This is a genomic window from Paenibacillus sp. SJS-P3, from assembly GCF_056711585.1.
On the sequence record NZ_CM160043.1, the window covers coordinates 325172 to 382842 of the forward strand.

The following is a 57671-nucleotide window of genomic DNA, read 5'->3' on the forward strand; positions in this document are numbered from 1 at the left end:
TCCGGGTGTATATCCCATGCTCGATCCCGGTGTTGGCCGCAGTGGCGTTGTTCCTGAGCGTTTATCACTGGAATGAATTCTTCAACGGCTTGGTGCTGATGAACACTTCCGATAAATATCCGCTCCAAACCTATATCCAGCAGCTTGTCGTGAACATTCCGGTCGGCACCAATCTGACCCCCGAGCAATATAAAAAGCTGTCGGAGCTGTCCAACCGGACGCTGAATTCGGCCAAGGTGTTTATCGCTATGGTGCCGATGCTGATCGTATATCCTTTCCTGCAAAGGTACTTCGTATCCGGTATTATGCTGGGCGCCGTGAAGGAATAAGGCGGTCTTGCAGGGGAACGGTGTCATTAGACTGACATAACCGCGGCTCGCCTCCATATTGAACATCCACAACCGTGAGGGTGTGGATGTTTGCTTTTATAACCTTGCGGCTTTAATATCGCAATCAAATTGTTGAGAGCGGGCAACCGTCTCTCCGTCCTTGATCCAGCCGCTTTCCCTAAGCTTGCGCACAGCGGAGAACGTGGCCGCTCCTTCGGGATACGTTTTAATGGTTGGAATAGAGGAGAGCCATCGAATGGTTTAGGAGAAAGCATGAACTTCTGTTATAATAAGAATAGTGAAGTCAATGAAGCTATTGGCTCTGAATAGGGAAGGATGCGCTGAAATGAATGCATTCGAAGACTGGAATTTAAAGGTCAAAAAAACCTTCAACGCTACAAGCAATGAAATTGTGCTGACGGTTACAGAAGCAGGTCATTTATTGGGTCTTTCCAAAGATCAAATGAAAGTCTATGCGGATAAAAACAGGCTGACCAAAGTGCCGATCATGAGAAGTGTTCATAGATACCTATTGTTGAAAAGTGAAGTGGATGAGCTGGTAAAGAAATAAGAACGGGTTCGAACTAACACCAATGAGGTGTTTTTTTTATATGTATGAGGCCTGCTCCGGACACATCAAGAACACGTGGCGGTGCCATGGACGCCTGTGTTCCGCTGCCTTAGGACAGAAGGCAGCAATTCTCCTCTGCCTCCAAATGAAATAAGGTGGAATATGTAAGAGAAGGGGGCGGTGTGTTGGGGAGGGCAGTTGGTACAGATCAAATCTCCGTCATTAGAGTTCCAATGCCTCTTTCGTAATCTTCCGGATATCAAAGGGACAATCCGAGCTTTCCTTCACGATGTCGGGCAGGATGTTATCCAGGAAGTAATCCACGCAATGGAGCTTGATCTTCTTGATTTTGACGAGCGCTTCGCGGTACATCGTGACGAATTCCTTCTCCCGGTTGCCTCTTTGCAATTCGGTAAGCGCTTCGTATACCTGATCGAGCTTGTCGGCCACCTCGAGAATGAGCCCTTCGACGGAATCGTCCTTGCCCTCGCGCAGCTGTCTGCGGAATATTGGCTTCAACTCCTCGGGAATATTCTCTTCGATAAAGAGAGCGATCATTCCCTCCTCCACCTGCTGCAGCATGCCACGCAGCTCCATGGAGTGATGCTTGACGGGCGTTTTGATATCGCCGATGAAGATTTCGCCGTAATCATGGCTGCTCGTAATTTCGTACAGCTTCTTCCAGTCGATGGCGACGCCGTTGCTTTCCTCGATATCCGCCAGCGTTTTGGCGTATTGAACGACTTTCCAGGAATGCGCGGACACGCTATGCTCTTCGAACTTGAACTTGCCGGGACAGCGAATGATGCGTTCGAGATCGTTCAAGGATTGAAAATACGCATGAATTCCCATGATATGATGTTCCTTTCTTTCGTACGAGTAGTAGTAGGAGGCTGTATACTCAGTTTATGGCCGAATTGTTAATGGACGATAAATAAAAACAGGAAATAAATGGTTTAATCAACGAAAAACACCGTCCGTCAGGGGCGGTGTTCGTTGTGGTTCAGCAATCCTTATCTGCGATGCTACTTGCCGGAATTCAGATAAGGGATCAATCCCGATGCGATGACTTGATGCCCGTGATCATTGGGGTGGATCGGCATGAACCCGCTCAAGGCGTCTTCGACTTTCCCTTGCCGGTAGCCGTAGATCAAGCTTGCTTGCTTGCCTTCAAACCACTTATGCGCGGGTGCGATCGAGACGCGGTGGCGGCGGGCGACTTCCATTGTCGTCTGATTGAGTGCGCGGATTCCGGCAACGGCGACAGAGCTGTTCGGAAAAGGATTGTATTGCGTGAAGCAAATGATGCGGGCACGGCTTGTTTTTTCCAAATGGCCTAGAATCCGACTCAGATTTTGCCGATAGTTGGCTAGAGCTTGTTGAATGGCCGGCGGATTCTGGGTCGCGACGGATGCCAAGGCGGCATCCGATATATCGACCCCTCCGATCCATACCGAGACGATATCGGATCGGCTGATGCCCGGGTTGCCATTCATGGCACGCCATAAATCCTCGCTGGTCCAGCCGGGCCTAGCGACTACATTCCCGACGGCCTTGCGGGTGCGCGAGCTCAAGGATGCAACGGCCAACCGGGGATAGGACCTCGCGAATGAAGAGGCGTTCTCCCCGAATGTAATGGAGTCGCCGAGAGCGGTATAAAGCATAGTTTCCATCACCTTACCTGTTCGTATTTATCCAGCTTGCCAAACGTCTATGCGGCTCGAATAAAACTGTGCGTCCATAGGATAGGATATTTTCTTGCTGCATAGGTTGCTTGGACATTACGAACAATTGTTTCGGGAGGCTTCAACACGGGCTTCCCACTTCTTACGAACATCTGCATTGGTCATGAAAAATCCCCCTCGAATTGATTGAGGAGGATTATGTCATAGCGATTAAAAGGATTGCTTCAGATTCTATCTGATTGAGCCTGCCCCTCTCCTCATGAGCTCTCGGTTTTTATAACGAGTGATCCTGGTTCTTCCGGCTGCGGAATCGATCCGACTATGATTGTTTTTTCGAGATAATCGCTCCATGCCTCATGCTCATCCTTTACAGCCATTCCAACGGTGTATTCTCCAAGCTCATCTGGTGTAACAAGCTTAGATCGTACAAGCTTTCCAGATGGAGAGACATAGTAGAATTTTTTCTCTGTAATACCTTTAGTCCGATAATAATCGATGCCCGTATTTTCGGTCGAGTAATTCGTGGGACTTAGATATCGATCCGGATCACGGCTTCGGTCCGTCCACTTGATCGTTCCATTAGAATTAAACCCTAAGTCGTAATCAGCTATCGGCGGGCGATGGATAATTACATTCCGGACGGCCGTATTAGATTCTTTAAAGGTGGGGAGTGTTTGACGCTTACCTCGCCGTCATTGGAGACTGTGGTTGCTAGTGTGCTGAGAATCAGTTGTAATTTCTGGAAATATATTCTCTTTTTCAGTAGTCTCATTAGAGGTCATTTGTACGCTGATTTGCGGGAAATACGTTTTTAACAGAGCCTCCAGGTCTCGTCTTGTAACGGGTTTCAAATCCGGAAATAACTCATATCCAAGTTCACCATTATCTTCAATTGTACCTGTCTTCACGTCTTCGATACGCGATATTCCCGCCATTCGCAGTCGCTTTTTCAGATCGTCCACCGTCAGCCGCAGCTTCCGCATATTAGAGACCAGCAATTGTCCCTGCTCAATGACCGGAACCGTTTTTCCTTTCAAGGCCGTCTCCGCACGATTCCATCGCAAAGATGCCCATTCGAAAACGACAAGAAGCATAACAAACGTACCCAACGCTAGTATCGTCTTCGCGAGCCCCTTGCCGCTAACTTCGCTTCCAAGTAACGTGCCAAGAGCCAGCAGGATAACAAGCTGCGGTATCGTCATTTGCGAAATCGATTTTCGTCCCGCAATTCTTAGAAACAAGATACCGATACAAGCCAGCAGAACCGTGCTCCAAAAAATATTCCACATTAAATTTTGCCCCCATCCGTTTTACTGGTATTACTACATTAATATTCCCCAAAAAACTCAAATACATGGTTGCTACTTAGGTCTCCTCAATCGCAGGGAGACTTTTTACTTGTAAGGGCGATCAGGAGATTGCGGTGTTTTTCCATGCTTTGCTCGCGCGAAATCAGGAATTAACTGCGCTGTGCGAAAAGCAAGCTGAACAAATTGAACAACTAACGAGTTGCGTTCATGAACTGGAACGCCAGCTCGGTAAAAATAGCAAAAATAGCAGCAAGCCCCCTTCAAGTGATGGGCTTCGCAAACCAATGAATAGCAGACAAGCCGGTGGTAAGAAGGACGCGCCAATAGGACATGCCGGGCATACCCTTTCTTTCCGCACACATCCGACAATAATGGGAACTACAGCGAGACTCCTTGTCCTTAAGGTCGATTGCAGGCAATATCCGTCATATCCAAACGGGTACATGATTCATCTTGTAATTGCCTTCATCGCTTCCGTTCTTGGGGGAGTATTTATTCCAGCGCTTATGAGCAGCAACTGGACGGCAGTCACTTTTTATCACTAGCCATTCAACAGTTTCGGGAAGCGTCTGGGACAACATGCGGTGCTTCCGATATAATGCCGGTGGAATTCCAGCCCGTTGGCCTTCAAACGCTCCTGGGCAACGAGATTTTTTGTTGGGTCTGTCGGTGGAAGGGGAAGGCAAGGGGGCTTCTCTCATCGCATCCACATCCTAGGCTAGGTCTTTACTCCAGATTATGTCGGGGGCAAGCAAACAGTAGCCGTTTGCCGCTCCCGAAAAACAACTCTACGGAGATTCCTTCCGGAAACCTTCCATTTTAATACTATTTGTATTAATATAAGTAATACAAAAATTGTCCGCAAAGGAGTCTTCTCATGCTCATCACCCTCGACCACGACAGCGCAACGCCGCTCTATGAGCAGCTGCGGAACCAGATCGTGCTCGGCATCGCGACGGGCGGGCTGGAGCCGCAGCAGAAGCTGCCGACGGTCCGGCAGCTGGCCGACGAGCTCGGCATGAACATGATGACGGTCAACAAAGCCTATGCGCTGCTGAAGCAGGAGGGCTACATCGTCATCGACCGGCGGCACGGTGCCAAGGTCAGTCCGCCTCCCGAGCGCAGCAACGAGCTGTCCAAGCCGCTTCAGCAGGAGCTTCGGCTCATTATCGCGGAGGCATCGATCCACGGAATGGATGCCTCCCGCTTCGAAAGCCTCTGCAAGCAAATTTTCCGCAGCATGGCGAACAGAACGACTTCCACCTAGCTTTTATACTTTCAGAAACGGGGGATTGCATGCTGATCTTGACGATTGTTCTCGGTCTGACCACATTCATCACCTACGCTGTGACGCTTGGCGTCTATTCGGGTCAGGCCAAATTCCGCAGCGGCATGCTGTTTGCCGTTGCTCTTCCTCCCGATGCCGCCGAGGACGGCGATATCGCCCGCATCCGGCAAGACTATGCCAAGCGCCTTCGGTCGATGACGCTATGGACGCTGCTCGGCTTGGTTCCGGTTGTCCTCCTATACGCTTGGCCGGGCTTCCAGATCACGGCTTACTGGGTATGGATGGCGGCCTTCTTCTTCGCGATCACCGCGCCGTTCCGCCGGGCATTCCGGGAAACGCTGGAGCTGAAGCAGCGGAAAGACTGGTTCGTCGGGACGAAACGCATTGTACAGGTCGATTTGAAAGCCGTCCGGCTTGCCGGCAAAAAGAGTCCGTCTTTATGGTATTTCTTGATTCCCTTCGTCATGGGCGCCGCTCTCGTCTTGCATGCTTGGCTTCAGGATGTGTCCCTGGTTCCGCCCGCTTCCATCGGATTCTTGCTGGCGCTGGCATTCTTCCTGCTGGCCCGCCATGCAAGGAGAAGCGCAGCCAAGGCTTACAGCATGAACGGAGAGACCAATCAGCTGCTGAACGCTTTCAGGCGCAGAACCCTCTCGACGCTGTGGCTGCTGCTCGCGTTGGCCGAGAACGTCCATGCTCTGCTGTTATACCGGCTGCTGGCTCGGGAGAGCCCTGGCGATGAAGCTCTATGGATCTCGGTCCTGCTGGTGTTCTCCTGCATTCCTGGCTTGACGGTTTACAGCGCCTATAGCCGAATCCGGCGTTTGGAGAGGGAGACGCTGGAGGCGGATGGCAAGATCATCTACAGCGACGACGACGAATACTGGGCGAACGGGTTTACGTATCATAATCCCTATGACCGGCGCGTCCTTGTACCCAAGCGCATCGGGATGGGGGAGACGATCAACACCGGCACTGCCGCAGGCAAATGGATCATGGGCGGCACGCTGGCCCTTACGGCGGCGGTGCTGATTGGAACCTCATTCATGGCGATCCGCTCGGAGGTCACTTCGCCAATCATGACGATCGATTCCGGCAGCCGGATCGAGATCAAGTATCCGATGTATTCGATCGGCTTCGAGCCATCGGAGATGAAGGAGCTGACGCTCGTGGACCGTGTACCGCGGAGCTCCAGAAGAAGCGGAGAGGCGACCGGCAAAGCTTTGCGCGGCCATTTTCGGCTGGAGGAGCTGGGCAAGGCCCGCTTGTTCGTTTACAAGAACAACCCTCCGTATATCCGCTTCAAGCTGAAGGGCGAATATGTCTTTTACAATGAATCCGATCCCCTCGCGACACGGGAGCAGTATAAGAAGCTCCTGGAGGCCGGAGGGGGAAGATGAAGGCGATTGAAGTCTTCTAGTCGGCGCCGCGGACTAAGCAAGTCTACTAGGGAGCGGAGCGATCCATTTCAAAATGGGAACGGAAGAAATGCTGCCTTGTTTATAGGTGGAAAAGGGAGTTCAGCCGCAATCGAGCGGCTGGGCTCTTCTTGATATTCGGGAAGGGCATTGCAAGCTTGTGGCTAGCAGGTCGATCGCTGAAGGTCAAGAACAGCCCAAAGCCCAGGCAGCCGCTGGAACATGGAGCTATCATCGAGTACCGCCAGCAACACAGCCATTTTGCTGGAAGGTCAGTCTGCCGCAGCCTTCTTCCTTCCCGTGCCCGACCTCGCGGCTTGCCAACCGCCGGCCGGGGCGGTCTTATTTCTCTTCCATCCGCCATATACATGTTCCATGGGTACTTGTACCGGATCGGGGGCGGAAGGGAATGGGAATCGCGATCATGGCCGCGCTGGCGGCTGCATGGGCGGCGGGCTTTGTATTGTTCCGCAGGAACAGGGTTCCAGGCGCGGCTCGCTCCTTCCATTTCGAGGGGAAGCTCTCTGTCATCATTCCAGCTCGGAACGAAGAGACCAATCTGCCGCATCTGCTCCAATCTCTCCGGCATCAGAGCTGCCGCCCCTTCGAAATCATCGTCGTAGACGACGGGTCGGAGGACGGGACGCGGGCGATCGCGGAAAGCTTCGGAGCGAAGGTCGTTGTCAACGAGCATTTGCCGCCCGGCTGGACGGGCAAGAATTGGGCCGTATGGAACGGATACCGGCACTGCGAGGGCGACCATATCGCCTTCCTCGATGCGGATGTCCGGCTCTGCCCCCACGCGCTGGAAGACCTGCTGGCCGCCAGGGAGCGGGAGGGAGGAGCGGTATCGGTCGTCCCTTACCACGAGACGGAGAAAACCTACGAAAGGCTGGCCCTGATTCCCAATCTGCTGGGCCTGTTCGCGTTTACTTCTCCCATGGAAAGGGGCAATCCGGACAAGGGCTTTTATGGCTCGTGCATCCTGGTCAAGCGGGAGGAATACGAACGGGCGAAAGGACATGAGGGCGTGCGCTCCGAGGTGATGGACGATCTGAGGCTGGGCGCGAAGTTCATTCAGGCCGGCATCCCGGTCACGAATTACATCGGCATGGGAGCCGTATCGTTCCGGATGTATCCGGACGGCATCCGCAGCCAGCTGCAGGGTTTCGCCAAAGGAGCGATTCTCGGCACGAGCAAGCTGAGCCCGTGGACGACGCTGCTTGTCGCGGTCTGGCTGCTTGGCCTGCTGGCGTCGGAGGCGGCTCCATTTCTGCTCGGAACGTCTCTGGCGCTGCCCTTGGCGATCGGGTATGTGCTGTACACGGCGCAGCTGTTCGCTTTCCTCCGCTGCACGGGAAGGTTCGGATTGTGGATGCCGGCGGTTCATATGCTGAGCATGGTCTTTTTCGTCTTTGTCATGCTGTACTCGGTGTACCAGGTGGCGTTCTTCGGAAGCGTAGCCTGGAAGGGCCGGCAAGTCGCGGTAAGGAGGCGCGGCGAGCGATGATGCGGCTGCTGATGTGGACGGCGGGCTCATTCCTCTCCGGCTCGCTGATGTTCTCCTATTGGCTCGGATTGCTGGCGAAGCATGATCTGAAGGAAAAGGGAGACGGAAATCCGGGCGCATTGAACTTGTGGAGAGCGGCCGGATATGGATATGGACTGACGGGAATCGCGCTGGATTTCCTCAAAGGATACTTGCCGGTATTCGCTCTGCTCCGATGGGGAGGCCTGACCGGCTACAGCGTTGTTTATCCGGCGGCAGCAGCCGTGCTCGGCCATATGTTTTCGCCCTTTGCCGGCTGGCGGGGAGGGAAGGCGATCGCGGTCACGTTCGGGGTGTGGAGCGCGCTGACGGGATTCGAGGCTTCGCTTGCTTATGCCGTCATTCTGGCTTTGCTGCTGGCCGGTTTCCGGTGGATCGGCAAAGGCAAGCCGTCCTCGTCTTCCTCGGATGGCTTTCAGGTGGTGGCGGGGATGCTTCTGCTTTTGCTTTTTTTGCTTCTCTGCCGCTATTCTGCGGAGCTGGTCGTGTTCTCAGGCGTGAATTTCCTGCTGTTGGCCTATGCGCATCGGAAGGAGCTGCGGCGGTATTTATTCAAGGATAAGTCCGTTGGTTGCAGCCGAGGCAAGGGATAAACAAACACTCGTGAAAAACTTCAGTTGTTCATCCATATCTTTCAATCCTTATCAGAAGAAGATTTTTATTCCCATTTCTTTAGGTTACCCTCCTTATTTCAGGCAAACCTATCATTCAATGCAATTTTTGGATTTATATGGTATATTTTCCCTTGTTAGTCCAACATAGTAAAAAGGAGAGTTGAATGAAATGAAAAAAGGGAAAAAGAGATTCGCAGCAGGTTTGGCTGCGCTGGTTGTCTCCTCGTTGAGCTTGGCCAGCGGAGCTTCGGCGGCAAGTTATGAGAGCGGAACGGTTAGTGGAAGTTCGGTATCCGGTTATGTATACATGTCAACTGGAAGCTCGTCGGGAAGCGCATCCGCTACGACCACCTCCAGCTCGATGGGAAGCCTTTACGCTAAAATTGAATATACATACTATTATAACAACTATCAAACTGAAACCGTCAACAATTATCAGGCAAATGGAAGCACGTCGGTAACAGCCAATGTCTCGGCAAGATATGTAGCCGTACAATCTCGTTATGCATACGGAACTCATCAGGTCTCGATCGGAGGCCAATCGTGGTCGTCATCGACGTCGACACCATAAGAAAACCATGAACAGGACCGAAAGAAGCCAATGGCTTCTTTCGGTTTCTAAGTTGGATTCCAAACTAGGCTATGAGGTGCAAATGATGATTGCTAGAATCGTTCGAGGCATGATAGCCGCCTTGTCCGTCGGGCTCTTCTTGTCTGCTTGCCAGCAGGAGCGGGCAGATTTCCGCAACGAATACATTGCAGCCACAGACTTCCCTTTTCAATTCCAGATGCAAGGAGACGGCCTTATCGTAGCTCCGTCGGAAAAAGGCTATTACTTTTTAAATGACTCCTTTCTATACTATGCGGACAAGGGGAAAATGAAGGCCGTCTTGCTCGACAATCGACCTGAAAACGGCTGTCTGCAGCCGGCGGTTCAAGGGGTCGTCGACAACTGCCGCGCTTTCGTTAGTCACGGCCAGTCAGCCAGATCCAAGTTCCTGCAATTTTATCAAGGAAAGCTGTATGCCTTGGAGAGCGGCGAAGTATGGGGAAAGGAAAATGCCAATATATCGAAGACGATGCTAATCGAGCTTTCCCCGGACGGAGCTTCACGAAAGGTGATTAAAACTTTCGACTCCCTGCCAAAATCTATCGCTATACACAGGGGGAAAGTCTACTATACCTTGAGAAGCTATGACCAACACTTAAAGGCGAGCTCCGAGTTGATGCAATTCAGCCTGAACGGATCCAAAAAAGACAAGCTTGTTTACGCGGCGGATGGATCGGATAGCCAAATCCAAGACATTCTTCCCTATGGGAAGAACATTTACTTTTATGAGAATGTAGGAAGATCCGTCAGAGCAATGAGATATGATGCCGAGAAGGGGACCGCTTCAAGAATGTTTACCGATGATGACGAAAAATTACCCTTGCTTACAGGGTTTAATAGAGACCGACTGTTTTATGTCTCCACGACTCCGGTGGCCAACGAAGCTATGCTTAGGGACAAGGAGCATACGACGCTGCTTTCCTCCAATCTGGAAGGGGAGGACAGGAAGGAGCTGCCTGTAAAGAGGGATTTCTTTTCTTTCTTTTATGCAAGTGGAGATTACCTGTACGCCCGGCCGGTCTTTCCATTTTTAATGGATGACCGTTTCAAGGGGAAGCTCGAGGATGTTCGTCATGAGCTCACCGTCTATGACAGCCAGTATCGCCCCGTAGATAAGATTGATTTGTCCGGTCTTCCCATTGATCACTCCTTTATGATCGGCGACGACCGCTATATGTTTGTTCAGGTTTTCAAGGACGGAAAAGTCAGGATGGAATATTTGGACAAGAATGATATCGGTACGGGCAATGCTGCCTTCAAGCCGTTGCAGGAAAATACGTTGTCATGATGCTTGAAGGAAACGAGGAGCATAATGAAGCTGTTAGGCTACGAGTATTTGAAATTGGTTCAGAAGCGGTTGCTGGTCCTTCTGATTCCAATTTTATGGGTTGGGAACGGCTTCCTTTATGGACAGGAGCAGGTGAGCCAAAACGGATTTCTCCTTCAGAACATCCATGAGTACCGCCAAACGGAAAGCCAATACGCCCGCTTGCCCTTGAACGAAGCCTACAAAAAATCGATTGCAAGGCAGGAGGAGCTGGGAGCGTATCAGCTTATCGCCCAAGCAGCCCAAGACCCGGACAACCGGGCTTTAGCCGAGGAGATGTCACGATTAATTGAGCGCTCTCCTTCTCTTGTGGATGCCTTTGAACACAGCCCGTACCGTGGGAATCTGGCCATGCTGTCCCGAGATGCCTATATCTCGGAGTTGATCTCAACCCAGTTGGAAACAATGGATGGTTATAAAGAGTACCTGCACCAAATTCAGCAGCAGTCCGAAGAGCTTCTCGGCGTCTCCATTTTTCAAGACGAGGATTCCTTTTCCTACCGCAATATCATAAGAACGCCAAAGGAGTTTGCTCAATTGGAGCGGCTTCCATTGAAATTGGGCGGCGAGTGGGGAATTGTGTCTGCCACGACGTTCTCGATAACGGATGTATTGCTTATCCTGATCCTTTTTTTACTGTGCGTCTATTTATTTCAAAGCGACAGGGACTCCGGTTTTGCAAGCATATCCCGCTCTACGCGCAAAGGCAGAGTCCCATTGGCCGTAGCGAAAATCACGGCATTGATATCGATGTCCGTTCTCCTGCCGCTCCTTTTTCACGGGACTTTGCTGCTGATCGCCTATTATCTCTACGGCGGTTTCGGTGACCTGTCCCGGTATGTCCAGTCCATGGAAGCGTTTCGGTATTGCAATTTGCCTCTGACGGTCAAGCAGTATCTGCTGGTTTACTTGGCCTGCAAAGCTTTCGCCCATATCGTGATGGCTATGGTTCTCGCATTCTTATTCCAGCTTTTTGCAAGGGCCGAAATGGTATTTGGTTGTCTGTTTTCCTTTCTCGCTTGGCAGTATATAAGTTTTAAATTCATTCATCCTTTGTCTCCTTTCCAGTTAGTCAAGTATATGAACGTGTTTTCGTTTTACGATACTTACGGACTTCTAGCTGTTTATAAAAATATGAATGTAGGCGGTTACCCGGTCGCTTGTGTCTGGGCATCGGCCTTCAGCGCTTTCCTGATCAGTTGTTTGTTCCTCGTTCTCGGCATCGTCATGTACGCTTGGAGGCCGCCTTATTCAACCTCGCCGCAGCTTGTCCAGTGGGCATCGGCTCAACTGGCTAAGCTGCGGCGGCCGCCCTCATATGTCCAATTGGCTCGCCATGAGGGATTCAAGCTGTTCTTCGGCGGCAAGCTGTATGTCATTCTGGTTTTGGCGTTGTTGATTGGCTACCAGGACCTCGATAAGCATAATTTGACGTTTAATGAAGAAGACGGAATCTATAATGGCTACATGGATCGCCTTGAGGGGAAGCTGAATCAGCCGAAAACGGATTTCATTCTGCAAGAAAAGCGCCGTTTTGAGGAGCTGCCTTCTCAGTACAGTGAGATCCAGGATCAATATCAAAGCCAAGAGCTTTCACCTTCCGAATACCTGGAAAAGAAAAGCAAGCTGGACATATTTGCATTGAAAGAGCCTTCCTTTAAACGAGTCTACAGCCAATATTTGCACTTGGAGGAATTGAAGCGGCTCAAAGGCATTGAAGGAAGCTTTCTTAATGAGCTTTCGACCGACTACTATTTTCGGAATGCTTATCGGGACAAAATTAATGGACTTGTGTTTACCTCGCTGCTGGTTGTATCGTTATGTCGACTCTTTCCGGGAGAAAATCAGAGCGGAATGAAGATGCTGTTGTTGAGTACCCCCAAGGGGCGGCTGCCGTTGTTTTTGGTCAAGCATGGTTTGGCCGGACTGACGGGTGTCTGCCTCATGATCCTTGTTTATTACCCGCCTTTAATCAATCTGCTTAACCAGTACCCCTCGTTAGACTGGTCGGCTCCGATTCAGAGCTTGTCTTTCTTCCAGCATCTAAACGGACGAGTTACAGTAAAGGAATTTGTTATCGGCGTTTCGGCTTTTCAGCTGCTAGCTTCGGTCCTAGCCAGTGTATTCGTCCTCTATGTATCCTTGCTTATTCGAAGGCAAGCTCCTGCGCTTCTGATGTCGTCCGTCATCCTTGTTCTTCCATTGCTTGTGGAATTGGCAGGATTTGAGGGGCTGAGGCTTTATACATTCAATGGATTTTTCATGCTGTTTGACTGGCTGGGCAGCAGCTCCTTGCTGTCGGTCGGACTGTATGCCGGCTTGTCTGCGCTAGGAGCGGGAGGAGCTATTATGTTGGCAAGAATCCGATATATCCATCCGAGACACCGGGAGTGGGGTTGAATTGCGCCTTTTGTTGAACGGAATTAGCAAATGCTACCAGAAGGGGAAAGTTATAGCGTTGGATGGGTTCACCGCCGAATTTACGTCGGGAATATACGGGCTGCTCGGTCCTAACGGCGCCGGAAAGTCGACTCTAATGAACATTATGGCAGGAAATCTACGGCCGGATGTCGGGGAGATTGAACTGGATGGAGTTCGTATTACGGAGATGGGCAGTCATTATCGCTCCAAGCTCGGATTCATGCCGCAGCAGCAAGGGCTCTACCCTGAGTTCACCGCACAGCGCTTTCTTTGGTATATGGCTGCCTTGAAAGGAATGCCTAGGCAGAAAGCCAAACAGCAGATTGCCCATCTGCTGGAGGCGGTCAATCTGACGGCTCACGGAAATAAAAAGCTTGGAGCGTTTTCCGGAGGAATGAAGCAACGGGTTCTTATTGCCCAGGCTTTGCTGAACGACCCGGATGTAGTCATTCTGGATGAACCGACGGCAGGCCTGGATCCTAAAGAACGCATTCGAATCCGGAATCTGGTTTCCGAAATTTCGCAAAACAAAATCGTCGTATTGGCTACTCATGTCGTGACGGACATCGAGTTTGTGGCCAAAGAAATCCTGCTGTTGAAAGAGGGCAGGCTCCTCCTTCAAGAACGTCCGGCCCAAGTACTGGAGCGGATGAAAGATAAGGTCTTTGAAGTTCGTGCACGGCCGGATGACCTTCCTGAGCTTCAACGGAATTATAAGATCAGCAACATCATGGGCGAGGCTTCGGAGGTCATCGTAAGAATCGTAGGGGAAAAGCCGCCAGTAGGCATGCAGGCGGAAACCGTAAGGCCCAATCTGGAGGATCTTTATCTCCATTACTTCGAATAGACCATTTGAATCTTCCAAGCCTTTCCATTATCTGTTGTATTTGGGGGCAATGTAGAAAAAGCCTATGTCGGTATAAGCTCGCAATCAAGTCTAGCGACAAGGTTTGGAAAGGTTAACGGTTATGAATATTAAGGGCAGCCTGTTCCTCGGGCTGCCCTTAATTATTGAGGCTTCAAATAACTCAAAAAAATATGCTTCAGGATCTGAAGCTGCTCGGCAGGATCAAGGTCCTGCTCGACGACCAGGATGCTTTTTTGCAAGGAAAGCTTGCGGGCGAGCAGAGCGAAAGTGTTCATGACCGTACTCAAGGTCTCGGGAATCGACAAGTCGCTGCGAATCGATCCATCCTGCTTGCCCTGCTCGACGATGGTGGCGAATACTCCGGAGATCTGCCGGTAGACGGCGTTGAACACGCTGATATCGTCCAGCGGCTCGGTGAACTGGGCCGCGTAGCTCTCGAAGTTCTCCAGCAGCTTGACGCTGGAGCTGTCCTTGCGCTCCAGCAGCTTGATGGAGCTGTCGAAGAGGATTTCGAGCTTGCGCAGGCTCGTCTCCGGCATTGCTGCAACGGCAATGAACTCTTGCAGCACTTCCTCCAGCATTTTGGTGGCGACCGCGACAACGAGCTTCTCTTTCTTCGAGAAAAAACGGAATACGGTGGCAACGCCTATACACGCCTCGGTGGCGACATCCTGCATCGTGGACTTGTCGATTCCTTTTCTCGTAAACACTTGCTCCGCTGCATCGATGATGGCTTTGAGGCGCCGCTGCCTTGTTTCTGGGTTCATGTTTTCGGTCTGCCGCTCCCGTCGTCATTTTATTCTCGTATTATAGCGCTCCGCAATTTTTGCTACAACGTTGTCAAGGGAGACGGGATATGCTACGATGAGTCAAAAAATGATAGTTTAACTATCATTTTAGTCCAAAGTGAGAACGGCAAACGGAAAGCTCTCGCTCTTCCATTCACTATGATCGCGCTTACTTTTGGCGGAGCCTTCAGCCCTTTCAGACCTGTTCGCCCACTATCCAATTGAACGGAGAGAGATGTGCCATGCCAGCGAAGAGACCAGCCCAGTGGGAGGTTGTCCCGTCCGTCATGAAAGCGACAATGGACAGCCCCTATGTTTTCCTAAGAGTGTCATGAACCAACGAGGATAGGCATAAAAAGGGAAATTTGCTATGATGGACCCAAGCGTCTGAATCTTGAGACCGGACAACTCCGCCGGAGGCAGTCGCCCTTCATATTTGAGAGCGCTTACCAATTCAACGAGAAGGAAGAGTGATAGCCTTGCCAGACGCATCGCATTCAGTTGAAATACCGGTATCCGTTCAAGACGCATGGAGCTTTGCAAGCGATATGGACAAGTGGATGCCTCTTATGCCCGGTTATATCGAGCATGAGCTGCTCGGCGGCAGCGAAGCGCTCTGGACCTTCAAGGGCGATCTCGGCTTCACGAAAAAGGTGATCAAGCTGAAAATCGACATCACCGGCCGGACCGAGCCGTCCAGGCTGACCTTTCAAATTGATGGCGTCTCCGACAGCGTCGGCGGCGAAGGATACTTCGAAGCATCGACGCTTGGCGACGGCCTTACCCGATTGACGGGGCACCTGGACATCTCCGGCAAGGGAGCCATGGGGTTCATGATGAACGGAGTCATGAAGACGTTTGTGCCCAAGACCGTCGAGGAGCTGACGCAGGCTGTCGCTGCCAAGCTTGTGGAAGTCCATAACGTTCCTTCTTAGCAAAAATCTCCGCCCCGAACGGTTTCTCTTTCTCCGGCGCCCTTTCAGGGCGCTTTTTTGGCTTTGCCGCAAACGAGGCTGTAGCGGCGGCCGTAAGCTTTGGCGTAGCGGACGATGCGGCGGATGGCTGTCTGATCGTCCAGCTTCGTGAACGGGCATGGATCCGGCCGGGTGTTGACTTCGAGAATCCACGGCTTCAGCTTGCGGTCGACAGCGATGTCGAGGCCGAGCTCGTTCATGGCCGGGTAGGCGCGGCCGAATTCGGCTGCCGTCAGCAGCGCCAGCCGGTTCATCCGCCGCAGCAGCCGGATCGTGCCGGACTTGCCGGCAGCGGGATGAAGCAACGCCTCCGGCGTGTAGATCGTTCCGCCCTGGCTGCCGTTGGAGACGATTTTGCCCGGACTGGCGACGCGGGCTGCCGTGCCGGTGCATTCCCAGCGGCCGGCAGGATTCCGCTGGATCATGATGCGGAAGTCGAACGGCCGGCCGTCATGCTTGAGCATGCGGATGCCCTTCTGAACGAGATAACGTCTGGTTCCGGCTTGCCGGCGCAGCGACGGGAACAAGGCGGATACGGACTTGAAGGCGAAGATGCTCTCGCCGCTTTGATAACGACAGCCTTTGCCGCTTTTCTCTACGCGCATGACCCCGATTCCCATCGAGCCGGTATCGGGTTTCACATAGACCATCCCGTAGCGGCCCAGCATCGAGGCGAGCGTGCCGCTGTTCAGCCGGCGGGTAGATGGAATATGCTTCCTCAGCTCGGCGCATCGCAGCAGAAGGGCTGTTTTGGCTATTTTGCTGGAGACAGTTTGAACGCCGCTGCCTTTCAGCTTCCTCCCCGGAGCGGATGGCCTGTTCTTCTGTTTGGCTTTGCTGCCGTTCCGGACTGTTGCGTTTCTGTTCCTGGCTGTATTCATGCCGTCTTTCCCCCTAAGGCAGAGGCTATATTCTTCTATTCTATGTAGGCGCTGACGGTCGGGTATGGGCATCTTGCCTCTTTGCGGCCAGCGAGCAGCGGGAGGATCCGGTCAACCCGTGCGGAAGCTGCCGCTTCGCCGAAATGACGCCGAGGCAGCCGGCAGCGGCCCTGTCTCTCGGCGGCCATGCTCCCGATCCTCGGCATGCCCCGGACACTCGGCCATGTTCTCGATATTCTCGGCATGCCCCGGACACTCGTTCGTGCCCCTAACTTTCAACCATGCCCCGGCACTTGACGGCCGCCGGCAAGCCGATTCACCCCAGCAGGGGAATGGGCATACGATATAGCGGCAATGTGGGCACATAGAAGAAGCGGGAGGATATGCATATGGACACTCCGGTCAGCATGCGGGAAATCGCCGACAGGATGAGGCAGCGCTTTCCCTGGCTAGACGGGCTTATCATCTCCGGCTCAGGGAGGCAGGCAGGAATATCGGATGGGATGGGGCTTCCGCTGCTGACGTCGACCCTTCTCGAACGGTTTTATTACTCAGACGACAATCCTCTCGCCCGGCAGCCGGAGCTCCGCAGCTACCGGACGTCGGGAACGAGCTCGGGCCGCCGCAAGACGATCTATTACTCGGAGCAGGACGAAGCCGACTATCTGCGGGTGAAGCTGGACGTGTTCCGGGACATTCTGGAGCCGTACGGGTACAAGACGGCCGTATCGGACATGGGGACCGGCCATGCGGAAGCGACGGCTGTCGAGGTATTCCGGCAGCTCGGGATGACGGTGGAGTCCTTGTCCTTCCGGCTGCCGATCCGGCAGCATATCGAGTCGCTGGAGCGGCTGCGGCCGGAGGTGCTGTATACGATGCCCTCCATCCTGGACCGGCTGCTGGCTGCGGCCGGCGAGCCGGCGGCGCTCGGCATCCGCCATGTCGTCCTTGTCGGCGAGACGGCGTCGCCGGGATGGCGGAGCCAGGCCGCGCAGCGGCTTGGAATCGGCGAAGACAGAATCACGGATACGTACGGATCGATCGAGATCGGCACGATCGCATCGTATTCGCATCGTTGCGGCCGTTATCTCCTGGCAATGGAATCGTCGCCGAAGGGGTGAGAGCCGAAGAGCTTGGCGAGGGACTCCGGCCGCTATCCGAAGGGGAGCAGGTGCTTGTGCTGACCTCGTCCATCCGCGAAGCCTTTCCCGCGCTTCGCTACGCGACGTACGACGTCGTGCGCGATCTGAGGACGATCGACGTGGAGGGCGTGCCCCGGCAGAGCTTCCACAGCCTCGTGAAGCGGATCGGACCGGATCTCAAGCATGGCGAGAAGATCAGCATCTACGACATCGAGGATACGGTCTGCCGGCATCTCGGCGGCGCGAGCGTCCGCGTCCGGGTCGAAGGGAACGCGCTGCGGATCGCGGTCGACAGCGAGCAGGGAAGCGATGCAGCGCTTGAGCTCATCCGGCAGGAGCTGGAGGACCGTAATCCCGACATCGGGACGATGATCCGCAGCGGCATCCTGGGCGGGATCCAGGTCGTCCGGGAGTCCTTGGACGACACCGGAGAGCAGGGCTCCGTCAAAAACAAAAAAATCCATTATCGACAAGGAGAATCCGGATGAAGCTGGACGGAGGCATTGCGGACACCATCGGGCGAACGCGTCTCATTCGACTGGACCGGCTGTTCCGGGGCGAGCCGTTCGCTGTATTCGGCAAGCTGGAGGGCATGAATCCGGGCGGCAGCGCCAAGGACCGTCCGGCTCTCCATATGCTCCGGGAAGCCATCCGGCGCGGCGACGTGACCGAGGGGAGCACGGTCATCGAATCGAGCTCAGGCAATCTGGCGATCAGCCTGGCTCAGCTATGCCGTTACTTGGGCATCCGTTTCATCTGCGTCGTCGATCCCCGGACGACCGACGCGCACATGCGGATCATCCGGAGCTTCGGCGGAGAGATCGAGCTGGTCGAGCGTCCCGATGCCGCGACGGGAGAATTTCTGCCGGCGCGGATCGCCAGGGTGAAGGAGCTGCTCGCGCAGCTTCCCGAAGCCTACTGGACGAACCAATACGGGAATCCCGACAACGCCCGTTCGCATCAGGAGACGATGAAGGAGATCGGGGACGAGCTCGGGACGGTCGACTATCTGTTTTGCGGGGTGAGCTCCTGCGGAACGATCCGCGGCTGCGCCGATCATATCCGCAGCAGAGGCTGGACGACGAAGGTCGTCGCGGTCGATGCGGAGGGCAGTATCCTGTTCGGGGGCACAGGAGGGCCGCGCAAGTTTCCCGGTCTCGGAGCGGCTGTCGTGCCGGAGCTGCACGGCGGCGAGCTGGCGGATATCGTCGTCAAGGTAACGGATGCCGAATGCGTCCGGGGCTGCCGGGAGCTGGCCCGGGAGGAGGCGATCCTGGCGGGAGCGTCCTCCGGGGGCGTCGTGGCGGCGGTCCGGCGCCTCGCCGGCAGCATTCCGGCCGGATCCATATGCGCGGCCATCCTGCCGGACAGAGGCGAACGGTATATGAGCTCGGTATATGACGACGATTGGGTGAAGCGGGAGCTCGGCGTCGATCCGGATGCCTGGAACAGGGGGATTAGGCATGCTCTATCTCAATGACAGCCATATCCGCGAAGCCGGTGTGGATTGGGAGAAGCTGACCGGCATCGCGGAGGATGCCGTGCGGGCGATGGATCGCGGAGGCTATGCAGCTCCTCTCAAAACCTATCTCCGGTTTCCCGAACCGGGGAACCGAATCATCGCGACGCCGGCTTATCTGGGCGGCCCGCAGCCGCTGGCAGGCATCAAATGGATCGCCGGATTTCCCGGCAACATCAAGAACGGCCAGCCGCGGGCGCATAATGCGATCGTTCTGAACGATCCGGAGAACGGCCTGCCGCTCGCCTTCCTCCGGTGCAATCTGCTCAACGGCCTGCGCGCGGCCGCGGTGAGCGGCGTCATGCTCCGGGCTTATGCCGACTCGAGGCCGGATCAGGACATCCGGCTCGGCATCATCGGCTGGGGCCCGATCGGCCGCCTGCATCTCGACATGTGCGCCGCCTTGCTCGGGAGCCGTCTGAAGGAAGTCATGCTGTACGATCTGCGGGACATCGATCCCCAGACCGTGCCGGAGGATGCGCGCGGAATGACGGCGATCGCTTCGAATTGGCAGGAGCTCTACCGCCGGTCCAACGTGATCGCCACATGCACGGTATCGGCGGAGCGGTACATCGACGAGCCGCCTGCTCCCGGCTCGCTGCTGCTGAACGTATCGCTGCGGGATTTCAGGCCGGAGGGCGTCGCCGGCGTCCGCGCCGTCTTCGTTGACGACTGGCGGGAGGTATGCCGCGAGAACACGGACATCGAGCTGCTTCATCTCCGGCACGGACTCAAGGAAGAGGATGTCCGAACGCTTGCCGATCTCGTCTGCCGGGACGCCTTGGCCGAATTTCCGGGAGAGACCGTATTCTTCAACCCGATGGGTCTGGGAATATTCGATATCGCGATCGCCGGTCATTATTGCCGTGAAGCCGTGAAGCGGGGGCTGGGCATCGAATTGCCCTGAAGGCTGGGGAGCGGTTCACGAATCCATTTCAAAATCGGGGTGTTGGTATAGGTGGGGGGGCTATGGTAAACTGGAAATCAAAAAGGGCGTGATGTCATGGATGAGCTCCAGCAGGATACGAACAAGCATGAATCATGCGAGGCGGACGGACGCAAAAGCCATCACTCCGAGAAGACCAAAAGCAATCTCATCAGCCGCCTCAACCGGATCGAGGGCCAGGTCCGCGGTCTCAAGGGCTTGATCGAGAAGGATGTCTATTGCGACGACGTCCTCAATCAGATCTCTTCGGTCCAATCCGCCCTGAACGGCGTGGGCAGGCTGCTTCTGGAGCATCATATGAAGAGCTGCGTCATCGAGCGCATCCAGGACGGCGAGAGCGAGGTCATCGACGAGCTTTTGGTCACCATCAACAAATTGATGAAATAACCGGGATTCGAGAGAATCCTTTTTCTATGCCTTCCATATAGGGGTGGGGGGTATAAGTTTTGATTGACTGAATATAGGGTAGAGGGGTATAGTAAGCGTAAGAATAAGGCCGCGGAATGATGGCAATAAAGGAACTAAGCGAGGTGTCCGCAAGTGGAAGCATCCAAACAGGCTAAGGAGCAAACGTCGCTGCAGCTGACCGGCATGACCTGCGCGGCTTGCGCGAACCGGATCGAGAAAGGGCTGAACAGGCTGGAGGGCGTCGCGGAAGCGAACGTGAACTTCGCTCTGGAAAGAGCGACGGTGACCTACGATCCCGATCAGGTGACCGTGCCGCAGCTGCAGCAGACGATCCGCAAGCTCGGATACGATGCCCCCATGCAGACAGCGGATCTCCAGCTCGTCGGCATGTACTGCGCGGCCTGCGCCGTGCGCATCGAGAAGACGCTCAACAGAACGCCGGGCGTGACCGGGGCGGCCGTGAACTTCGCTCTCGAGAGCGCAAGGGTGGAATACAATCCGGCGGCCGTATCGGTCGCGGACCTGCAAGCAAGAGTAGCCAAGCTGGGTTATGAGGCCATCCCCAGGCAGGAGGTCGCCGATCCATCCGAGCTCCGGCAGCAAGCCGTCGCTCGCCAGAAGCGCAAGCTGCTCCTGTCGGGTATTCTCTCGCTCCCGCTGCTGTGGTCGATGGCGGCCCACTTCTCCTTCCTGTCCTGGATCCCGATGCCGGAGCTGTTCATGAACCCGTGGTTCCAGCTTGCGCTGGCGACGCCGGTCCAGTTCTACATCGGCATGCCGTTTTACGTCGGGGCTTTCAAAGCCCTTCGCAACCGGAGCGCCAATATGGACGTCCTGGTGTCCCTCGGAACTTCGGCAGCTTACTTCTACAGCGTTTATTTGACCGTCGAATGGGCGCGGATGGGCGGCATGGCCCATCATGGTCCGCAGATGTATTACGAGACGAGCGCCGTGCTCATCACGCTTGTCATTCTCGGCAAGCTATTCGAGTCGCTGGCGAAGGGCCGCACGTCCGAAGCGATCAAGACGCTGATGGGGCTGCAAGCCAAGACGGCGCTGGTCATCCGGGACGGAGCCGAGACGACGGTCGCGATCGAGGAAGTGCTCGGAGGTGACATCGTCGTCGTGAAGCCGGGCGAGAAAGTTCCGGTCGACGGCGAAGTGCTGGAAGGCAGCTCCTCCATCGATGAATCGATGCTGACGGGAGAGAGCATTCCGGTGGAGAAGAGAGCCGGTGACCTCGTCATCGGCGCGACGATCAACAAGAACGGACGGCTGAAGATCAGAGCGACCAAGGTCGGCAAAGAAACGGCGCTGGCCCGGATCATCAAGGTCGTCGAGGAAGCGCAAGGCTCCAAAGCCCCGATCCAGCGGGTTGCGGACGTCATTTCCGGCATTTTCGTGCCGATTGTCGTCGGCATCGCCTTCATGGCCTTCCTGGTATGGTATTTCTGGGTAACACCTGGTAATTTCGCCGAAGCGCTGGAGAAGGCTATCGCGATCCTCGTCATTGCCTGCCCATGCGCCCTCGGCCTGGCGACGCCTACGTCCATCATGGCGGGCTCCGGCCGCGCCGCAGAGCTGGGCGTCCTGTTCAAGGGCGGCGAGCATTTGGAGACGACCCATAAGATCGACGCCGTCATCCTCGACAAGACGGGCACCGTGACGAAGGGCATGCCGGAGCTGACGGATATCGATGTCGCCAGCCATATGGAGGAGAGGGAGTTCCTCCGTCTCGTCGGAGCCGCGGAGAAGAGCTCGGAGCATCCGCTTGCGGAAGCGATCGTCGCGGGAATCGAGGCGCGCGGAATCTCCATCCCGGCAGCCGGCGAGTTCGAGGCGATACCGGGCTACGGCATCCGGTCGGTCGTGGAAGGGCAAGAGATTCTGGCCGGAACGCGCAGGCTTATGGTGAGGTACGGCATCTCCGCCGATCAGGCCATGGCCTCGATGGAGAGGCTGGAGGAAGAGGGCAAAACGGCGATGCTGATCGCAGTTGACGGGCGGTATGCGGGATTGGTCGCGGCGGCGGATACGATCAAGGAGACGTCGGCTGCGGCGGTGGCACGCCTGAAGGCGATGGGCATCGAGGTCATCATGATTACCGGCGACAACGAGCGCACGGCCCGGGCCGTCGCCAGGCAGGCGGGAATCGATCAAGTCCGGGCCGAGGTGCTGCCGGAAGGCAAGGCCGAGGAAGTGAAGAGGCTGCAGGCAGAGGGCAAAAAGGTCGCGATGGTCGGGGACGGCATCAACGACGCCCCCGCGCTTGCCGCGGCAGATATCGGAATGGCCATCGGCACCGGAACGGATGTGGCGATGGAAGCCGCCGACGTCACGCTCATGCGCGGCGATCTGAACAGCATCGCCGACGCGATCGCCATGAGCCGCCGGACGATGGGCAACATCCGGCAGAATCTGTTCTGGGCGCTCGGCTACAATACGCTAGGCATTCCGGTGGCCGCTCTCGGCCTGTTGGCTCCCTGGATCGCCGGAGCGGCGATGGCGCTCAGCTCCGTCTCGGTCGTGCTGAACGCACTTCGTCTGCAGCGGATGAAGGTGTAGGGGCCGGCAGCGGGACGGGATGAGAGGACGCAGCTTGTTTGGATGAATGAAAATGTATGCAGGAAGGATTGAATCCATGATGAAACGGTTGAAGCTGGCAGCCACGCTCGTCGTCGCCGCCGCCGTTCTGTCCGCTTGCGGCTCCAAGACGGTCCACCAAGAGGGAGGCCATGGCTCGATGGACATGAACATGGGGCAGGAGCAGAATGCCCATGGCTCGATGGACATGAATATGGAGCAGGAGCAGAATGCCCATGGCTCGTCCGACGCTTCCGCCGGACATGCCCATGAAGGCGGCGCAGGGAAAGGGACGGCCGCCGAGGACTCCGATGTGAAGGCCGAGTGGACGCTGGCAGGCGGCGGCCAGCCGGAGGCGAGGCAGGAGACGCTTATCCGGGTCGCCATTACAAGCGGCGGCAAGCCGGTCGAGCAGTTCGATACCGCCCATGAGCAGAAGCAGCATATGATCATCGTGAGCAAGGACCTGTCTTATTTCAGCCACATCCATCCGGAGTACAAGGGCGGGGGCGTCTTTGAGATCGCAACGGAATTTCCGGCCGGCGGAGAATACAAGTTGATCGCGGACTTCGTGCCGGCGGGCGGCAGCGCGATGAGCAGGATGCAGTGGGTGTCCATAGGCGGAGCGGCGGATAAAGCCAAGCCGATCGAGCCGGACGGCGATTTGACCAAGGTCGTGGACGGCAACGAGATCGCCCTCTCCATCGAAGGGCTGGCCGCCGGGAAGGAAGCCGTGCTGACGTACACGATTGCGGACGCCCGGACCGAAAAGCCGGTTACGGACCTGCAGCCCTATCTTGGCGCGGTCGGCCATGTCGTCATCCTGACCGCGGACGCGGACAGTTATCTGCATGTGCATCCGATGGACGAGAAGGCATCCGGGCCGGAAGCCCGGTTCATGACGACGTTCCCGAAAAGCGGGATCTACAAAATATGGGGCCAGTTCAAGCGCGGCGGCGAAGTGTTCACCGTGCCGTTCGTCATCAAGGTTCCTTGACGCCGGAGATTTTGACTCCGAGCCCGGATTCCGCATGAGGAATTCCGGGCTTTTTGCATGCAAGAGGAGCTCCTTCGGCCATCCGGACTCTATTATCATGTATAATAGGCGGATACATACTGCCTGACAGGGGGACCTTGCTTCCTATGCCATCTTCCACCCGAGCCCCGATCCGCAACGTCGGCATCTTCGCCCACGTCGATGCGGGCAAAACGACGACAACGGAACACATCTTATATGAAAGCGGACGGATCCGCGCTCTCGGAAGCGTGGATGCGGGCACCGCTCAGACCGATTCGCTCGACGTGGAGCGGGAGCGGGGAATCTCGGTGCGCGCGGCGTCGACGCGGTTCGTCCACCGGGGCGTGCAGGTCAACCTCGTCGACACTCCGGGCCATGTCGATTTCCTCTCGGAGGTGGAGCGCTCGCTGCGCGTCATGGACGGCGCCGTGCTGGTCGTGTCCGCGGTGGAAGGCGTGCAGTCGCAGACCGAAGTCATCTGGCAGGCTTTGAGAAGCTTGAAGATTCCGACCGTATTCTTCGTCAATAAGCTGGACCGCATTGGAGCGAATCCGCTGGAGGCTCTTGCGGGCATCCGCAGGCTGCTGACCGCCGGAGCGGTGCCTGTCCAGGCGCCGCATGGTCTGGAGGAGCATTTTACGGGCAGCGCCTGGCTGCTGCCGGAGCCGGGCGGCCATGCAGGCAGCGGAGCGGGCGACTTGTCCGCCGATCAGCTGCCGTATTTGGAACTGCTGACGGAAACGGTCGCCGAGAGCCGTGAGGACCTGCTCGAACGCTATCTGGAGCAGGGTGGACTGCAAGGCGAGGATCTGGCCGACCGGCTTGCAGCCGGCGCCGCCGGGGCGGAGCTGTTCCCCGTGCTGTTCGGCGCGGCGAGCCGCGGCATCGGCATCGCTGCCCTTATGGACGCCATAGTCCGATGGCTCCCCGAGGCCGGCGGAGACAGCGGCGGACCGGTATCCGGCCTTGTGTTCAAGCTGGAGAGGGATGCCGCGATGGGCCGCATCGCTTACGTGCGTCTCTACGGCGGCACGCTGCGCAACCGGGATTCTGTCTACAACAAGACCCAGGACATCCAGGAGAAGATCACCCAGATTCGGATCGTCGACATGCGGAAGTCCGAGGACGCCGGCATTCTCGAGGCGGGCGACGTAGCGGCGGTATACGGCCTCAGCCGGGCGCGCATCGGGGATATTCTGGGCACGGACGCGGAAGTTCCGGGGAGCCTGCGGATGGCCGTGCCGCTGCTGACGGTGCAGGCGCGCTGGAAGAGCGAGGCCGAGTATCCGAAGGTCGTGGCCGCTTTCCAGGAGCTGGCCGACGAGGACCCGCTGCTCGATCTCCAGTGGATTCCGGAGGATCGGGAGCTGCATCTGAAGGTCATGGGTCCGATCCAGATCGAAGTGCTGGCTTCCGTCGCCAAAAGCCGATTCGGCCTCGATGTCTCCTTCGACCCGCCATCCGTCATCTACAAGGAGACTCCGGCGTCGGCCGGAGAAGGCTTCGTCGCTTATACGATGCCTAAGCCCTGCTGGGCGATACTCCGGTTCCGCATCGAGCCGGCCCCGCGCGGCAGCGGCTTGCAGTATCGTTCCCTGGCCAAGCCGGAGCGGCTGCTCGGCAGCTATCAGAACGAGGTCGAGCGGCGCGTTCCCGAGGCGCTCCAGCAAGGGCTGCGCGGCTGGGAGGTCACCGACCTCAACGTTACGCTGCTCGAAGGGGAGCATCATGTGTGGCATACGCATCCGCTGGACTTCGTGGTCGCCACCCCCATGGGAATCATGGACGGCCTTGCGAATGTCGGGACCAAGCTGCTGGAGCCGCTGCTGAGCTTCCGCTTGTCCGTACCGGAGGAGTTCGGCGGCAAGCTGATGAACGAGCTCATCGCGATGCGCGGGGAGTTCGAGCCGCCTGTGCTGAGCGGCGGGCGCATGGAGCTGGAAGGCTTGCTGCCGGTCGCCACCTCCCTGGACTTCCCGGCCCGGCTCGGGTCGCTGACCAAAGGCCGCGGCACGCTGTCCGCCTCCTTCTCGGGATACCGGGAGGCGCCGGCCGACGTTCAGGCGGAGCGCAAGCGCCGCGGCGTGAATCCGCTGGATCAGTCCCGGTACATCCTCGCCGTTCGCAATGCGCTGTCTCAGCAGGGCTGACAGCAGCAGCCCGCGGTTACGGACCGGAGAAGGAGGTTTCGGAGGCGGCAAGGCCTGGACGCCCGGCTTTGCCGACGGCCCATGCGCGCGACACCCGGGGAAGAAGCGCGCAGGAAAGCCTGCCCAAGCCGATTTTTTCATTTTCCGCAAATTTACAAATCAAAGCTTTGCTATCTGCGATGAGGTGTGTTATACTTAACCAATCGTATATGAGACGTTAAGGGTCACGTATTTGAAGGGGCCGCTTTCGCTGCCTTTTCCGATGAGTGATCTTTTTAAGATCATACATGCAAATAAACATTTTGGAGGTAACACAAATGCAAACAGGTACAGTTAAATGGTTCAACGCAGAAAAAGGTTTCGGTTTCATCGAAGTTGAGGGCGGCGAAGACGTATTCGTACACTTCAGCGCTATCACGGGCGAAGGCTTCAAAACTCTTGACGAAGGCCAACGCGTTGAATTCAACGTTGTTCAAGGCCAACGCGGTCTGCAAGCTGCAGACGTAGTAAAAGTATACTAATCATCGCCAGCGCCCTGCTAGATGCAGGGCCTTTTTGTTAGATTCATAGAGGAGGAGGTAGTGTTTCCATGTACTATTCCCGAAAGAAGACGCAAGAAGAACTGCCCACCGAGATGACCCCCGTCTGGACTTGTTCCAAAGACGGCTGCAATGGATGGATGCGGAAGGATTACGCTTTCGAGCAAGAGCCGGTCTGCTCCATCTGTTCTTCTCCGATGACCTCGGGCATGCGAGACCTACCCGTCCTTATGGAATCGACCAGCGCCCTGCAGGCGGCCAAGAAAAAAGCGGCTGCCAGCCAGCAGGAAACGTAGGGATTCGGCAGCGATGCCGCAATGAGGAGACCCGATACCCGTCGGGTCTTTTTTTGCATGGCGCGGACTACGAGCTTTGAGGGACGGTCATGGACCTTCGATTGGCGGAAGAGAAGGATTATGCGGCGGTGGCCGCATTGAACAAGCAGGTATTCGACTTTCATGCGGATGCCAGACGGGACCTGCATCGCAAGGTGGAAGGCCAGTTCACCCGGGCCGTCTACGAAGGATGGCTGAATGACGGGGAGATGGACGTGATGGTCCTGGCAGGCGACGGCGGGAGCCTGCTCGGGTATGCCGCCCTCGAGTGGCAGGAGGCGCCGGACAGACCGGTGTTCCAGCCGAGAAAGACCGTGTTCATCCGGGATCTGGTCGTGAACGAGGAGCATCGCGGACTCGGACTCGGACTCGGGTCCAGGCTGATGGAGCAGGTTATCCTCTACGCGCGGCAAGGGCGCCCATGCGGTCGATCTCAACGTCTTCGAGTGCAACACTTCGGCTATCCGCTTCTATGAACGGCTGGGGTTCGAGATGCGGGATCGGATGGTATAGATGGTATACTGGAACGGATTGTTCATTCGGCCCGCGTCCACTTGGGCCATTCGGGGAAGGTGTTCGGCATGAAGGGGTATTTGTTTCTGGCTGCGGCCATCGTCAGCGAAATCTTCGGGACGTCCATGCTCAAGGCATCCGGCGGCTTCAGCAGGCTGTGGCCGAGCCTGGGCACGGTGGCCGGATTCGGCATCGCGTTCTATTGCTTGTCGCTAGCTCTTCAGCATATTCCGCTCGGAATCGCGTACGCCATCTGGTCCGGTGTCGGGACTGTCATCACGGCCGCCATCGGCATCATCGTGTTCAAGGAAACGGCGAGCATGACGACCGCGATTGGCATCGCGCTCATCGTCGCCGGCGTTGTCGTGCTGAATTTGAAGGGCGCTGCGCACTGAGGTTATTCGCGAAGCCGAGGTTATCGGACATGGAATCTGATTCATAGGTTTCGCATACATAGGCTTTGCATCTAACACAGGCTTTCCATCGGATGCATAGGATTTGAAAAGAACGGGCTCCGCAATCGGACGGGGGCTTTGTGTCGGACATAAGATCGAATCGGACTTAGGATGATTGTATCGGACATAAGATAAAATCGGACTTAGGATGATCGTATCGGACATAAGATCGAATTAGACATGAAGTGGTATCGGACATAAGATCGAATCGGACATGAATTGTATCGGACATGAATTGTATCGGACATACGATCATCGGACATGAAATCGTATCGGACATACGATCCGTTATTTTTGGCGAAACCGCCAATCCGTACACTTATCGGACATAGGATCCGTTATTTGAGGTAAAAAGCCTGTTTTCAGGGGCTAAACCTCCAAATAAGGGATTCTATGTCCGTTAAATTTTTTTGAATGGGTAAAATCGTTCAAATAGCGGATCGTATGTCCGGTACTGACAGCAAGGCGTTTAGACGGTCTTCTTCATCTGGTGTGTCTTGTCCAATTTACCCAATGCATCCTATTACTGTGACAACACCCACACATCCATAAACACCAAAGCATCCATACATCCATAAACACCAAAGCATCCATAAACACCACAAACACCAAAGCATCCATAAACACCAAAGCATCCATACATCCATAAACACCAAAGCATCCATACATCCATAAACACCAAAGCATCCACACTCACAGTCAAAACATCCACCCATAGAAGTGCGGCATCCATAAACCAACCGAACAACGGCCTAGGCGATGTGCCTCTTCAACAATTTGCAAAGGCGAAGGGCCCAGCGTCGACCTATGTCTTCGTGAATATGCTCCTTCGTTCTTCCAGAGGAGTCATTCTTTTCCCTGAATCTCCCTTTCCCGCAACAATTGCTTGAACGGTGGTTATTATATTTAGTATTCGTTATATCCCGAGCTTGCGCGCTGGGGTATCGTTAAGCATGCCGAAGGGCAGCAAGGGGGAAGCAGCATGAACTACGGGCGAAAAGCTGCCAGAACAGGCCGGCTGGCGGCAATGGCTCTCCTCGCGGCAATGGCGCTGCTCGCCGGCTGCGCCGGACCAGGTTCCGGCGGAGATGGCGGAGCAGAGCCGGACAAGCCGTTTCAAGGCAAAACCCTCGTGTTCGCGGCGGCAAACCATCCTTGGGCCGATGTCATCAAGCCACTCCTGCCTGAATTCGAGGCGGAGACGGGCATGAACGTCATCGTCCAAAGTTATTTCGAAGATCAGCTTACCCAGAAGCTTATATTGCAGCTGACGAGCGGCACGGGCACGCCGGATGTGTTCATGTACCGGCCGCTGCAGGAAGGGCGGATGTTCGACCGCAACGGCTGGCTGGAGCATCTGGACGGCTATGTGAAGCAGGACTCGGCTTACGCCTGGAGCGATTTCTCGCCCCAGGCGGTCCGCTCCGCTACGGTGGACGGACGGCTGGCCGGCATTCCGGTCGTTACGGAGCAGGGCGTGCTTTATTACCGCAAGGATCTGCTGCAGCAGGCCGGAATACCGGTGCCGAAGACGCTTCAAGAGCTGGCCGAGGCGGCGCGGAAGCTCCATGATCCGGCAAGCGGCATCTATGGCTTCGTCTCCCGCGGCCAGCGCTCGCCGCTCGTGACGCAGGTATCGTCGTTTCTTTATTCCGAAGGCGGGGACTTCACCTCAGGCGGCAAGGCCGCCATCAATACGCCGGAGGCGATCCGGGCGTTCAAGCTGTACGGAGGGCTGCTCCGGGATTACGGCCCCCCGGATGTCATCAACATGTCCTGGCCGCAGGCGATCGCGTTTTTCGCGGAAGGCAAAGCGGCCTTTTACACGGATGCGACATCCATCTACCACAGCGTCACGGACCCCGGACGCTCCAAGGTGGCGGACAAGGTCGGTTTCGCGCCGTTCCCCGCGGGCTCGGGAGGCTCCCGGACCTACAGCATCACCTCCTGGGGCATGGCGATGAATCCCCGGACCGCCGACAAGGACGCGGCGTGGGCGTTCATCCGCTGGGCGACCAGCAAGGAGAACGTCCTGGCCGCTCAGGCGCTGGGCAATACCGGCGCCCGCAAGTCCGTATGGAGCCTGCCGGAAGGCACGGCGGCGTTCCCGCCGGAGCTGGCGGCTGTGATCCGCGGTTACGGAGATACCGGCATCGACCACGACCGTCCGGTGGCGGTCCATGTGGCCGAAGCTCGGGAGGCGGTAGGGGAAATCGTGCAGCGGGTGATGACGGGCTACCCGGACATCAAGCAGAAGGCGGATGAGCAGAATGCGGTTCTTCAATCGATCCTGGATCGCGAATAACCGCGGCGCCGGTCGGCGCAGGGTGTCCCTGTTCACCAAGGTAGTCGCCGTCCTGGCGCTGCTGCTGATTCCGGTCCTGCTGCTGTACAGCTATTCCAACCGTCAGGCGGAAAAGGTCGTGGAGGAGCAGCTGCGCTCCTCCAATCTCAGCGAGCTCGGCTTCTTCGCGAACCGGATGGACAACGTCATGGAGAGCCTGTCGCTGTTCCCGGTCATTCTCAGCTATGACCCCCATATTCGCGACTATGTCGCCGGAGAGGGGGAGGCGAAGCTCAACCCGCTGAAGGCGCAATCGCGCATCCGGGAGAAGCTGAGCCTGCAAAGCGCTTCCGGCAGCTGGACGAACGACCTGTCGATCGCTCTGCCGCGGCAGAGCTCGGTGCTGAGCTCGAACATCTACGTCAACGGAGCGGCGGCCTGGGGCTGGGACAAGCCCATCCGCAAGGAATGGACGTACGAGGAGGATCTGTCGCGGGGCAACCCGGCGGGAACGTTCCTCCGCGAGACGGCCGAGCCTGCGGACGCCAGACTTGCAGGCGAGGCGGACGCCGTGTTCCAGGTGCGCTTCCCGGCGGAGGCGCTGCGGGATCTGCTGGATCTGTACCGCAAGGACAAGCGCAGCGATCCCTTCCTGTACCGTTCCGGTCAGGAGCTTATATTGGGCAGCAGCTCGGACCGCGCCATGGCGGAGGCCATCCGGGACGGAGTGCTGAGCCGGACGGAGGCGCCCAGAGGCCAGCAGACGATCGAGGTCGGCGGCCAGTCCTATCTGGTCAGCTATGTGAAGTCCGCTCAGTTGGGCTGGTATTTGGCCGATTCCGTCCCGGTCCAGCGGATCCTAAGTCCCATCACATCCGTCCGCAACTGGTTCTACGGCTCGATCGCAGCGCTCGTGCTGATCGGATTCGTCTCGGCGCTGCTGCTTTACCGCAACGTGCAGATTCCGCTGCAGAAGATGATCCGCGGCGTGCGCCGCATGAGCAGCGGGGACTTCTCCTCGAGGATCGATTACAAGGCGGGGAGCGAGTTCGACGATCTGATCGGGCATTACAACGAGATGGCGGGCAAAATCCAGGTGCTGGTCGAGGATGTGTACACGGAGCGGCTGCGCTCCCGCGAGGCGACGCTCAAGCAGCTGCAGTCGCAGATCAATCCGCATTTCCTCTACAACTCGCTGTTCTTCATCGCCAACTCGGCGATGATGGAGGACCGGGATGCGGTCATCGCGATGGCGGAAAACCTCGCCGACTACTACCGCTACTCGACCCGTCTGGAAAACCAGCTCGTTCCCGTGCGGGAGGAGCTGGAGCTGGTCCGCAGCTACCTGACGATCCACAACCTGAGAATGGACCGGCTTCAATATGAGATCGACGTGCCGGAAGAGCTGCAGGAAGTCCTCATCCCGAGGCTGCTGCTGCAGCCGCTCGTGGAGAACTCCATCGTGCACGGCATCGAGCCGCGCCTCGAAGGCGGCTGCATCGTCATCGAAGGCCGGCAGGAAGGCGGCTGGTGCAGCCTCATCGTGAAAGACAACGGCGCCGGCTTGGACGCAGCAGGGCTGGACCGGCTGCGCAGACAGCTCAGCGAGCCGATGTCGGATGAGATCGGCTGCGGCACCTGGAACGTGCATCAGCGGCTGCAGTATCAATTCGGAGATGAATCCGGGCTGCTGCTGCAGGCCGTAGACGACGGAGGCTTCCGTGCGGAGCTGAGATGGCGCTGCGGGAGCGGCAGCCGAATCGAGGAAGGAGGAGGAGAAGATGGCGCAGCTGCTCATCGTTGACGACGAGGCCCATGTGGTCGACCGGCTGGCAGCGACCGTCGACTGGCAGACCATCGGAGTCGAGCTGGTATTCAAGGCTTACTCCGGCGTGGAGGCTCTGGAGCTGCTGCGGCAGTTCTCGATCGACATCGTCGTATCCGATATCCGGATGCCTGGCATGTCGGGGCTGGAGCTGATCGCGGAGATCCGCGGCAGCTGGCCGAAGACGAAGTGCATCCTGCTGTCGGGCTACTCCGACTTCAATTATGCCAAGGAAGCGATCCGCCATCAGGCGGAAGCGTATCTGCTCAAGCCGGTGAAGGAGGACGAGCTGACCGCCGCCGTCCGCTCGGCCATCGGCAAGCTCGAGGAGGAATGGGAGGAGGTCATCTCCCAGCAGCGGCTGAGCTACGTGCTGAAGGAAAATCTGCCGCTCATGCGAGCTTCCCTGCTGCTCGATCTGCTGCAGGGGCGGATTCCCGAAGAGGCGGCTCTGCGGGAGAAGATGGGGCTGCTGGAGCTCTCCGGCGGAGAGTGGAGCCGCTGCTCGCTCATGGTCGTGCGGCTCGACGAGCTGTTCCTCCAGTACGGACCGCAAAATCCGGAGTGGAAGGAATACGCGATCGGCAACATGGCCGGAGAGCTGTTCGGTTCGCGCTACGCGATCTGGCCGGCCAAGGATGCCTATGGCTATTATGTGTTCGCCATGGCTCCGCGCCGGGATTCGCCGCATGGCCATGATGCCGCCTGGTTCGAGCGTACGGCTGCGGATCTGCAGACGGCGGTCTCCTCGTACCTGAAGGCGAAGATTTCCGTCATGGTCTGCCAGGAAGGACGGTTCCCGGAGGAGATTTCCGGTCTGTACGGCCGGCTCGTGGATTCCTTCCGCGGACGCATCGGTGATGAGCGGGAGCTGTTCATGAGGCTCGAGGATACGGGTCTCGATGCCGGCATCAAGCCGCTGGAGAGCCTCTATGAGCCGCCTGCGCTGATCCGCTTGTTCGACGCGGGCAAATGGGGCGAGATGGAGAATAAGCTGCAGCGGGTATTCGCCGAGCTGGAATCCGATGGAGCCGGCTCGCAGGAGCTGCTGCTCGAGGTTTATTTCACGCTGGCAGGAGCCTATGCCTATATCGCCCACAAGAACGGCCGCCAGCTGTCGGATCTGCTCGGCGGCGATTACGCGGCGATGACCGAGGCGCCTCCATTCCGCTCGGTGAACCAGCTGAAGGAATGGACGCTGCGGACGCTGCGGCGCATCCGGGAGGACATGCAGAAGGAAACGAAGGATTCGCGTGCGGATCTGATCCGCGCGATCCAGAGGTACGTCGAGGAGCAGATTACCGGCGACCTGTCGCTGCAGGCAGTGGCGGACCGGGTCCATCTCCACCCGGTCTATCTCTCCAAGCTCTACAAGCTGGAGACGGGGGAGAACCTGAGCGATTACATGCAGGCGGCCCGCATGGGCAAGGCCGAGGAGCTGCTGAAGGGCAGCTCCGCCAAAATCTATGAGATCGCGGCCAGCCTCGGCTACCAGAGGCCGCATTCCTTCAATTTCGCGTTCAAGAAGCAGTTCGGCATGACGCCGCAGGAATACCGGGACCTGTATGCGGACGTTCAACCCGGAACCCCAACCAAATGACAACCAAGAGGTGATTGTATTATGCTGTTAGTAATCGTTCTTCTCGCCATCGTTGTGCTGCTCCTGCTGATCACGGTCGCGAAAATCAATCCATTCGTCGCGCTTATCGTCACGGCGATCGGCGTCGGACTGGCGGCGGGCATGCCGCTGCTCTCCGTCAAGGACGGCCCCGTTGGCATCATCGACTCCATCAAGACGGGCTTGGGCAACACGCTCGGCCTGCTGGCGATCGTCCTGGCGCTCGGCACGATGCTGGGCAAGATGATGGCCGAATCCGGCGGCGCCGAGCGCATCGCCACGACGCTGATCCGGCTGTTCGGCCAGCGCAACGTCCAATGGGCGATGATGGTCGTCGCGTTCATCGTCGGCATTCCGGTCTTCTTCCAGGTCGGCTTCGTCCTGCTCATCCCGCTCGTGTTCACGATCGCCCGCCAGACGGGCGTGTCGCTCGTGAAGATCGGCGTGCCTCTCGTCGCCGGCCTGTCCGTCGTGCACGGCCTTGTGCCGCCGCATCCGGCAGCCATGACGGCCGTAGGCATCTTCAACGCCGACGTCGGCAAGACGATTCTTTTCTCGCTCATTGTCGGCCTGCCTACCGCCATTATCGCAGGCCCGCTGTATGGCAACTGGATCGGCAATCGCATCCATAAGGAAGTGCCGAAGGCGATCGGCGACCAGCTGACGGAGAACGTGGACAACAAGGAGCTTCCCGGCTTCTTCAACACCGTATTCACGATTCTCGTTCCGGTTATCTTGATGCTGGCTGCATCGATCGCAGACGTGGCGCTGAAGGGCAAGGCGGACTATGCCGGCCTGTACGATTTCTTCAAGTTCATCGGCGACCCCGTCGTCGCCCTGCTCATCGCGACCATCTATTCGTTCTTCAGCCTCGGCTTCTTCCGCGGCATGAGCCGCGAGAAGGTGCTGAAGTTCTCCAACGACTGCCTGGCGCCGACGGCGACGATCCTGCTCGTCATCGGAGCGGGCGGCGCATTCAACCGCGTGCTGCTGGATTCCGGCATCGGCGATTACATCGCGGAGCTGGCGACCTCGTCCCATCTGTCCCCGATTCTGCTCGGCTGGGGCATCGCGGCATTGATCCGCGTCGCGACGGGCTCTGCTACCGTATCGATGATGACCGCGGCCGGCATCGTGGCTCCGATCGCCGTCGCCATGCCGGGCGTCAGCCCCGAGCTGCTCGTGCTGGCGACGGGAGCGGGATCGCTGATCCTGTCCCATGTCAACGACTCCGGCTTCTGGCTGATCAAGGAATACTTCGGCATGACCGTGAAGGAGACTCTGCAGACATGGACGGCGCTGGAGACGATCATTTCGGTGGCGGCGCTCGGGTTCATTCTTGTGCTGGATCTGTTTATTTAAATCATAACGGGGAGAGGCGGACGCCAGCGTTCGCTTTTCCCTTTGCAGGTTGACCGGAAAACGCCGAATACGGATGGGCTCCGGAGAAACAGCCGTATGTCTACGAAGGGCTTTTCTCCGAAGTCGTTGAGCGTTCGCTTTTGAAAAGACGGCTCGCCCTCGCCGAGGGTTCAGTCGAGCACTCCGTCTTCAACTGCGATCGTAATGTAGTATCCATTTTTGCATTCATGACGGTCATCCATCGGGAGGAGGTTGAAAAGTGGGCCAAGCCTATATGATCGGCACCGACATCGGGACGACGAGCACCAAGTCCGTCCTGTTCACGACAGACGGCAAGCTTAAGGCCGTGCATCATATCGAGTATCCGCTTTATTCGCCGACGCCGGCGACCGCGGAGCAGGACCCGGAGGAGATTTTCGCCGCCGTCGTCCGCTCGATCAAGCAGGTCATGCTGGAGAGCGGGGTGGACCCGGCACAGGTGAGATGCGTGTCGTTCAGCGCCGCCATGCACAGCCTGATCGCCGTCGACGGGACGGGCAAGCCGCTCACCCGCTGCATCACCTGGGCGGACAGCCGCAGCGCCCGCTGGGCGGACATCATCAAGAGCGAGCATGACGGGCATGAGATCTACCTGCGCACCGGCACGCCGATCCATCCGATGTCCCCGCTGGCGAAGCTGCTCTGGCTGCGGAACGAAGAAAGCGGGCTGTTCGGCAAGGCGGACAAGTTCATCTCCATCAAGGAGTTCGTGTTCCACAAGCTGTTCGGGGAGTACGTCGTGGACCATTCCATCGCTTCGGCGACGGGACTGTTCAACATCCATGAGCTGGACTGGGACGCGGGCGCGCTGGAAGTGGCGGGCGTCGACACGTCCAAGCTGTCCCGTCTGGTCCCGACGCGGCATGTCATGACGGGATTGGACGAGACATGGGCGGAGCATATGGGGCTGCCGGCCGACATCCCGTTCGTCGTCGGAGCCAACGACGGCGTGCTCTCGAATCTGGGCGTCAATGCGATCGATCCCGGCGTCGTCGCCGTGACGATCGGCACGAGCGGGGCTATCCGCACCGTGACCGACAAGCCGCGCGTCGATCCCAAGGGACGGATCTTCTGCTACGTCCTTACGGAGGATATGTATGTCATCGGCGGGCCGGTCAACAACGGCGGCATGATCTTCCGCTGGATCCGCGACCAGCTCGGGGCATCCGAGAAGGAGACGGCGCTGCGGATCGGCCGCGATCCGTACGACCTGCTCTCGGATATCGCCGCTCGCGTCAAGCCAGGCTCGGACGGCCTGATCTTCCATCCGTTCCTGTCCGGAGAGCGGGCTCCGCTCTGGGATTCCAATGCCCGCGGCTCCTACTTCGGACTGGGGCTTCACCACAAGAAGGAGCATCTGATCCGCGCCGCGATGGAGGGCGTCATCCTCAATCTGTACACCGTCTTCCTGGCTCTGCAGGAGCTGATCGGAGAGCCGGGCAAGATCCAGGCCACCGGCGGCTTCGCCCGCTCGGAGCTGTGGCGGCAGATGATGGCCGACATCTTCAACCAGGAGGTGCATGTGCCGGAGAGCGTCGAGAGCTCCTGCCTCGGAGCGGCGATTCTCGGCCTGTACGCGATCGGAGAGGTCGATTCTCTCGGCGTCGTGTCGGAGATGGTCGGCGGCACTTATCGGCATGAGCCGATTCCCAAGCATACGGAGATCTACCAAGAGCTTACCCGGATCTATATCCGCGTGTCGCGGCTGCTGCAGGACGAGTACAAGAGCATCGCGGATTTTCAGAGCAAATGGGTGTGAGCATAAAGAAAGGCCGTCAGCCGGTAACCCGGCTGGCGGCTTTTTGGTTTGTCCGGAGTCAAAATTGAAGATGCGGTCTTAGAGCTATCCGGCGATCAGCCCGGGGTCTAGGGCGTCTCCGGAGAGTCGGGAGCAGGCGATGAAGCATCCTTCCAAGCGGCCAGCGCCGCCCGGACCGCCGCCGTCTCCGGCCATCCGCTCAAGCCCTCCACGGCTTGGAGCAGCGCGAGCATGCCGTCGAGCACGATCGGCCTGGGGACGGGCGCCGCCGCCTCCTCCACGAGCATGGCGGCCGCATGCCGGGCATCGCTGCCGGCCTGGCCGGCAAGCTCGTGCTCCAGCCTCCTCGCCAAAGCGCCAGCCGCCTCGACGAGCCTGCCGCGTTCCGTCCCATTCCTGAAGTCGCCCTCGGGATAGAACGAACGGAACGCCTCCGAAGTCAGCACAGGCTCTTCCTTGGAACTCTCCAGCCCGCGGACGGCATCCTCCAACCGGCCGATGATCATCCTGGCGAGCTTCTCCGAGCTCAGCGGGACGTCATTAAGCAGGATGAAGCCGATATACTCGCAGACCAGCCCTGTCGCGAGCGCGGTCAGGTCGAAGGCGTGAGGCTCGATCCTCGCGCCGTAGACGCCGACCAGCTGGTTGCGGAACCAGACGAACGAACGGAGGCGCGCATTCATGGAGAGCTCCCTCATCTGCTCGCTCAGGCTGATTTGGCCGCTGGAGAACAGGAGCAGCATCTTGCTGTGGGAGGTCAGCTCGTCCAGTTGGGTTTTGATCTGCTGGAAGAGGCTCTCCCTGGAGCCCGGCTCATAGCGGACTGCCGTAGCCGTCAGCATGGCGGACATGCGCTCGAGATAGGATTCGAATACGGATTGAATCAATTCCTCCTTCGATTTGAAGTAGAAGTAGATTCCGCCCTTGGCGATGCCGGCCGCGTCCGCGATATCCTGCATGGTCGTCTGGTGATAGCCTTTCTGCATGAATTGCTCCATGGCGTGATGTATGAGCCGTTCTCTTTTATCCATGAATAACTCGCCCCCAAAGCAGTTGACCGAGTGGTCAAACAGAACTATAATAAGTGCTATGTTTTGAATGGATAGGATTGGGAAAGTAATTAAAAGTATAGCTTTTTAAGCTTTTCTATTCAATTCCGGCTTCATTATAACATATGACCGAACGGTCAAAAAGCGAGGGATCAACATGCAATCAACCGGCATCAACCGGAAATGGGTGCTTACCGGCCTTATCATGGGAATGTTTTTCAGCGCCTTGGAGCAGACGATTGTAGGCACGGCGATGCCGACCATCATCACCGAGCTGCAAGGCTTCGAGATTTTCGCCTGGGTGACGACCGCCTACATGATCGCTTCGACCGTCGTCGTTCCGATCGTCGGCAAGCTGTCGGACATGTACGGCCGCCGGCTGCTCTATCTGATCGGGGCCATCATATTCGCCGCGGGCTCCGCGATGTGCGCCACGGCCACCTCCATGGAGCAGCTGGTATTGTACCGCGGCCTCCAGGGGATAGGCGGCGGCATGCTGATGCCGCTGTCGCAGACGATCATCGGCGATATTTTCACCGCCGAGCAGCGGGCCAAGTGGCAGGGCGTATTCGGGGCGATCTTCGGCCTCAGCTCGGTGATCGGTCCATTCATCGGCGGCGTCATCGTCGACAACGTCAGCTGGCACTGGATCTTCCTGATGAACGTGCCCTTCGGCATCATCTCCGCGCTTCTGATCTACATCGGGCTGAAGCAGGAGACGGTCCGCCTGGAAGGCAAGGCCAACATCGACTACCTGGGCATCGTCACGCTCGTTCCGGCGCTGATCCTGTTCTTGTACGGACTGACCTTCGGCGGCGACAAGTTCGCCTGGGCGTCGGGCACAAGCTACCTGATCTTCGGCGGAGCGCTCCTCTTTACGGCATTGTTTCTTCTGGCCGAGAAGTCCGCGGCCGAGCCCGTGCTCGATCTCTCGCTGTTCCGCAACCGCGTCTTCTCGGTGACGAACGGCCTCGGCTTCCTGCTGGGCCTGGGCATGTTCGGCGCCATCATGTTCGTGCCGCTGTATATGCAGGGCATTCTCGGGGTGTCCCCGACAAAAGCCGGCTCCACGATGACTCCGATGATGATCGCGCTGATCGTTGCGAGCGTAATCGGCGGCCAGCTCCTGCTCCGCATCAAATACCGCACCGTTCTGGCAGCGGGCATGCTCATCACGACGGGCGGCTTCTACCTGGTCAGCACGATGGGGCTGGACACATCGCAGTGGACCGCTTATGTGTACATGGTCATTCTCGGACTCGGCATGGGTCTGGTCATGCCGACGCTGATGATCGCCGTGCAGAACGAATTCCCGAAAAGCCGGCTCGGCACGGTCACGTCCGCATCGACCTTTTTCCGCTCCATCGGCGGCACGATCGGCGTCACGGTGCTCAACGTCGTCATGAACAATACGCTGCGCTCCAATGTCGAGACGATGTCCGCAGAGGCGAAGGCCGGCGGCAGCGGCGACGTCGTCCAGGCGGTCGAGGGCATCGAGAAGAGCGGCGTGGACCTGTTCAGCGTCATCGTGTATCCCGACAAATTCCCGCTTCCGGCGGAGCTCAAGGACAAGGTCGTGCTGTTCATCCAGCAGGCTTGGGTGGATTCCTTCGAGACGGTGGCTCTTACCGGGCTCGTGTTCGTCGCGCTGGGCATCCTGGTCGCGCTGCTGGTCGGAGGCAAGCGGATCCAGCGGGATTCGGAGAACGCCAAGGACGGCCAGTCCGTTCATGCGGCTCATTGAGCAGGAAACAACGTAGCAGAAGCATGCTCAAGATAAGCAACAACGCTCCCCTATTCAGGGGAGCGTTGTTTGGTAGGAGGCATGGGAATCAGCCTGGGACAACTGCAGCTTCTTCCAGGGTGACGGTATAGGTGATCTCGGTCGTTTTGCCATAACTGTTGGTAGCTGCGAGTTTGAAGGTATTGAGGCCTGGCTTCAGATCCAGGTTGACGCTTCCGCCGCCGCTGTAAATCAATTGATCGTTCAGGAAGACTTTGGGCGAGTAATCATTCTCATCCGATACGGTCCATGTCAGCGTCACACGTGCGGAGGATGTTTTCTCCGGGGCGTATCCGAGAGCGAGGACCGGAGCGGACGGATTGAAGGTTATGGTGCGTATCGTCTCTGCCGTTTGCCCCAGTTTGTTTACGGCTTTGACTTTGAACGTGTTGGCTCCGGATTTGAGGGTGAAGGATGCATAGCCGTAAGGGCTCTGTTCATCGTTCACGTATACTTTCGGGCTGCTGTCGTTGGAGTCCGTTACCGTCCAAGTCAGTTTGAAGGTGCTCTTCGTCGTGCTCTCGGGCACGTCGCCGACCTTCAGAACGGGGCCTTCGCTTGCAAAGGAAATGGATTTCGCCACCACAGTTTCCTTCCCGAGGGAGTTCACGGCGCGGACGACAATGGCATTGACGCCTTGCTTGAGAGCGACCTCGGTGCTGCTTCCGTAGGATTGAAGCTTATCGTTGACGTAGACCTTGGGGGAAATATCATTTCCGTCCTTGACGGTCCATGTGACGGTTACGGTTTCCTTGTTCGTGGAGGCAGGCAGATCCCCTACCGTCAAGGCGGGGCCTCCGGCTTGGAACAGGACCTGCTTGACGACCTCAGTGGAACGGCCGTAACGGTTCGTCGCCCTCACCTTGATCGTATTGACGCCTTCCTTGAGCTGGATTTCCAGGGAGCTTCCGTAGCTCCGCCTTTCATCGTTCACGTAGACCTCGGGATCATAATCGTTGTCGTCTTTGACTTTCCAGGACACCGTAACCGACTGCTTGTTCGTCGATTCCGGCACGCCGGTTACTTCCAGTACCGGAGCTCCCTTTTCGAAAACGACTTTCTTGGTTACGGTTTGGGTCTTGCCTCCTGGAATACGGGCCGTCACTGTATACGTATAGGTGCCTTCATCCTGGAGCTGAACGGCTACGCGGAACTGGCCTTGATTGACCTCCGCCTCTTTGTTGTTGATGAAAACGCTGGCTCCCTTCGTCACATCGCCGGTGATGTAGAACGTCGGGGAGGATGTCTTTTCCGGTGCCTCGACATTGAGGGACAGGGATGCCTGGCTGTCTCCCGAGGCGTTTTTGATGACGCGATAGACAAGCGATGCGGCCTCGGCCCTGGTGACGCCGTCGGCAGGCTTGAGAGTCCAGTCGTTGTATCCGGTAAGAAGCTTCTTCTCAACTGCGAGAGCCACGTAATTGCGGAGGTTGGGTGAAATCTTGTCGTCGTCATCGAAGCGGCTCAAGATGTCTTTATCCACCAGGTCATCGGGCTGGTAGCCGAGCGTCTTGACGAGCGCTACCGCTACGTCCTCGCGGGAGGCTTTTCCTGTAGGATCAAAGAAAGCCTTGCCGCTGGGCGGGTAATATCCCGTCAAAAAGTCTTTGGATGCCTCGATGGCGGAGTAGGACCAGCGGGAAGAGGATACATCCTGAAAGGATTGGAGCTTGTCCATCGGAAGATCCAGATAGAAGCTCAAAGTCAGGATCTGGGCGAACTGCTCGCGGGTGACAGGGGCCTGAGGCTTGAAGCTGCGGTCCTCGAAGCCCTTGAGCACCCCTAGCTGCACCAGGCTGTCGATGGCGTCGCGCGCCCAGAAGGTCCCGCTTACATCGGTGAAAGAAGGCTTGTCCTCCGCAGCATGCGCGAAAGTCGGAAGAAAAAGGGTAAAAGAGAGAGCGATCCATACAACCTTCAGTTTCAATTGATTCATAAGTCCTGCTCCTTTGCTGGAAGATCGGATGAGTATGGGAGTATTTTACTATATTATCGGGACGAATGGAGATAATTGGAGAAGGAGTAACTAAAAATAGATAGGATCCGGAAAGGTTCGGATGCGGGATGTTCTCTAAGGAGGCAGGAAGAATGGGAAATGATCTTCATGACATGAAAGCCGTGGACAGCGCCGCCTTCGCCATGGGCTGCTTCTGGAGGCCGGAGGCGATGTTCGGATCGCTGCCCGGAGTGATCCGCACCCGTACCGGTTATGCCGGAGGCACGTCGCTGAACCCGGACTACCGGCATATGGGGGACCATTCGGAGACGGTGCAGCTTCAATACGATCCGTCGGTCATCTCCTACCGCGAGCTGCTCGATTTGTTCTGGAGCAGCCATAATCCGGCCAATATCAACGGGTACAAGGGCAGGCAATACCAGTCCATCGTCTTTTGGAGCAGCCGGGAGCAGCTGGAGGCCATCCGGGAGAAGCTGAGCGGCCTGGCGCTCGAAGGAAAGCCCGTGCCAGATACGGAGATTGCCGAAGCGGCGGAATTCTGGGTGGCAGAGGAGCGGCATCAGAAGTATGACCTCAAAAGGTTTCCCGATGCGGTGAAGAAGCTGGACGCCTTGTTCCCGTCCCGCGGGGAAATGGAAGCCTCGACGCTGGCTGCCCGTCTCAACGGGCTGGCCAAAGGCTGCACGAACCGCCAGCGGATTCTGGAGGAGATGGCCGGCTGGGAGCTTGCGGAAGAACGGAAGCGGCAGTATGCGGCGGCGCTCAAGGAGATCCGCTGGTAGCCGGTCAGATGAAGATCTCGTAGAGTCCGATGGCCGCGAGCAGAAGGCCGCCGATCGCGTTGGAGTAGCGGCCCAGCCATGTTCGGGCCAGGCGGACGCCGATTCCGGCCCCGATTCCGACCGTTGCCAGCGAGAAGATCCCGATCGATAGCGTTACGCCTGCCACGGACAGTCCGGTGGCTCCGGCTCCGATGCCGCTGGCGATGCAGTTGAGCGACAAGGCCAGCCCCAAAGCCCAGCCTTCGCTCCAGGACAGGATCTGATTGCCGTCGCGGTCGGCCTGCAGGGGGTTTTGGAGGAGGGTACCTCCGCTTGGAGAAGCCGCCCGGCCAGCTCTGCTTGCTTCTCTCAAGCCGGATGTGATCGCCAGCAATCCCATGACGGCGATGAGCGCTCCGCCGATGCTGTTGGCGGCATCGGGATCGAGAAAGTCGGCCAGGAAATGGCCGCCAAGCATGGCTACGCAAGTCGCGGCCATGGAGAGGAGCGCGATCAGAAGGTTCGATCGGAATGGAATCAGCGTTCTCTTCGCGCCAAAAGCGATCCCGATGCCGAGATTGTCGAGATTGGCGGCAATCCCGATGCCGATGATGCTGAGCCAGTGCATGGTCATTCCCCCATCCTTGAATATGCTTTTTAGCCTATGCGCCCATGGGCGCGGGAGTGCCGGGGCATCGCCTCATCGACAAGGAAGGGTGGCGGAATCGGGCATTGCGGCCCCGTTCCGGCAACAAGAGAGTCCGGATCCGGGCTCTTTTTTGTTGGTCAGATGCCTTGACGCGGCAACAGGGTTCAAACTAACGGGCGCTAACAAAGAAAGACAACAGAGAGCTATTAATCATAACCGGGAGCATGTTTTTCGCCTGCTGGGGACTTATATAATGGAAAAATAAACCGCTTACATTTCCATGCAGGCTTCAGCGGCGGTTTGAATTCAATCCAGTCGAGGAGGATATCGATGAAGAGGACTCCCAAAATGCTCGCTGCGCTCCTTACAGCTGCTTTGGCGACAGCGCCCGTCCTGTCGGCGGCAGCAGCCGCAGCTCCGGCAGGGCAGACAGCCGGCCAAGGCGCAACAGATACGCAAGGACACTGGGCTCGCGAGGCGATCTCCCAATGGATGGCGAACGGTGTCGCAGCCGGATATCCGGACGGCAGCTTCAAGCCGGACGGAAGCATTACGCGAGCGGAATTCGCGACCTTGATCAACAAGGTGTTCGGCTTCTCGGGCGCGTCCGGCCAGCCGTTCAGCGACGTCAAGGAAGGCGCCTGGTACCAGTCCGCGCTCTCCGCGGCCAGAAGCGCCGGTTATTATGAGGGCGTCGCCGGGAACAAAGCGCTTCCGCTGGCGGCCATCTCCCGCCAGGACGCGGCAGCCATGCTTTCCCGGGTATTTCAGCTGGAATTCAATGACAGCGCTTCCGGAGGCTTGACCTTTATCGATGCCGCTCAAATCAGCGGTTACGCCCGGCAAGCCGTCCAGTCGCTGGCGGGCATGCTGAGCGGATACCCGGACGGGTCGTTCCGACCGTCCGGCGACATAACCCGAGCCGAGGCGGTCACGCTGCTGAACAAACTCGTGGCCGGATACTACGCGCAAGCAGGCACATCCGCTGAAGGCAAGGTGGCGGGCAATGCGCTGATCAATCATGACGGCGTCGTCCTGAAGGGGCTGACCATCAGCGGCAATCTCTACCTGACGCCCGGCATCGGCAGCGGCGATGCGACGCTGGACGGCGTCAAGGTCGCAGGCAAAACCTTCATCGCTGGCGGAGGCCCGAACTCCGTCCATATCCGCGATTCCAGGCTGAACGAGGTGCTCGTCAACCGTCCGGACGGACAAGTCCGCGTCTGGGCAAGCGGAACGGAGATCAGCCGTCTGGTCGTGAGCAGCCCGTCCAAGGTTGAGCTTGAAGGAGGGACAAAAGTCGTTTCCGTAGAGATCAACGCAGCAGCCTCCATGTCGGCGAGCGGCAGCTTCTCCATCGGAAGCCTGACCGTGAATGTCTCCGGAGCGGCCTGGAACGGAACTGTAATCGAGAAGGGCATATACTCGGTGGAGAACGGGGCCCTGAAGCCGTCCGGAAGTCCGCTTCCGACCGCTACACCCGCGCCGTCGACGACTCCTTCCGTTACACCTGCGCCGACTGCGGCAGCGCCAACGCCTGCGCCGACCGCAACGCCGACGGTCACGCCTGCACCGACGACAGAGCCTACGGCAACACCGGCACCGACGGTTGCTCCGTCGCCGACAACTGCCCCTACATCGACACCTGCGCCGACCGTGACGCCGACGCCGACGCCGACGCCAGCGCCACCTGCGGTCAATCTGGTTGACCGCAGCGCCAGCGCCCAGACGCGCTCGCTGTTTCTCTACCTGAACGAGCTTCGCGGCAAAAACATCCTGTTCGGCCAGCAGCACGCAACGACGGAAGGGCTGTCGATCACGGATCGCGACGGCACGCAGTCCGACGCCAAAAACGCCGTCGGCGAATATCCGGCTCTCTTCGGCTGGGACACGCTCAGCCTGGAAGGCAAGGAGAAGCCGGGCGTGGCCGGCGACTTCGAGCAGAGCCGCGACAACCTGGCCGCCGTCATGAAGAAGGCCTATGACGACGGAGGCGTGCTGACGCTCAGCTCGCATATGCCGAACTTCGTCACGGGCGGCAGCTTCTACGACGTGAAGGGCAATGTCGTCTCTCATATCCTCCCCGGCGGGGACAAGAACGCGGAGTTCAACGCCTTCCTCGACAACATTGCCGACTTCGCCCATCATCTCAAGGATGACGACGGCAATTTGATTCCAGTCATCTTCCGTCCGTTCCATGAGCAGAACGGCAGCTGGTTCTGGTGGGGAGCCGCCTTCACGACCAAGGACGAGTACAAGGAAATCTACCGCTATACCGTAGAGTACCTGCGGGACAAGAAGGAAGTCCGCAACTTCCTGTACGGCTTCTCGCCGGGCGGGGGCTTCGGCACGGACGAGAGCCGCTACATGGAAACCTATCCGGGCGACGACTATGCGGACATCATCGGCTTCGACAGCTATTACAACGGCGAAGGACAGACTTGGTTCGACGGCGTCGTGACGGAAGCGAAGACAGTCTCCGGAATCGCGGACGCACGGGGCAAGGTCGCCGCCCTTACGGAATTCGGCTACCAGAAGATGAGGACAAGCGGCAACTCGACGCCGGACTTCTTCACGAGGCTGTCCGCGGCGCTGCAATCGGATCCCGATGCGAAAAGAATGGCCTACATGCTGACATGGGCCAACTTCGGGCCGGATTCCACCTATGTTCCGTACCCGATGCCGGACGGGCAGGAGAACCAGATGCTGCCCGACTTCATCCGGTTCTACAACGAGCCGTACTCCCTGTTTGCGGCCGGCGTGACGGGAGCTTACGACCGCAAGGCCGACACATCCGGGGAGCAGCCGTTCGTCCATGTGGCTTCTCCGACCGACCAGAGCACGGTCCGCTCCAATGCGGCCGTGATCCGGGTGCGGGTGCTGAATGCGGCTCCGTCCAAAGCGGTGTATCTTGTCGAAGGCTCGGATCGGGAGATTCCGCTGACCTTGGATTCCGCCAGCCGTTATTATACGGCTGTATGGTCGCCTGCCGGCGCCCTGAACGGAAAGACGGCGGCCCTGACCGTGAAGGTCTATGGGGAGGACGGCTCCGTGCTGCATGAGCAGACGAACACGGTATTCGTGAAGGTTCCGGAGATCGAGGTCGGGACGTACGACTTCGAGTCCGGCATTGAAGGCGTGCAGAACAACGGCGGCTATCAAGCTAGCGTCGACGCGATCGATGCCGCCGAATTCAACGGAAGTTCCGCCCTGAAGCTGACGGTGAGCCGGCTCGTCCACAGCGATACTTGGCAGGAGATGAAGCTGGAGTTGAAGAACGCCAAGGACGTCGCCGGAGCGGCAGACCTCAGCGGCGTCAAGCGGATCAAATTCGAGGCCTATGTGCCTGTGTCCGCAGGGGCGAAAAGCGAGGGGAAAGGCAGCCTTCAGGCTGTCGGCCAGCTGCCCCCGGATTGGGAAGACAAATACGGAGTGGGCACGACTCAAGTATCCCTGAGCGATCTTCCGATCGTCACGATCGGCGGCGTGGATTACTACCGCTATGCGCCAGTCATTGATTTCGCCAACGCGGATAAGCTGAAGCAGGCCGGCTCGATCGCCCTGTCCCTTGTCGGCAGCGGCTTGAACGCGGACAGCTCCATTCCGGTCTACATCGACAATATCAAGCTGTACAGCACGTATGCAGATGCCGTGCTTGATCCGGCCATGGTCGATGACTTCGAGGGCTATCTCGGCAGCAATGAAGCGCTCGGCTCCAAGTTCGTCCATGCCGGCGGCGATTCCACGAGTACCGCGCTGGACAGCGCGCACAAGAGCAGCGGCAGCTACGGCCTGAAATACACGTACACGCTTGCCGGCAGCGGGTATGCCGGCATCACCAAGTCGCTCGGCGGCGTGGACTGGTCGGGCTTCAATGCGCTCCAGTTCTGGTACCAGCCGGACGGCAAAGGCCAGAAGCTCGTCATGCAGATCAATGCGGACGGCAAAACCTACGAGTATTACCCGGACACGACCGGAACGGAAGCGAGGCTCGTCACGGCTCCGTTCAATGAATTCGCTCCGGCCAATGGAGCGACCGGAACGCTGACCAAGCTGAAGCTGGCCAACGTGCAGGCGTTCTCCATCTACACCAACGCCGTGCCCGGCGGCAACCAGCTGACCAGCTCCATGTACTTCGACGATATCAAGGCGCTGGCAGACCCCAATGCGGGCACGGTGCCTAACGGCAGTGCAAATGGCGGCCTTCCGCTTGGAGTGCTGTACGATTTCGAGTCCTCGGCATCGAACTGGAGCGTCGACAGCAACGGCTTGAACCTGTCGGCTCCGGCTCTGGAGGACGACGGCGCCGGCAAGGCTCTCAGCTCGGCCATCCCGGCGAACGTCTCCGGGGAAGCGACGAGCGAGCTGACCCGCTACGGGGTGCTCGACTTCACGAACGCTTCCAGGATCAAGGTCAAGGCCCGCATCTCCGGCGGAAGCGCTTCGGCCCAGCTGTTCATCAAGCATGGCAGCGGATGGGCTTGGGCATCCTCGGGAACCGTTCAGCTGACGGACGAGTACCAGTGGATCACCCTCGACCTCAACGGCACGAAGGATGCCAATGGAGGCAAGATCGACAAGTCGTTCATCCAGGCGATCGGCGTGCAGATTGCCAAGGCGTCGGGCGGCGGCAAGGTGTTTATCGACGACGTGACGCTGGAATAGCGGCCTCATTATTGTTCTCCTAAACCAAACAGCGGCGGAAGCCGGGCGCGAGCCCTGCCTTCCGCCGCTGTTTGATTCCGCTCTCGTTTGGAGAACGTCTGCATGAACGAAGCCAGTCTATCTATTCAGGATTCGATTTCAGTCAGGATCGGACGGTGCAACGCGGTACAGGCTCGCTTGTTCATAGGCATAGGCCAGCCGGAGAAGCACCGGCTCGCTGTAGGCGGCTCCGACGAAGGTGATCCCCTGCGGCCCTTTGGTCGTATAGCCTTCATCGCCGATGGCGCCTGTTTCCGCGCAACCGCCCGGCACGGTTATGACGGGATATCCCGCGCGCGCGGACACATCGAGCCCTTCCTCGTTGCCCAGGAACAACAGCGCGTCCAGCTTGTAAGCGCGGATCGCATGATCGATGCCTTGGTCCCGGGATACCTCATGGTTGAGGCGCAAGCTCTCGGCATACACCGGTTCAGACAAGATGCCGCTGGTTTCATTGGACCAGATCAGCGTGTCTTGCCCATACTTCAGAGCGACGTCCCGATTCGTTTCGTTATAGGAAATGAGTTCATCCAGCGTCCGGACGGAAGCGCCGGAGCCTGCTTGGGCCAGATAATCGTTCAGCCCTTTTTTGAATTCGAACCTCATCACGTCCCAATCCCATTTCGCGTTCTCGCAAGGCATCGAGACCGGGTCGACGACGATCGCCCCGCGATCCTTGCACAAGGCGATCGCCCGCTCGATGATCGCCGCCCGATCTTCATCCAGTCCTTGATAATAATGACGCGGAATGCCGATTCTCGCCCCTTGCAGCCCGTTCGCGTCCAGGAAGGACGTATAGTCCGCATAGGCTTTCCGCCGTTGTTCCTGCATGGCGTCATCCCTTGGGTCCGCCGCCGTCATGGCGCCGAGCAGGATCGCGGCGTCCCTGACCGTACGAGCCATCGGACCGGCTGAATCCTGGCTGTGCGAGATCGGGATGATGCCTCTGCGGCTGACGAGCCCGATCGTCGGCTTGAGGCCGACAAGGCCGTTTTGCGAGGATGGGCTGATGATCGAGCCCGAGGTTTCGGTGCCGATGGCTGCCGCGCACAGATTCGCGGCAACCGCCGCGCCGGAGCCGGAGCTTGAGCCGCCGACGAACAGCTCGCCGGGACCGTAAGGATTGAGCGTCTGGCCGCCCCTGGAGCTATACCCCGACAGCATCGTGCCCGACATGAAATTCGCCCATTCCGTCATGTTGGCCTTGCCCAGGAATACAGCTCCCGCAGCTCTAAGCTGCTCGGCGACGGCCGAATCCATCACAGCGAAATGCTCCGCAAGAGCGAGCGAGCCGGCGCTGGTATGCATGCGATCACCTGTATCGATATTATCCTTGAGCAGGATCGGGATGCCGTGAAGCGGTCCGCGGGATCCGTGCTCCAGCCGCTCTGTGTCGAGCGCCTCCGCGATCTCAAGGGCGTCCGGGTTGATTTCCAGCACCGCTTTCAGCTTCGGGTTGAGCCGTTCGATCCGTTCCAGGTACCAGCGGACGCAAGCCGCCGCCGACAACGAGCCTGATTCCATAGCTGCCTGCAACGTAAGAATATCTGCCTCTATCCAACCATCGTGGTTCTTTTTTTCCATGTCGAGACACTCCCTTAGGCCATATTCCGGTTAGCATTTGTTCGACGAATGGACCCGAAGTCCTGCTAGCGGATAGAAGGGCAGAAGCGGCAAGACGGCAGACACGGCATCATTTCGGCAAGGCCGCGGCAACTTCGAGCCTGCCATTGGCGTCCGTAAGATTGTAGAGGGGGCGATGGCGTGGATAAAAAGCTTCATCTGGCGGCGGTTCTGCTGACAGCCTCCTGCTTGGTTCTCGGCAGCTGCGGCCAGCCGCGGCAGGACGAGTCTTGGCCGGAAGGCTCTGCGGCAGCTTCGGTGCCTGCCGGCCAGTCATCCGGCAAGGCCGGCGGTTCCTCCGCGGCGGGAGCGGCGGATGTCCGCAAGGAGCCGATTCCGGCGGTGCCGGCCGATACCGGTGCGGGCAATGCCGCATCCAGGGGCCGTTTGACCGGCATGCAGTGGCTCGATGGCGATCACGGCTACGCATGGGAGCGGACCGGAGACAAGTTTTATCGGACCGACAACGGCGGAGAGGAATGGCAGGACGCAGCGCCTCCCGCGGCTTCCGCCTTCCCGGGCGGCTTGGATGCGGGGAAGGCCGTTTATTTCTTCGATGCGATGCACGGCTGGATCTGCATGGCTCCGGACCAAGGCCCGACGCTCGTGTTCCGGACGGATGACGGGGGCAGAACGTGGAAGGAGTCCAGGCTGCCGGTGCGGACGGAGCCGACAGGGATGCAATTCGTCACTCCGTCGCAGGGCTGGCTGATGACTTCCGCCGATGCGGCGATGGGATCGACGGAGAAGACTCTATATGTGACGGCTGACGGAGGGCTGTCTTGGAAGCCTTACGCCGGATCGTCCTATGCGGGAGAAGCCAAGGGCATGCTGCCGGAGCGGGAAGCGGTCACGGGCATGCATTTCACCGACGCCAGCAACGGGTGGCTCGCCTTCGGATCCCATGACCCGGCCCCGGTGCTGTACCGGACGAAGGACGGAGGAAAGGCTTGGAGCAAGGTTCGGATCGAGCCCGCATCCGATGTCCGGTACGGGGCGGGAGGTCCCGAATTCCCGGGAGGGCAGGCGCAATTCGGGTTCGCGCTGGTTTATTTGAACGAGGGAGCGGATCGCCGGAGGCTGGATGCCTATGTCACGAATGACGGCGGGGATAACTGGTCGTTCCAGCCCTGGAACCTGGAGCGGGCGGCGGCCTTTGCGGATGCGCGGCACGGCTGGGGCTGGAGGAACGGCGAGCTGGTGGCGACTGCGGATGGAGGCTCCTCCTGGCGGGAGATCCCGGCCGGCCCGGCGCTTAGGGAGCTGCTGCGCAGGTTCCCGGTGCCGATGAGCATGCAGTTCACGGGAGCCGGAGACGGCTGGCTGCTGCTTGGGAAGAACGGGGAGGAAGAGACGGCGCTGCTCCGTACGAAGGACGGAGGCGTGACCTGGACTCCCGCCTCTTGATGCCAGCCGCTGGCTTCTCCGGGGGATGGCGTCCGCGCATAGAGCGTCTTGTCCTGCTCCGGATCCTGCTCCGGATCCTATTCCTATGGATGGCCGGAAACGGGGTGTCCTGCAGGGATTGCCTGCAAGGCTGTCGAGGATTAAAGTGGGAGCAGGGCAAGAAACGGTTCTTGGAAGGAGAGGCTGCCGATGAGCAATGCCATTATCGAAGCTATCGTGGAGGGAATGGGCCTGGAGGGGCAATTATCCGACGTCCAGCGGATTCAGACCGAGCATCGTATTAAGCTGGTCCGTTTTTGGGAAATAAAAGAAGGAAGCCGCATTCTGGAAATCGGCTGCGGCCAAGGCGACACGACGGCGGTGCTGGCGCATTTTGCCGGCGAGCAGGGGTTCGTGCACGGCGTCGATATCGCTCCGCCTGGTTACGGGTCGCCGATGACGGTGGGCGAAGCGGCCGCGAAGCTGAAGGCGTCTCCGCTCGGGAGCCGGATCCGGTTGGATTACGGCATCGACGTCTTGTCGGATGAAGTGAGCTTTGCGGAGAATGAGTTCGATTACGTCGTGCTTTCCCACTGCTCCTGGTATTTGAAGTCGTTCGAGGAGCTGGCTGCTATCCTGGCGAAGGTCCGGGGCTGGGCGCGCAAGCTTTGCTTCGCCGAATGGGATATGGAGATCGAACAACCGGAACAGCTGGCGCATTTTATGGCTGTGCTCATCCAGTCGCAGGTGGAATGCTACAAAGTGAACAGCTTCTCCAATGTCCGGACCTTGTTCACTCCTGAGGATATCCGCGAGCTGGCGGCTGGAGCCGGGTGGGCCATCGCCCGCCAGGCGGCCATCCACTCGCCGGAAATGCATGACGCGCGGTGGGAGATGGCGCTGACGCTCGCGGAAGCCCCTGCAGAGCTTGACTCGCCGCTTCCGATGCCGGACAAGGCCAAGCAGCTGGTCCGTTCCCAGCTGAAGCTGCTGCGGTCCTATGCCGAAGCCGGCCGGCCCGTGCGGCCGATGGCGGTGCATGCGTTCGTCGCGGACCAGTCCGCGAAGGGCTGAACAAAGGCAAGATTCAAGTTGTTGTCACACAAGCCGGCGGAGCGGCTGTTCGTCTTGGCCTATAATGAAGACATGACAAGTCCGCATCCGGTTACAGCCGGTACGGCGGCATCCCAAGGAGGGTTTCCTTTTGAGCAGCCAATCCCCCGATTCGTACAAGCCGTCCACGACCCGCAACTTCACGGCGTGGATCATCGGCATATCCATCGCGGCCAACGCGATTATCCTGCTGCTGTTCTTCGGTCCGATCGGATACGGCGGCGAGGTCAGCTTCGACGTCACGATCCTGCCCCGGATCAACGCGATTCTGAACAGCTTCACATTCATCTTCCTCGTGGCCGCGCTCATCGCGATCATCCGAAAAAACATCCGGCTTCACAAGGGCTTCATTCTCGCCGCGTTCACCTCGACGCTGCTGTTCCTCGTCACGTACCTGACGTTCCATTACGTCTCTCCCGAGACGGCGAAGTACGGCGGCGAAGGCATCCTGCGCCCGATCTACTTCACGATCCTGATCAGCCACAGCTTCCTGGCGGCCGTCATCGTTCCCCTCGCGCTGTTCGCGCTCGTATGGGGATGGACGATGCAGGTGGCCAAGCATAAGAAGATCGTCCGCTGGGCGATGCCGATCTGGCTGTATGTAAGCTTCACGGGCGTCATCGTGTATCTGTTCATGGCTCCTTATTATTGAGATGCCGCAAGTGAAAGAGGCCGTTCCCAAGCCGATGGCTGGCTTGGGAACGGCCTCTTTTTTTATTTCTGGCAAGCAAGAGCAGGTTCGACCCTATTGATGAGCCTTACGATCCCAGCTGCTTGACCTGCTCCAGTATTTGCGTGATCTGCGATGCCGTCTGCATGATCTGCGACTGCTCCAGAGCTTGCAGGCTGACGGCGCCGGCCTCTGCCTGCTCCAGCAGGCCGCTGATCTGCGTGCTCAGCGTATCGCTGTAAGCGGTCAGCTGCTGGTCGATCTCCGCGGCGAATTCTGGCGCCCGGAGATCCTTGAAGGCGGTAATGTCCGCCTGCATGGCTTGCAGCTCTCCCGTGAGCTGATCCAGAGCGGCGGGGTCGGACAGGGCTTGCTGCGTCATCTCGGGCAGCTGCTGCGAGAAGTCGGCGGCTTCGTTGATATAGGCGACGGTTTCGTTCGTGTAGCTCAAGGAGTCGCCGACTCCTCCGAGAAAGGAGCAGCCCTGCAGGAAAAGGGCGGGAACGAGGAGCAGGGGCAGCAGATGTTTTTTGAGCATAAGCGTCCACCTTTCGTTGCGGTATGTCTATAGTACCGATCAAGCAGGCGGGGGGTTTCAGGTTTCGGTCCGGCCAGGCCGGTAAGGCGAAAGGCGCGAAAAGCCCTTGCAGAGCTTTTTTTCCTATATTAGCCGGACCTCGGCGCTGAACAAGCCCGCATAAGGTTCAGAGCATCCTCAACCTCCAGACGCTTATGCGCCGGTCGAAGCCATGCTGTCTGGGCTCTTGTACGAGTATCCTTTCCTGGACCGCAAGCGCCTGCCGGATTCGGCGGCGGATGCCGGACATGCTATACTGATGGCAACAGAATCAGGCTGAAGGCGGTGCGGAACGATGGATCAGCAAGGCAAGCAAGACGAGCAGGGGACAATCGAGACACAGGGAACTGTCGAGACGCAGGAAACTATCGAGACGCAGGAAATGTTAGAGACCCAAGAAACGAAGGGAACCAGGGAGATGCAGGAAACAGACGAGATACAGGAATCGCAGCATTCACAGGAAGTGAAGGATACGCAAGTAGAGCAGCAGATTGCGAAGTGGATGGTCGGCGAGATCGAGAACCGCGGCATGCTTCGCCAGGAAGAAGCCATCGCCCACGTACGGGAGCAATTCGGGGAGCAGTATGTGTTCACGAACGGGCAAGGCCATGCCTCGCTGGAGAAGGAAGTGAAGAAGGCTTTCCGCAAGCTGCACCGGGGCAGAGTCGCCTGGGACCGGGACGGGTTTTTCTGGGCGTGGACGTAAGCTAGTCGATGCAGGCCCCTGCGTTCCCTTTTGATTAGATCGGCAAGGGCGCTTCTCCGGATTTCCTGTGATGGAGATGGTGGGGGAACGGGAATCGTGGGCATTCTCTGCAGGACGTCGAAGCTTTCCCGGGTTGGTTCCTCACCATCGTGGAGCGGCAGTGCTGCCGGATGACACGGCGTCTGGAGCTGCCCTCGGCTCAGGCGCGCCATGCCGGTAGCGGATGCCGCTGCCATGCTGAAGGATCTCTATGGAGGAGGAGTCAACATGCTTCATATCACGAACGGGGACTTCGCCGCGCAAAAGCTGCGGGAGTCCGGCATCGGCGGCGAGATCGTCGCTTGGCGGGAAGTGTACAACCACGGCCCTGTCTTCGCAGACGGCGCAGATAAGGCCGGCAGGGCGATTCGCGCGCGCTATCTGGAACAGACGCTGGGAGTGCCGCGTGAGGAGTATCTGTCTGCCTGCGAGGCTCAGGAAGCCAGGCTGGGAGAGCTGGAGCGCTTCGGCGAAGTCGTGCTCTGGTTCGAGCATGATCTGTACGACCAGAGCATGCTCGCCTATCTGCTGCATGAGCTCGCCCGGCGCATGCCGGAATCGGTCAAGCTCAGCCTGCTCTGCATCGGGGAGTACCCTGGCGTGGAGCCCTTTATCGGACTCGGCCAGCTGTCCGGCAGGCAGCTGGGGGCATTGTCCGGCACTTGGCAGTCGATCGGAAAAGAGCAGCTTGAGCTTGGGAGCGGCTTATGGGAAGCGTATGCGTCCGGAGATCCAATGAGGCTGCAGCGGCTGCTGGACGGGAATACGTCCGCTCTTCCGCTGGCTTATGATGCGTTCCGGGCACACCTGGCACGCTTTCCTTCCTCCCGCGACGGGCTTGGCAGCGCGGAGCGCGCGATTCTGGAGCTGGCAAGAGAGGGGAATTTCGAGGCGGATCGGATGTTCCGCATATTCACCGTGAAGATGCAGCTGCTCGGAATGGGGGACCTGCAATTTCGCCATGTTCTGAACCGGCTGGCGGAGCAGCCTGAGCCTCTGCTTGCCTGGATGGGCGGCGATTCGGATTCGCCGCCTCACCGTACGGTATTCCGGAAGGGAACGCTCGCGCTGACGGAATTCGGAAAGCGGGTGCTGGACGGCGAGGCAAACCGCAGCGAAGGCGGGGAGTGGGACGACTGGTACGGAGGAGCGCATGTTTCGGGCAGCCGCCCGGATTGGCTCTGGGACGGACAGACGGGGCGGCTGGAGGAGAATTCGGCCGTTTCGCGCAAGGATTGATACAGACTTGTTGCGTGACAATTCTGCCTATGGTAGTATAGGCGTAATATCTACTCGGATGAATTCGCATAGCTGAACAGTTACCTGAGCGTACCGAAAGGCCTGCCGTAACCCGCTTCGCTTATGTCGTATCTTCACCAGGGTAACCAGGGCAGGAGGTGTCAACATGCAAAGAGGAACTGTGAAATGGTTCAACGCCGAGAAAGGCTACGGCTTTATCGAGGTTGAAGGTGGCGGCGACGTATTCGTCCACTTCTCCGCAATCACGGGCGAAGGCTTCAAAACGCTTGACGAAGGTCAAAGCGTGGAGTTCAACGTCGTAGAAGGCAGCCGCGGACCGCAGGCTGAAAACGTAGTTAAGCTGTAAGCTTGATTGCGAAGAGAACCGGGATCCCAGGATCCCGGTTTTTTTGCGTTCTCGAACGAAGCGGGCAGAACGTGAGCATGAAAAAACAGCCCCTTTTTATTTACATATATTGTAAAATATGAAATAATGAAGTTGCTTCTATACAGCAAGGAAGGAGAGGTGTGAAGCAAGCTGCATCATGAATCCACAAAAAGATAATCCCATTATCTGATTGGAGGGTACTTTGATGAAGAAAAGCAGCCGCGCTCGAAAACGGTTGGTACTCTGGCTTGGATTGGCTATGATGATCACGGTCCAAGCGCCTGTATCCGCCTCTGTTCCGGCAACCGATTCCGCTGGAGGCGAAGACAGCATCGCCTTGAAAATCGGAATCGGCAGCGGTCCGGGGCAAGTGGGGTATTCCAAGTCGATGCAGGGCGGCGGGGAAGGGCCCGAAGCCTTCGCCGTGTCGGGAGACACCATCTATGTATCGGACAACGTGAACAAGCGGGTCAACGTCTATGTCGGCGGAGAGTTCAAGTCGGAAATCCCGACGGAGCAAAGCCATTACATTCGAAGCCTGGTGGCGGCCAAGGACAACCTTTACTTAATGGATTACGACGGCGGCAAGATCGATGTCATGAGTGTGCAGGGCGATTATTTGAAGAGCGTCTTCTTGCCGCAACCTATGAGCGGCTACGCCATGCAGAAGCTGTACAAGAACAGGGAAGGCACTGTCTATCTCTCTTACAACGACGACAGTTATTCCATCGATGACCTTGCGAACGGCAAGGCTGTCAAGAACGCAGGATACATCGCAGACTCCCGTACAAGCTACAGCTTGAAAAGAGACAAATCCACAGCTGTCGTGCAATCTTCGGGATCGTCGTCTATCGAGCTGCATGCAGCGGAACTGCTGGGAAGCGCTCAAATCCTGAATGCCGATGACAAGGGCGGCCTGCTCATGGAGCTGTTCGATCAGGTCAACACGTCGAAGGTCGCAGGAGAGTATACGGTTCGGAAGTACGTCCAAAACAAGCTGGCTGCCATATCCCCCATCTCCCTCGACAATTATTACTTTTCACCTAATATGGTGCTGGAATCAACGGAGCAGGGAGAGCTGTATCAAATCCAATGCTTCCAGGATTCCGTTCTCATCGTTAAAAAAGGATTCCTAGACCCCTCTCAATTTTCGTCGAAAATAGCGTTGATCAAGAACAGCGCGCAGGCTTACGATCAAGCTGCCCAGGCTGCCGAGCCTTCGTCTATCGGCCTCGCGGCAACGGCTCCGAACGGCCGGACGACGACCCAATCCAACGCGAATTCCCTTTCGTCGCTTGCCTGGACCTACAATTCAACCAATGCGGTCAATCCCGACTCATCGAACGTTACAACTCCTGATTACCTGGTCGGGGTGTCGAAGCCTTCCAGCCAAACCGGCATTCCGTATGCTTGGGGAGGATTTGACGGCATTACGACCAAATCGAGCTCGGCCTGGACCAGCTTTGCAGATGCGATGAGCAAGGGGAAATTTGCCGGCAACGTCAATACGGGCACAGCGGGATGGCAGTCCGGCACGGCAGGCTTCGATTGCTCCGGATTCGTGGCCTCCGCTGCCGGCTTCACCTCCAAGCTGAGCACGACGAATCTGGCGAGCAGCACCTATACGGCAGCCGTGAGCGCGGCTGACATTCTGATCTATGATCTCTATGTCAAAAGCGGCGACCATGTGTTGTTCTACACAGGAGACAACGGCACGACTGCGATCAATTCGCGTGAAGCGACGACGACTGGCGACGATAAGACCAAGGCATACTCGAGGACTAAGACATTCTTAAGCAGCAATAACTATGTATTAAGACGGCTTAACGGCTGGTAAGTCCATTCCCCTGCTTCGAGACTCGACTTAAGGAGGACAAAATGCTCAAAGCAAATCTGATG

At 58.0% G+C, this 57671-nt stretch carries 49 protein-coding genes and 1 pseudogene (2 of these 50 running past the window's edge); 40 read left to right on the forward strand and 10 right to left on the reverse strand.

What is annotated here, in order from left to right; translation table 11 throughout:
- Together AC06G8_RS01515 and AC06G8_RS01520 are read left to right on the forward strand one after the other, a co-directional pair.
- Nucleotides 1–329, forward strand: the end of a protein-coding gene (locus AC06G8_RS01515; protein WP_447663465.1) for a carbohydrate ABC transporter permease. It extends 559 nt beyond the left edge of the window; the window shows 329 of its 888 coding nt (coding positions 560–888); its start codon lies beyond the left edge, outside the window; its stop codon occupies nucleotides 327–329.
- A 346-nt stretch (nucleotides 330–675) separates the two neighbouring features.
- Nucleotides 676–900, forward strand: a complete 225-nt coding sequence (locus AC06G8_RS01520; RefSeq protein WP_447663696.1) for a DNA-binding protein — start codon at nucleotides 676–678, stop codon at nucleotides 898–900.
- Between the two features lie 222 nt (nucleotides 901–1122).
- On the opposite strand, the gene AC06G8_RS01525 is transcribed toward AC06G8_RS01520, so the two are convergent.
- The 3 genes from AC06G8_RS01525 to AC06G8_RS01535 all read right to left on the reverse strand — a co-directional run bounded on the left by AC06G8_RS01525 (nucleotide 1123) and on the right by AC06G8_RS01535 (nucleotide 3874).
- Entirely contained in the window at nucleotides 1123–1752 is a 630-nt protein-coding gene (locus AC06G8_RS01525) for a YfbR-like 5'-deoxynucleotidase (protein ID WP_480284189.1), read from the reverse strand.
- Between the two features lie 173 nt (nucleotides 1753–1925).
- The gene (locus tag AC06G8_RS01530; protein ID WP_480284190.1) at nucleotides 1926–2573 is read right to left on the reverse strand and encodes an SGNH/GDSL hydrolase family protein; all 648 of its coding nucleotides are present in this window, start codon (nucleotides 2571–2573) and stop codon (nucleotides 1926–1928) included.
- 704 nt (nucleotides 2574–3277) lie between these two features.
- Entirely contained in the window at nucleotides 3278–3874 is a 597-nt protein-coding gene (locus AC06G8_RS01535) for a DUF421 domain-containing protein (protein ID WP_480284191.1), read from the reverse strand.
- Between the two features lie 134 nt (nucleotides 3875–4008).
- Here AC06G8_RS01535 and AC06G8_RS01540 point away from each other — a divergent pair, with 134 nt between their 5' ends.
- The 9 genes from AC06G8_RS01540 (at nucleotide 4009) to AC06G8_RS01580 (ending at nucleotide 13969) form a co-directional block, all read left to right on the forward strand.
- The gene (locus AC06G8_RS01540; RefSeq protein ID WP_480284192.1) at nucleotides 4009–4440 is read left to right on the forward strand and encodes a YIEGIA domain-containing protein; all 432 of its coding nucleotides are present in this window, start codon (nucleotides 4009–4011) and stop codon (nucleotides 4438–4440) included.
- 332 nt (nucleotides 4441–4772) lie between these two features.
- The gene (locus AC06G8_RS01545) at nucleotides 4773–5162 is read left to right on the forward strand and encodes a GntR family transcriptional regulator (protein WP_480284193.1); all 390 of its coding nucleotides are present in this window, start codon (nucleotides 4773–4775) and stop codon (nucleotides 5160–5162) included.
- A gap of 29 nt (nucleotides 5163–5191) precedes the next feature.
- Complete coding sequence (locus tag AC06G8_RS01550) at nucleotides 5192–6583, forward strand: DUF5808 domain-containing protein (RefSeq protein WP_480284194.1); 1392 nt, start codon at nucleotides 5192–5194, stop codon at nucleotides 6581–6583.
- A 427-nt stretch (nucleotides 6584–7010) separates the two neighbouring features.
- Nucleotides 7011–8111 carry a glycosyltransferase family 2 protein gene (locus AC06G8_RS01555; protein ID WP_480284195.1) on the forward strand — a complete coding sequence of 367 codons (1101 nt, stop codon included), beginning with the start codon at nucleotides 7011–7013 and terminating at the stop codon, nucleotides 8109–8111.
- On the forward strand, nucleotides 8108–8743 hold the full coding sequence (locus tag AC06G8_RS01560; protein ID WP_480284196.1) for a glycerol-3-phosphate acyltransferase: 636 nt from the start codon (nucleotides 8108–8110) through the stop codon (nucleotides 8741–8743). The genes AC06G8_RS01555 and AC06G8_RS01560 overlap by 4 nt, the downstream gene beginning before the upstream one ends.
- Before the next feature lie 190 nt (nucleotides 8744–8933).
- Nucleotides 8934–9335 (forward strand): hypothetical protein, encoded by a 402-nt coding sequence (locus AC06G8_RS01565; protein ID WP_480284197.1) that lies wholly within the window; start codon nucleotides 8934–8936, stop codon nucleotides 9333–9335.
- Nucleotides 9336–9417: 82 nt separating this feature from the next.
- Nucleotides 9418–10662 (forward strand): hypothetical protein, encoded by a 1245-nt coding sequence (locus tag AC06G8_RS01570; protein WP_480284198.1) that lies wholly within the window; start codon nucleotides 9418–9420, stop codon nucleotides 10660–10662.
- 24 nt (nucleotides 10663–10686) lie between these two features.
- Entirely contained in the window at nucleotides 10687–13101 is a 2415-nt protein-coding gene (locus AC06G8_RS01575; RefSeq protein WP_480284199.1) for a hypothetical protein, read from the forward strand.
- Between the two features lie 58 nt (nucleotides 13102–13159).
- Complete coding sequence (locus AC06G8_RS01580) at nucleotides 13160–13969, forward strand: ATP-binding cassette domain-containing protein (RefSeq protein ID WP_480284200.1); 810 nt, start codon at nucleotides 13160–13162, stop codon at nucleotides 13967–13969.
- 161 nt (nucleotides 13970–14130) lie between these two features.
- On the opposite strand, the gene AC06G8_RS01585 is transcribed toward AC06G8_RS01580, so the two are convergent.
- Nucleotides 14131–14757 (reverse strand): TetR/AcrR family transcriptional regulator, encoded by a 627-nt coding sequence (locus tag AC06G8_RS01585; protein WP_480284201.1) that lies wholly within the window; start codon nucleotides 14755–14757, stop codon nucleotides 14131–14133.
- Nucleotides 14758–15248: 491 nt separating this feature from the next.
- On the opposite strand from AC06G8_RS01585, the gene AC06G8_RS01590 reads away from it, so the two are divergent.
- The gene (locus tag AC06G8_RS01590; protein WP_480284202.1) at nucleotides 15249–15713 is read left to right on the forward strand and encodes an SRPBCC family protein; all 465 of its coding nucleotides are present in this window, start codon (nucleotides 15249–15251) and stop codon (nucleotides 15711–15713) included.
- A gap of 44 nt (nucleotides 15714–15757) precedes the next feature.
- On the opposite strand, the gene AC06G8_RS01595 is transcribed toward AC06G8_RS01590, so the two are convergent.
- Nucleotides 15758–16633, reverse strand: coding sequence for a YheC/YheD family protein (locus AC06G8_RS01595; protein WP_480284203.1), 876 nt, complete (start codon nucleotides 16631–16633; stop codon nucleotides 15758–15760).
- A 389-nt stretch (nucleotides 16634–17022) separates the two neighbouring features.
- Here AC06G8_RS01595 and AC06G8_RS01600 point away from each other — a divergent pair, with 389 nt between their 5' ends.
- The 17 genes and pseudogenes from AC06G8_RS01600 (at nucleotide 17023) to gntK (ending at nucleotide 37128) form a co-directional block, all read left to right on the forward strand.
- Nucleotides 17023–17754: a hypothetical protein gene (locus AC06G8_RS01600; protein WP_480284204.1), complete on the forward strand. Its 732-nt coding sequence runs from the start codon at nucleotides 17023–17025 to the stop codon at nucleotides 17752–17754.
- Entirely contained in the window at nucleotides 17751–18263 is a 513-nt protein-coding gene (locus AC06G8_RS01605; RefSeq protein WP_480284205.1) for a hypothetical protein, read from the forward strand. The genes AC06G8_RS01600 and AC06G8_RS01605 overlap by 4 nt, the downstream gene beginning before the upstream one ends.
- Nucleotides 18260–19255: a 2,3-diaminopropionate biosynthesis protein SbnA gene (gene sbnA / locus AC06G8_RS01610; RefSeq protein ID WP_447663478.1), complete on the forward strand. Its 996-nt coding sequence runs from the start codon at nucleotides 18260–18262 to the stop codon at nucleotides 19253–19255. Before AC06G8_RS01605 ends, sbnA begins: the two co-directional genes overlap by 4 nt.
- Entirely contained in the window at nucleotides 19239–20201 is a 963-nt protein-coding gene (locus tag AC06G8_RS01615) for a 2,3-diaminopropionate biosynthesis protein SbnB (protein WP_480284206.1), read from the forward strand. Before sbnA ends, AC06G8_RS01615 begins: the two co-directional genes overlap by 17 nt.
- A gap of 96 nt (nucleotides 20202–20297) precedes the next feature.
- The gene (locus AC06G8_RS01620) at nucleotides 20298–20627 is read left to right on the forward strand and encodes a metal-sensitive transcriptional regulator (RefSeq protein WP_021878103.1); all 330 of its coding nucleotides are present in this window, start codon (nucleotides 20298–20300) and stop codon (nucleotides 20625–20627) included.
- 204 nt (nucleotides 20628–20831) lie between these two features.
- Nucleotides 20832–23213 (forward strand): heavy metal translocating P-type ATPase, encoded by a 2382-nt coding sequence (locus AC06G8_RS01625; protein WP_480285366.1) that lies wholly within the window; start codon nucleotides 20832–20834, stop codon nucleotides 23211–23213.
- 76 nt (nucleotides 23214–23289) lie between these two features.
- On the forward strand, nucleotides 23290–24228 hold the full coding sequence (locus AC06G8_RS01630) for a hypothetical protein (RefSeq protein ID WP_480284207.1): 939 nt from the start codon (nucleotides 23290–23292) through the stop codon (nucleotides 24226–24228).
- A 146-nt stretch (nucleotides 24229–24374) separates the two neighbouring features.
- The gene (locus tag AC06G8_RS01635) at nucleotides 24375–26399 is read left to right on the forward strand and encodes a GTP-binding protein (protein WP_447663481.1); all 2025 of its coding nucleotides are present in this window, start codon (nucleotides 24375–24377) and stop codon (nucleotides 26397–26399) included.
- Nucleotides 26400–26716: 317 nt separating this feature from the next.
- Complete coding sequence (locus tag AC06G8_RS01640) at nucleotides 26717–26920, forward strand: cold-shock protein (RefSeq protein ID WP_048744382.1); 204 nt, start codon at nucleotides 26717–26719, stop codon at nucleotides 26918–26920.
- Nucleotides 26921–26988: 68 nt separating this feature from the next.
- A complete protein-coding gene (locus tag AC06G8_RS01645; protein ID WP_048744384.1) occupies nucleotides 26989–27234 on the forward strand; it encodes a cold-shock protein in 246 nt (81 codons plus the stop codon).
- Nucleotides 27235–27491: 257 nt separating this feature from the next.
- Nucleotides 27492–27786, forward strand: a pseudogene (locus tag AC06G8_RS01650) (GNAT family N-acetyltransferase).
- A 68-nt stretch (nucleotides 27787–27854) separates the two neighbouring features.
- Nucleotides 27855–28181, forward strand: coding sequence for a DMT family transporter (locus tag AC06G8_RS01655; protein ID WP_447663482.1), 327 nt, complete (start codon nucleotides 27855–27857; stop codon nucleotides 28179–28181).
- Between the two features lie 1042 nt (nucleotides 28182–29223).
- The gene (locus tag AC06G8_RS01660) at nucleotides 29224–30546 is read left to right on the forward strand and encodes an ABC transporter substrate-binding protein (protein WP_447663484.1); all 1323 of its coding nucleotides are present in this window, start codon (nucleotides 29224–29226) and stop codon (nucleotides 30544–30546) included.
- Entirely contained in the window at nucleotides 30503–32329 is a 1827-nt protein-coding gene (locus AC06G8_RS01665) for a sensor histidine kinase (RefSeq protein ID WP_480284208.1), read from the forward strand. Before AC06G8_RS01660 ends, AC06G8_RS01665 begins: the two co-directional genes overlap by 44 nt.
- Nucleotides 32307–33950, forward strand: coding sequence for a response regulator transcription factor (locus AC06G8_RS01670; protein WP_480284209.1), 1644 nt, complete (start codon nucleotides 32307–32309; stop codon nucleotides 33948–33950). The genes AC06G8_RS01665 and AC06G8_RS01670 overlap by 23 nt, the downstream gene beginning before the upstream one ends.
- A 21-nt stretch (nucleotides 33951–33971) precedes the next feature.
- Complete coding sequence (locus tag AC06G8_RS01675) at nucleotides 33972–35330, forward strand: GntP family permease (protein ID WP_480284210.1); 1359 nt, start codon at nucleotides 33972–33974, stop codon at nucleotides 35328–35330.
- Between the two features lie 274 nt (nucleotides 35331–35604).
- Entirely contained in the window at nucleotides 35605–37128 is a 1524-nt protein-coding gene (gntK, locus tag AC06G8_RS01680; RefSeq protein WP_480285367.1) for a gluconokinase, read from the forward strand.
- Nucleotides 37129–37235: 107 nt separating this feature from the next.
- Here gntK and AC06G8_RS01685 read toward each other — a convergent pair whose 3' ends face one another.
- The gene (locus AC06G8_RS01685) at nucleotides 37236–38159 is read right to left on the reverse strand and encodes a TetR/AcrR family transcriptional regulator (RefSeq protein WP_480284211.1); all 924 of its coding nucleotides are present in this window, start codon (nucleotides 38157–38159) and stop codon (nucleotides 37236–37238) included.
- A gap of 175 nt (nucleotides 38160–38334) precedes the next feature.
- Between AC06G8_RS01685 and AC06G8_RS01690 the strand changes: the two genes are divergently transcribed.
- Nucleotides 38335–39921: an MDR family MFS transporter gene (locus tag AC06G8_RS01690; protein WP_480284212.1), complete on the forward strand. Its 1587-nt coding sequence runs from the start codon at nucleotides 38335–38337 to the stop codon at nucleotides 39919–39921.
- 88 nt (nucleotides 39922–40009) lie between these two features.
- Here the strand turns inward: AC06G8_RS01690 and AC06G8_RS01695 are convergent, their stop codons facing one another.
- Nucleotides 40010–41896 carry an S-layer homology domain-containing protein gene (locus AC06G8_RS01695; protein WP_480284213.1) on the reverse strand — a complete coding sequence of 629 codons (1887 nt, stop codon included), beginning with the start codon at nucleotides 41894–41896 and terminating at the stop codon, nucleotides 40010–40012.
- A 152-nt stretch (nucleotides 41897–42048) separates the two neighbouring features.
- Here AC06G8_RS01695 and msrA point away from each other — a divergent pair, with 152 nt between their 5' ends.
- Nucleotides 42049–42699 (forward strand): peptide-methionine (S)-S-oxide reductase MsrA, encoded by a 651-nt coding sequence (gene msrA / locus AC06G8_RS01700; protein WP_480284214.1) that lies wholly within the window; start codon nucleotides 42049–42051, stop codon nucleotides 42697–42699.
- Between the two features lie 4 nt (nucleotides 42700–42703).
- On the opposite strand, the gene AC06G8_RS01705 is transcribed toward msrA, so the two are convergent.
- Nucleotides 42704–43312 (reverse strand): manganese efflux pump, encoded by a 609-nt coding sequence (locus tag AC06G8_RS01705; protein ID WP_447663492.1) that lies wholly within the window; start codon nucleotides 43310–43312, stop codon nucleotides 42704–42706.
- A 345-nt stretch (nucleotides 43313–43657) separates the two neighbouring features.
- Here AC06G8_RS01705 and AC06G8_RS01710 point away from each other — a divergent pair, with 345 nt between their 5' ends.
- On the forward strand, nucleotides 43658–47992 hold the full coding sequence (locus AC06G8_RS01710) for a glycosyl hydrolase (RefSeq protein WP_480284215.1): 4335 nt from the start codon (nucleotides 43658–43660) through the stop codon (nucleotides 47990–47992).
- Between the two features lie 138 nt (nucleotides 47993–48130).
- Here AC06G8_RS01710 and AC06G8_RS01715 read toward each other — a convergent pair whose 3' ends face one another.
- Nucleotides 48131–49615 carry an amidase family protein gene (locus AC06G8_RS01715; RefSeq protein WP_480284216.1) on the reverse strand — a complete coding sequence of 495 codons (1485 nt, stop codon included), beginning with the start codon at nucleotides 49613–49615 and terminating at the stop codon, nucleotides 48131–48133.
- A gap of 180 nt (nucleotides 49616–49795) precedes the next feature.
- On the opposite strand from AC06G8_RS01715, the gene AC06G8_RS01720 reads away from it, so the two are divergent.
- From AC06G8_RS01720 to AC06G8_RS01730, 3 genes are all read left to right on the forward strand, one after another.
- Nucleotides 49796–51061 (forward strand): WD40/YVTN/BNR-like repeat-containing protein, encoded by a 1266-nt coding sequence (locus tag AC06G8_RS01720; RefSeq protein ID WP_480284217.1) that lies wholly within the window; start codon nucleotides 49796–49798, stop codon nucleotides 51059–51061.
- Nucleotides 51062–51250: 189 nt separating this feature from the next.
- Complete coding sequence (locus AC06G8_RS01725; protein WP_480284218.1) at nucleotides 51251–52114, forward strand: class I SAM-dependent methyltransferase; 864 nt, start codon at nucleotides 51251–51253, stop codon at nucleotides 52112–52114.
- Between the two features lie 130 nt (nucleotides 52115–52244).
- Nucleotides 52245–52805 carry a DUF420 domain-containing protein gene (locus tag AC06G8_RS01730; protein WP_049868752.1) on the forward strand — a complete coding sequence of 187 codons (561 nt, stop codon included), beginning with the start codon at nucleotides 52245–52247 and terminating at the stop codon, nucleotides 52803–52805.
- A 106-nt stretch (nucleotides 52806–52911) separates the two neighbouring features.
- Here the strand turns inward: AC06G8_RS01730 and AC06G8_RS01735 are convergent, their stop codons facing one another.
- Nucleotides 52912–53361, reverse strand: coding sequence for a DUF6376 family protein (locus AC06G8_RS01735; RefSeq protein ID WP_480284219.1), 450 nt, complete (start codon nucleotides 53359–53361; stop codon nucleotides 52912–52914).
- Nucleotides 53362–53818: 457 nt separating this feature from the next.
- Between AC06G8_RS01735 and AC06G8_RS01740 the strand changes: the two genes are divergently transcribed.
- The 5 genes from AC06G8_RS01740 to AC06G8_RS01760 form a co-directional block, all read left to right on the forward strand.
- Complete coding sequence (locus AC06G8_RS01740) at nucleotides 53819–54106, forward strand: DUF6953 family protein (protein ID WP_447663700.1); 288 nt, start codon at nucleotides 53819–53821, stop codon at nucleotides 54104–54106.
- Nucleotides 54107–54373: 267 nt separating this feature from the next.
- Nucleotides 54374–55384: a DUF1835 domain-containing protein gene (locus AC06G8_RS01745; protein WP_480284220.1), complete on the forward strand. Its 1011-nt coding sequence runs from the start codon at nucleotides 54374–54376 to the stop codon at nucleotides 55382–55384.
- Nucleotides 55385–55550: 166 nt separating this feature from the next.
- Entirely contained in the window at nucleotides 55551–55751 is a 201-nt protein-coding gene (locus AC06G8_RS01750; RefSeq protein WP_048745005.1) for a cold-shock protein, read from the forward strand.
- A 226-nt stretch (nucleotides 55752–55977) separates the two neighbouring features.
- Nucleotides 55978–57609 carry an NlpC/P60 family protein gene (locus tag AC06G8_RS01755; RefSeq protein ID WP_480284221.1) on the forward strand — a complete coding sequence of 544 codons (1632 nt, stop codon included), beginning with the start codon at nucleotides 55978–55980 and terminating at the stop codon, nucleotides 57607–57609.
- 41 nt (nucleotides 57610–57650) lie between these two features.
- Nucleotides 57651–57671, forward strand: partial view of a hypothetical protein gene (locus AC06G8_RS01760; protein ID WP_480284222.1) — the start only. 540 nt of this gene lie beyond the right edge of the window; 21 of the gene's 561 nt are visible here — the first part of the coding sequence; its start codon is at nucleotides 57651–57653; its stop codon lies off the right edge, out of view.

Coding starts and splice junctions, on each gene's coding strand:
- AC06G8_RS01640 (WP_048744382.1), top strand. CDS start 26,717: ATGCAAACAGGTACAGTTAAATGGTTCAACGCAGAAAAAGGTTTCGGT.
- gntK (WP_480285367.1), top strand. CDS start 35,605: ATGATCGGCACCGACATCGGGACGACGAGCACCAAGTCCGTCCTGTTC.
- AC06G8_RS01655 (WP_447663482.1), top strand. CDS start 27,855: ATGAAGGGGTATTTGTTTCTGGCTGCGGCCATCGTCAGCGAAATCTTC.
- AC06G8_RS01695 (WP_480284213.1), bottom strand. CDS start 41,896: ATGAATCAATTGAAACTGAAGGTTGTATGGATCGCTCTCTCTTTTACC.
- AC06G8_RS01735 (WP_480284219.1), bottom strand. CDS start 53,361: ATGCTCAAAAAACATCTGCTGCCCCTGCTCCTCGTTCCCGCCCTTTTC.
- AC06G8_RS01545 (WP_480284193.1), top strand. CDS start 4,773: ATGCTCATCACCCTCGACCACGACAGCGCAACGCCGCTCTATGAGCAG.
- AC06G8_RS01665 (WP_480284208.1), top strand. CDS start 30,503: ATGAGCAGAATGCGGTTCTTCAATCGATCCTGGATCGCGAATAACCGC.
- AC06G8_RS01570 (WP_480284198.1), top strand. CDS start 9,418: ATGATGATTGCTAGAATCGTTCGAGGCATGATAGCCGCCTTGTCCGTC.
- AC06G8_RS01685 (WP_480284211.1), bottom strand. CDS start 38,159: ATGGATAAAAGAGAACGGCTCATACATCACGCCATGGAGCAATTCATG.
- AC06G8_RS01620 (WP_021878103.1), top strand. CDS start 20,298: ATGGATGAGCTCCAGCAGGATACGAACAAGCATGAATCATGCGAGGCG.
- AC06G8_RS01560 (WP_480284196.1), top strand. CDS start 8,108: ATGATGCGGCTGCTGATGTGGACGGCGGGCTCATTCCTCTCCGGCTCG.
- sbnA (WP_447663478.1), top strand. CDS start 18,260: ATGAAGCTGGACGGAGGCATTGCGGACACCATCGGGCGAACGCGTCTC.
- AC06G8_RS01615 (WP_480284206.1), top strand. CDS start 19,239: ATGCTCTATCTCAATGACAGCCATATCCGCGAAGCCGGTGTGGATTGG.
- AC06G8_RS01745 (WP_480284220.1), top strand. CDS start 54,374: ATGCTTCATATCACGAACGGGGACTTCGCCGCGCAAAAGCTGCGGGAG.
- AC06G8_RS01690 (WP_480284212.1), top strand. CDS start 38,335: ATGCAATCAACCGGCATCAACCGGAAATGGGTGCTTACCGGCCTTATC.
- AC06G8_RS01585 (WP_480284201.1), bottom strand. CDS start 14,757: ATGAACCCAGAAACAAGGCAGCGGCGCCTCAAAGCCATCATCGATGCA.
- AC06G8_RS01520 (WP_447663696.1), top strand. CDS start 676: ATGAATGCATTCGAAGACTGGAATTTAAAGGTCAAAAAAACCTTCAAC.
- AC06G8_RS01550 (WP_480284194.1), top strand. CDS start 5,192: ATGCTGATCTTGACGATTGTTCTCGGTCTGACCACATTCATCACCTAC.
- AC06G8_RS01645 (WP_048744384.1), top strand. CDS start 26,989: ATGTACTATTCCCGAAAGAAGACGCAAGAAGAACTGCCCACCGAGATG.
- AC06G8_RS01565 (WP_480284197.1), top strand. CDS start 8,934: ATGAAAAAAGGGAAAAAGAGATTCGCAGCAGGTTTGGCTGCGCTGGTT.
- AC06G8_RS01675 (WP_480284210.1), top strand. CDS start 33,972: ATGCTGTTAGTAATCGTTCTTCTCGCCATCGTTGTGCTGCTCCTGCTG.
- AC06G8_RS01725 (WP_480284218.1), top strand. CDS start 51,251: ATGAGCAATGCCATTATCGAAGCTATCGTGGAGGGAATGGGCCTGGAG.
- AC06G8_RS01660 (WP_447663484.1), top strand. CDS start 29,224: ATGAACTACGGGCGAAAAGCTGCCAGAACAGGCCGGCTGGCGGCAATG.
- AC06G8_RS01630 (WP_480284207.1), top strand. CDS start 23,290: ATGATGAAACGGTTGAAGCTGGCAGCCACGCTCGTCGTCGCCGCCGCC.
- AC06G8_RS01575 (WP_480284199.1), top strand. CDS start 10,687: ATGAAGCTGTTAGGCTACGAGTATTTGAAATTGGTTCAGAAGCGGTTG.
- AC06G8_RS01555 (WP_480284195.1), top strand. CDS start 7,011: ATGGGAATCGCGATCATGGCCGCGCTGGCGGCTGCATGGGCGGCGGGC.
- AC06G8_RS01670 (WP_480284209.1), top strand. CDS start 32,307: ATGGCGCAGCTGCTCATCGTTGACGACGAGGCCCATGTGGTCGACCGG.
- AC06G8_RS01715 (WP_480284216.1), bottom strand. CDS start 49,615: ATGGAAAAAAAGAACCACGATGGTTGGATAGAGGCAGATATTCTTACG.
- AC06G8_RS01600 (WP_480284204.1), top strand. CDS start 17,023: ATGGACACTCCGGTCAGCATGCGGGAAATCGCCGACAGGATGAGGCAG.
- AC06G8_RS01525 (WP_480284189.1), bottom strand. CDS start 1,752: ATGGGAATTCATGCGTATTTTCAATCCTTGAACGATCTCGAACGCATC.
- AC06G8_RS01710 (WP_480284215.1), top strand. CDS start 43,658: ATGAAGAGGACTCCCAAAATGCTCGCTGCGCTCCTTACAGCTGCTTTG.
- AC06G8_RS01535 (WP_480284191.1), bottom strand. CDS start 3,874: ATGTGGAATATTTTTTGGAGCACGGTTCTGCTGGCTTGTATCGGTATC.
- AC06G8_RS01635 (WP_447663481.1), top strand. CDS start 24,375: ATGCCATCTTCCACCCGAGCCCCGATCCGCAACGTCGGCATCTTCGCC.
- AC06G8_RS01595 (WP_480284203.1), bottom strand. CDS start 16,633: ATGAATACAGCCAGGAACAGAAACGCAACAGTCCGGAACGGCAGCAAA.
- AC06G8_RS01705 (WP_447663492.1), bottom strand. CDS start 43,312: ATGACCATGCACTGGCTCAGCATCATCGGCATCGGGATTGCCGCCAAT.
- msrA (WP_480284214.1), top strand. CDS start 42,049: ATGGGAAATGATCTTCATGACATGAAAGCCGTGGACAGCGCCGCCTTC.
- AC06G8_RS01740 (WP_447663700.1), top strand. CDS start 53,819: ATGCAGGAAACAGACGAGATACAGGAATCGCAGCATTCACAGGAAGTG.
- AC06G8_RS01530 (WP_480284190.1), bottom strand. CDS start 2,573: ATGGAAACTATGCTTTATACCGCTCTCGGCGACTCCATTACATTCGGG.
- AC06G8_RS01755 (WP_480284221.1), top strand. CDS start 55,978: ATGAAGAAAAGCAGCCGCGCTCGAAAACGGTTGGTACTCTGGCTTGGA.
- AC06G8_RS01750 (WP_048745005.1), top strand. CDS start 55,551: ATGCAAAGAGGAACTGTGAAATGGTTCAACGCCGAGAAAGGCTACGGC.
- AC06G8_RS01625 (WP_480285366.1), top strand. CDS start 20,832: ATGACCTGCGCGGCTTGCGCGAACCGGATCGAGAAAGGGCTGAACAGG.